Genomic DNA, 56,962 nt, shown 5'->3' with positions numbered 1-56,962 from the left:
ACACCTCCGGGCGGCGCGGCATGAATGGAGCGCCGAAACAAGTTGAGAATGTCGGCTGGGGTTCGGTGATGCCACGCTCGGTCCCTGCAACTTTCGAGGTGAAGCCCGATAGGAAATGATACATTGCCTGTGCCGGCGTCAGTCGCGCAATCGGAGGAAGAACGCCAAATGCGTCGCAGGTCAGCATGATGATATTCTTCGGGTGACCGCCAAGGGCGCTGCTGGATGCATTCGAGATGTATTCGAGCGGGTAAGCGCAGCGCATATTTGCCGTCAGCGAGTCATCCTCAAAGTCCAGCTCTTTGGTTTCTGGATCGAACACCATGTTTTCGATCACCGTGGCGAACTTGCTGGTTGTCGCGTAGATTTCCGGCTCGGCCTCGGGGTTCAGGTTGATAGTCTTGGCATAGCAGCCGCCTTCAAAGTTAAAGGTGCCACGGTCCGACCAACCATGTTCGTCGTCACCGATCAGGGTACGCGCCGGGTCGGCGGACAGCGTTGTTTTACCGGTGCCGGACAGGCCAAAAAACACGGCGGTATCGACCGGGTTGCCAACGGCATGGTTGGCCGAACAGTGCATCGGCATCACGCCTTTTTCCGGCAGCATGTAGTTGAGCAGGGTGAACACGGATTTTTTGTTTTCACCCGCGTATTCAGTGCCACCGATCAGGATCAGCTTGCGGTCAAAGTTCAGCGCGATCACGGTTTCGCTGCGACAGCCGTGCTTTGCAGGATCGGCTTTGAAACTGGGGCAGTTGATGATGGTAAAGTCCGCGACGAACTCGTCCAGATCCTCGCGATCCGGGCGACGCAGAAGATGACGGATGAACAGGTTGTGCCAGGCCAGTTCTGTGACCATCCGAACATTTATTGAAAAGGCGGGGTCGGCACCGCCTACCAGATCCTGCACAAAGTAGTCGCGGCCCTTCATATGGGCCAGCATGTCATCGTGCAAAGCGTCAAAGCCTCCGGGGCTCATCTCGGCATTGTTTTCCCACCAGATAGTGTCCGCAACGCTGTCCGTCTTGACAACGTGTTTGTCCTCGGGCGAACGGCCAGTGAACTTGCCGGTGGTGACCAGAAAAGCCCCGCCATTGCCAAGCGTGCCTTCGCCGCGCTTCAGCGCTTCTTCGATCAGCGCCGGTTCCATGAAATTATAATAGACATGTCCCAGACCCTCGATGCCCTGATCTTCGAGGCGGAATTGCGGGTTAACCCGTCCAGATGTCATGTGTGTCTTCTCCTGTGGCGGCGCTTCGGCGGGTGGGCCGCATGCGCTCTTGGGGCATTGTGCCGGATCATTCCGGCGGACAGGCGGGTCTTATCATGGTCGTTTAGGGCGTGAACAGGACGGTTTGGCGCAGTTAGCGCAACCAAGTTCAGGTTTAGCGCCACCAGAAATTTCCTGACGGAAATCACTGCGCATTTCTGGGGCCATTAACGGCTTTTTTGCCGCAGCTGTGTGACAACAAACCCACGATTCGCAGATACGGATTGATTCGCGGACATAAAAACGACAAAGATGCCCTACTAATAAGCGAAATATTGCATGAGTGAGCAGGAATAGGGGTAAACCCGATGTCGAAGATTGCACTGGTGGACGACGACAGAAATATTCTGACGTCTGTGTCCATGACTCTCGAAGCCGAAGGGTTCGAGGTTGAAACCTATAACGACGGGCAAGCAGCCCTGGATGCATTCAATAAAAAACTACCTGATATGGCCGTGCTGGATATAAAAATGCCACGCATGGACGGTATGGACCTGTTGCAGAGGCTGCGGCAAAAAACCCAGATGCCGGTCATCTTTCTGACGTCGAAGGACGATGAAATTGATGAGGTTCTGGGCCTGCGAATGGGCGCAGATGACTATGTAAAAAAGCCCTTTTCACAGCGGTTGCTGGTTGAACGCATCCGTGCGTTGCTACGCCGGCAAGAGGCTACAACCGGCGAAGTGACCAATGCCGCTTCAGGCGATACCAAAGTGATGGAACGGGGTGATCTGCGGATGGACCCGCTGCGCCATGCGGTCAGCTGGAAGGGGACGGATGTCTCGCTGACCGTGACCGAGTTTTTGTTACTACAAGCACTGGCGCAGCGCCCCGGTTTCGTCAAAAGCCGCGATCAGCTGATGGATGTCGCCTATGATGATCAGGTCTATGTCGACGACCGAACCATCGACAGTCATATCAAGCGCCTGCGTAAAAAAATGCGCGCCGCGGATCCCGAATTTTCGGCAATCGAAACACTTTATGGCATCGGGTACAGGTACAACGAAGAATAAGCGTGGTCACTGAAAAGGGGTAACCGAGCCTCGTGCGCGATACAGAGCAAGCCAGAGAATTGCGGGACGGCGACGTCGTTCTGGGGGATGACTGGGTCATCCCGCAGGATCCGGAGTCGGCCGAGCTGCGGGCGTCGCGCCGACGTCGTAACATGTTTTCGTTGCGCGGCTCGCCTTTGGCGCGCAGGATTATCACCTTCAACCTGATTGCTCTCGTCATACTTGTGACGGGGCTATTGTACCTCAACGACTCCCGCGAGGATCAAGTCCAGCAAACGGCGCGCAACCTTGTCGGTGACGCGCAACTTGTTAGTAACGTGTTCGAAACCCGACTGCGACAAAGCCTGATCGGGCAGTCCCAGGTCACATCTGCACTGGATGTCAAGGATACGCTGGCTGGGCTTAGCTTGCCTGCCGGGGGCGAAGTTTTTGTATATGACGCGGACGGTACTTTGATCGGCTGGACGCGCGGGGTGGCGACCCCTTCGCAGAACACTGCGTTGCTTAAAAACGGCTCCGAGGTTCAGACCGGCAGCACTTTGATTAGTGATGCGTTGAACGCCGTCTGGACCGGACTGTCCCGGGTATTTACGCGCTCTGAACCGGATGAAGCGCCGACCTTGGCGCAGCGCGTGCAAGATATCATTCCCGAGGCCTTGCGGGGAGAGTTGCAGGTCGAAGCGGTAAAAGATGCCACCGGCAAGACGGTTATCGTCGCGGCGGCTCCGATCCTGCAGGATGAGGTGCCGATAGGGGCAGTGGCAATGGCTGGTCCTGCCGGTGAGGTCGACGCGCTGGCTCGGCGTGAACAGGAGCGTATCTTGCAAATGTTTGTCGTGGCGCTTTTGGTGTCTATCGGCCTGAGCCTTGTTCTGGCATCCACCATTGCCAACCCGTTGGCGGATCTTGCCTCTGCGGCTGAGACGGGCAAGGACCGGGGGGCCGGTGTTAACCCAGGCCGTATCCGCATTCCTGACCTCAGCGCCCGACCAGATGAAATCGGGCGTCTCAGCCAGGCTTTGCGGGGGATGGTTTCAGCATTGTACAACCGCATCGATGCAAACGAACAGTTTGCCGCTGATGTCGCGCACGAGATCAAGAACCCACTTGCGAGTTTGCAGTCCGCTGTTGGAACCTTGCGCGTGGTCAAGCGCGATGACCAGCGTGATAAATTGTTGGGCGTGATCGAACATGATGTGCGTCGGCTGGATCGTTTGGTCAGTGATATCTCGAACGCGTCACGCCTCGACGCTGAGTTGGTCAAGGAAGAGGAACAGCCTTTCGATCTGCTCAAGCTTTTGGACAATATCGGTCAGTATTTGGGTGAAGACGCCCGCGCCAAAGGCATTGATTACATTACCGATCTTCCGCGTCAGCCGATTGTCGTCAACGGGCTTGAGGCGCGCCTGGCGCAGGTATTCGTCAACCTGATCACTAACGCGATTTCATTCTGCGACGACAGCGACGCCATACGCGTTTGGGTGCGTCGCCGAGAAAACCGGGTGCTCATCGTGGTCGAAGATACAGGCCCCGGAATTCCGGATCAGGCGTTGACCAAGATATTCAAGCGGTTCTATTCGCAGCGACCCGAAGAGCATTTTGGCAACAATTCCGGCCTTGGGCTGGCGATCTCGAAACAGATTGTAGAAGCTCATGGCGGTGTGATTTGGGCCGAGAATATCCGCCCGACTGAGGCAGATATTACATCAGACCCGCAAGGTGCGCGTTTCGTGGTGGGGTTGCCGGTGTAAACGCATGAGTGGCCAGAGCCTTTTGGACATTCGACATCAGAACACAGCTATCGTTCACGGAACATGCGTGGCCGTCGAAGGGCGCGGCGCTTTGGTCGTGGGATCTTCGGGATCAGGTAAATCGGCGTTGGCCTTGCAGATGATGGCATACGGGGCAGCGCTGGTCGCTGATGATCGTGTCGCTCTGACCATTGTTGACGGAGCGGTTATTGCGGATGCTGTTCCAACCTTGCGCGGCGTGATTGAGGCGCGGGGCGTTGGGTTGCTTCGTGCAAACGCCGCCGGGGCAACGCCGGTCTGCTACGTGGTGGATCTTGATCAATCCGAATCCGTCCGCTTGCCGGACCCGGTGACCGCTGTTGTCCTGAGGCAAACTGTGCCCTTGCTTCGGGCGGCAGGCATCCCCAATTTGTCCGCAATACTGATGCAACTTTTGAAAATGGGGCGTTTAGACCCGGAATGGCCCAGCACTTAACACCGCAACGGCGTATTGTTTTGGTCACTGGCCCATCAGGCGCGGGCCGTTCGACTGCAATCCGTGTGCTTGAAGACCTGGGTTTCGAAGCCATAGACAATCTTCCGATGGGTTTGTTGATGCGCCTTTTGGACGGGCCGCAGGATGATCGGCCGATGGCTTTGGGTATAGACGCGCGCAACCGCGATTTCTCGACAATCGGATTCATAGAATTGGCCGTGCGCCTGAGGCGCATGGAACAGGTTGATTTGACGACGCTTTACCTTGATTGCAATGATGAGGTTCTGCTGCGGCGTTTTTCGGAAACCCGTCGCCGACATCCAGTGGCCACTGATGCAAGCCCGGAAACAGGCGTGCGGCAGGAGAAAGAGCTTTTGGCCCCGATCCGCGAGATTGCAGATACGCTGATCGACACCTCCCCGCTGAATGTCCACCAACTGCGAGAAGAGGTCGAGCGCTGGTTTGCTCCACAAGGCGGGCGGCACCTTGCGGTTTCGATCGAGTCATTTTCGTATAAACGGGGCCTTCCGCGCGGACTTGATATGGTCTTCGACTGCCGGTTTTTGGCCAATCCCTATTGGAGGCCGGAACTGCGGTCAGAAGATGGTCGAAACCCGGACGTTGCCAGTTACGTAAAATCTGATACGAATTATGCTCCGTTTTTCGATCGGGTTGTGGATTTGCTGAACCTGTTGCTGCCAAGCTTCCGTGCAGAGGGCAAAGCACACCTGTCAGTGGCTTTTGGCTGTACCGGCGGGCAACATCGGTCGGTTGCCATGGCAGAAGCGGTCGCAAAGGCTCTTGCAGAGAAGGGGCAGCAAGTGGCAATTAGGCACCGCGAAATGGAACGTCGATCGTTGAATGTGAGGCCGGATTGATCGGGATTGTGATCGTAGCACATGGTGGGTTGGCCAAGGAGTATCTGGCCGCCGTTCAGCATGTGGTTGGAAAGCAACCCGGTCTGATCGCGATTTCGATTGAGGCAGACCATAATCGCGAAGAAAAGCAGACCGAAATTTGTCTGGCTGCTGACAGTGTGGATGTTGGGGATGGCGTCGTTGTCGTGACCGACCTGTTCGGGGGAAGCCCGTCGAATCTGAGCCTGCGCGCCTGCGCCCCGCATGATCGTCGTATCCTTTACGGTGCAAATCTGCCTATGTTGATTAAACTGGCCAAAACCCGCCACCTGCCTGTTGCAGACGCCGTACGGCAGGCGATGGAGGCTGGACGTAAATACATCAATGCGCAAAATGTGACATTAGAAGAAGACCGGACTGATTAAGAATGACAAACCGAAGTTTGAAAATAGTAAACGAAAAGGGTTTGCACGCCCGCGCCTCGGCCAAGCTGGTTGAAGTGGTGGAGGGCTTTGATGCCCGTGCCGAAGTATCCAAAGACGGTTTTTCTGCTTCGGGCGACAGCATTATGGGCCTTTTGATGTTGGCAGCATCGCGTGGAACGACTATTGACGTCGAGACGTCCGGACCGGATGCTGAGGCGTTAGCTGATGCTTTGGAAACCCTGGTGAATGACAAGTTCGGGGAAGGGTTCTGACCTCATCGGCTGCGCGATGAAGAACGGGATGACCAGGAATTGGCGGAAACTACGCACGAGACCAAGACAGGCCCTTTGTTGGATGGGACCAAGGATCAGGGCGAAATCTACGACCGTAGAACCCTGACTTACGCGAACTCATTCGACGATGCCTGGACCTCAACCGCCATTCGCGCGATTGAATGGTGCACTGGCAAGCTGACCATTTTGCGTATGGTCAACAAATTCGAAAAGAAGAACGAGTATTACCGCGGCCAAAGGTTCTGGGGCGGCGCTCTTGAGGTCATGGGAATCGACCTGACCACGCCGGAAGAGCAAATTGCCCGCATTCCCAAAGAAGGCCCGGTGGTCGTCGTGGCGAACCATCCGCACGGTATGGTTGACGGTATGATTCTTGCCGAGTTGATCGGTCGGGTTCGCAATGACTACAGAATCCTGACCCGCTCTGTTCTGACCGGTTTGGACGAGGCCGCGACATCATTCATGATCCCGGTTCCGTTCCCGCATGACCCCGAAGCGCAAGGCAAAATGCTCGAAATGCGGGGCAAGGCGATGGATCACCTGAAGCAAGGCGGGGTTGTTGCATTGTTCCCGTCTGGTGTCGTTATGTCCTCGGATGACTGGTTTGGACCCGCGCAAGAACGGGAATGGAACGTGTTTACCGCCAAGATGATCCGCCGTTCAGGTGCAAGCGTGGTTCCCATCTTTTTCCCCGGCCGAAATTCGCGCGCTTACCAGATTGCCAACAGGCTGTCCCCGATATTGCGGCAAGGGCTTTTGCTGCATGAGATTGTCCGCTCGTGCAACAAACCGCAGTCTCCTGTCATCGGCGAGCCGATTTCAGATGAAGATATGGAACTGCTTGAGCGTGATCCACGCGGGTTCATGGGGTGGCTACGAAAACACACGATGTCATTGGGCGAAACGTTGAAACGCTAGACAGCAAATTGACCCCGTCGCAAAGGGCCAGAGGGGCTTTGCCCCTCTGCATCAGCGGGTGGGGACCGGAACCTCGCCCCGATAATCATAAAATCCGCGTTCGGTCTTGCGCCCCAGCCAACCGGCTTCGACATATTTGGTCAACAACGGGCAGGGACGGTATTTTGTATCCGCTAACCCGTCATGCAGCACGTTCATGATGGCCAGGCAGGTGTCCAACCCAATGAAATCAGCCAATTCCAGTGGACCCATCGGATGGTTGGCGCCCAATTTCATGGACTGGTCTATGGACTGCACGTTTCCAACGCCCTCGTACAATGTATAGACCGCTTCGTTGATCATTGGCATCAGAATGCGGTTCACGATAAAGGCGGGGAAGTCCTCGGCACTTGCAGCCGTTTTACCCAGACGATCCACGACGGCCTTGCACGTGTTGAAAGTTGGTTCATCCGTTGCAATGCCACGGATTAGTTCAACCAGTTGCATTACAGGAACCGGGTTCATGAAATGAAACCCCATGAACCGCTCTGGCCGGTCTGTGCGACTGGCCAGCCGGGTAATTGAAATGGACGAGGTGTTCGAGGTCAGGATTGTATGCGGTTGCAGATGTGGTTGCAGATCCTCGAAGATTGCCTGTTTGATTGTCTCGCGTTCGGTTGCGGCCTCGATCACCAGATCGGTCTGCCCCAGTTCGGGCAGCGCAAGCGTGGTTTTGATCCGCTTGAGCGCGGCCTGCATCGCCTCTTCCGTGATTTTCCCCCGCGAGGCCTGGCGCGCCATGTTACCTTCGATCGTAGACAGTGCGGCATTCAGCGCGTCCTGATTCACGTCATTCAGCAGAACGTCATATTCTGCCAGGGCCAGCACATGGGCGATGCCATTGCCCATCTGACCTGCGCCGATCACTCCGACTGATTTTACGTCCATGTTCTGATGCCTCTGAGTCTCGGGGTTGGGGGGACACTACCGGCAGATCGGTAGGGGCGGCAAGGGGATCAGGCGCATCCAATTTGCTTTAAATGCGCACATTAGGACTTTCTCAAGACTTGCGGCTTCAAGATGGCAGCCGGGTGAAAAATGGGTGAGTGTTATGAGCTATCATCAAACAGGCTCGGCAAGTGCCGGGCATGCCGTATGCCAATACGGTGAGTCAAATCTTTGGTTTCGCGGATCAGAGCGGTCATTGGATACCGTTTTTATGGTTTGCGCCGGCGGGGATGAAACCTATGGGCGGTTTGTTGAACGTCCCTTTGCCGCGATTCTCGAGGAGAAGCTGGATCGGCGCTGCCTGAATCTTGGAAGCCTGTTCTGCGGGGTTGAGGCGCTGTGCCGCGACGCGGGCTTGTTCAAGTTATTGAATCAGGCTGAGTTGTGCGTTCTTCAAGCGCCTGGAATTCTTAGCCAGACGAATCACTTTTACCGCGTTCATCCCCGGCGAAATGACCGGGTTCTTACACCAACATCGGACCTTGTAGATCTATATCCCGAAATTGACTTTATCGATGTTCATTTCGTGCACCATTTGATGAGTTCTTTGCAAAGCCATCAAGATGCGCGTTTCGAAATTGTTGTTGACGAGTTGCGGTGCAGTTGGGTTCAGAAAATCAGCGACCTTCTGCGCAGGCTGGAGGTGCCGGTCATTCTGTTGGGGCTGAGGGTACTGCAAGACAATAACGGCGATTGCCGAAAGGAAAGAACGGTCGCAACACCAGAAATGTTTGAGGCTTTACGCCCTTTATGCGCAGATTTTATTGAAGTCTCGGTGCCTGTGTCCGGGGAATCCGATGCGCTTGAGGATATGTTGTTCGGAACGTTACAGCAGCCGATGGCCGAACATATGATCGGCCCGGCGGCGCATAAGACAATTGCCGACGCGCTGTTGGGGCCAATCCGAAAGCAAATCTAAGAAAGGCCCGCCTTTTGGCGGGCCTTCTAAGTATTTTTTAGCCGAAAGTCGTAGCAGACTTACCCGAGTTTCTCGGTCAACTCCGGTACAGCCTGGAACAGGTCGGCGACCAGACCGAAGTCGGCAACCTGGAAGATCGGCGCTTCTTCGTCTTTGTTGATCGCAACGATGACCTTCGAGTCCTTCATACCCGCCAGGTGCTGGATCGCGCCCGAGATGCCGACAGCGACATAGAGGTCAGGTGCAACAACCTTACCGGTCTGACCCACCTGCCAGTCATTCGGGGCATAGCCCGAGTCAACCGCCGCACGCGAGGCGCCAACGGCGGCGCCCAGCTTGTCGGCCAGGGTTTCGATCAGCTTGAAATCGTCTTCCGAGCCGACGCCACGGCCACCCGAGACAACGACACCGGCCGAGGTCAGTTCAGGACGGTCGCTTTCGGCCACCTTATCCTCGACCCAGGACGACAGACCTTCTGAACCCGGAACCGAGATTGTCTCAACCGGGGCCGCGCCGCCTTCGCCCGCCGCGTCAAAGCTGGCGGTCCGCAGGGTGACAACCTTTTTGGCGTCGTTCGATTTCACGGTCTGGATCGCGTTGCCCGCATAGATCGGGCGCTCAAAGGTCGAGCCGTCAACCACGCCCGACGCATCCGAGATCACCATCACGTCCAGCAGCGCGGCCACGCGCGGCATCACGTTCTTGGCGTCGGTGGTGGCGGGGGCAACGATGTGCTCGTACCCGTCGGCCAGTGACACGATCAACGCGGCGGTCGATTCTGCAAGACGGTGACCCAAAGACGCGTCTTCGGCCACCAGAACCTTGGACACACCGTCGATCTTGGCGGCGGCCTCGCCAGCCGCTGCGGCAGAACCGCCCGCGGCCAGAACAGTCACGTCGCCCAGTGCCTTGGCTGCGTTGACAGCCTTGGCGGTGGCGTCCAGCGACAGCTCACCATTATTGACTTCTGCCAGAAGAAGAACAGCCATTACACAGCCCCCGCTTCTTTGAGTTTTGCAACCAGCTCGTCGACCGAGCCCACGACGATACCGGCAGCGCGTGCCGGCGGCTCGTCGGTTTTGACGATTTCCAGACGCGGGCTGACATCGACGCCGTAATCGGCGGCGGTTTTCTCATCCAGCGGCTTTTTCTTGGCCTTCATGATGTTGGGCAGCGACGCATAGCGCGGCTCATTCAGGCGCAGGTCGACGGTCACGATGGTCGGCATCTTGACGCTGATGGTCTGCAGGCCGCCATCCACCTCGCGGGTGATCTTGGCGCTGTCGCCTTCGATGTCGACTTCCGACGCGAAGGTGCCCTGGCTCCAGCCCAACAGGGCCGACAGCATCTGGCCGGTGGCGTTCATGTCGTTGTCGATCGCCTGCTTGCCGCACAGAACCAGTCCGGGTTGCTCTTCCTCGACCACTTTGGCCAGGATTTTGGCAACGGCCAATGGCTCGATATCGGTGTGCACATCGTCAGCCGCAACGACCAGAATCGCGCGGTCGGCCCCCATGGCCAGCGCGGTACGCAGCGTTTCCTGCGCCTGCTTTACGCCCACCGAAACAGCAATAACTTCATCCGCCTTGCCCGCTTCTTTCAGGCGGATCGCCTCTTCTACGGCGATCTCGTCGAACGGGTTCATCGACATTTTGACATTGGCGAGATCAACACCGCTACCGTCCGCTTTCACGCGGACTTTCACATTATAGTCAATCACGCGTTTGACAGGCACGAGTACCTTCATTTTTGCGCTTTCTCCTCAAAAAACGGTAAGCCGCGAAGCGACTCCACCAATGCTTTCGGGGGATTGAATAGCGTCTCAATTCCCTCTGCAACAGAGTAAAATCGTCACGTTATGGGCTTGGGACGTCGCGTTTCGTGTTTTTTGCCGCTGCGTCCCAAAACTCATCGGTTGGCGCCCGGGACCCACAAAACATCCTGAGTGCCGTTTTCATTGGCGCAGCGGGCCGCCACGAAGAACCAGTCGCTCAGCCGATTTAGGTATTTCACTGCGACTGCGTTGACCGGCTCCAGATTGGTCAGCTCAACCGCCAACCGCTCGGCCCGGCGCGAAACAGTGCGACACACATGCAGATGCGCCGCCAACCGAGAACCGCCAGGAAGGATGAAGCTGCGCAGCGGTTCCAGCGTTTCGTTCATGACGTCGATCTCGGCCTCAAGCCGGTCGATCTGCGATGCCACAACGCGCAGAGGCGTATAGTCGGCCTCGGCGTCTTTTTCCATGTCGGGGCGACAGAAATCCGCACCCAGATCGAACAGGTCGTTCTGGATGCGCGACAGGGCCGCATCAACGTCGCCCTCGGCCTCGGTGCGGGCCACGCCAACGAACGAGTTCAGCTCGTCCACGGTGCCATAGGCCGCCACGCGACCGGAATATTTTGCAACCCGTTCACCGTTGCCCAAGGCGGTTTTCCCGTCATCGCCGGTACGGGTGTAAATCTTGTTCAGGACGACCATTTACTGCGCTCCTTGTCCACGCAGCCAGACATAGAGCACGATCAGCAACACGGCAATGAACTGGAACAGGATACGCAGGCGCATCATCTTGTTGCTTTTCATCGCTGCCGCTTTGCCGCTTTTGCCGAAGTTTGAGATGCCTATCGCCAGCACGACGACAACAGCCGCCATGGCCAAAAGCAAAACGACCATTAAAAGGTCCATGGGTACACCGTCCGCGTTTCTTGTTTCATTAGTCTACCATCTAGCTTCGCAGATTGGAAAAGCGAACGGGTAATTTCGCCTCAGATGTCCGAGAGGATGCGGTCGATGGCGCGGGTCGGCAAAATACGGCGCAGGTATCCGGCAACGTAGGTTGGCGTGGTCACGTAGTAACGCGCGCGTGGCCGTTTTGTCTCGACGGCTCGGGCCAGCTTGTCGGTCACTGCCGAAGCGGGCAATTCGAACCGGTCGGGTCCCGAGGATTCGTATAGTCTTTTCAATAGCGAAGCCTCGTACCGCTCGCGCAGGGCCGAGTTCTGCCAATTGATGAACCGTTCGAAGAAAGGGATCGAGTTTTCCCGGATTTTTGACGTGATCGGTCCGGGTTCAATCAGGATCACCTTTATGTCGGTATCTGCCAGTTCCAGGCGCAGTGTGTCTGTAAGGCCCTCGACCGCGTATTTTGTTGCCACGTATGCACCGCGCCATGGAAAGGCCACCAACCCCAGAACCGAGGAATTCTGAACGATTCGGCCGTGCCCCTGTGCCCGCATTGCCGGAATTACCTGCCGCGTGAGTTCGTGCCATCCAAAAAAGTTGGCCTCGAAAATCTGGCGCAGGCCCTCCGTCGGCAAATCTTCGACCGCTCCGGGCAGGCCATGTGCGCCGTTGTTGAACAGCGCATCAAGCGTGCCGCCCGTGGCTTCGAAAACCGAGGCCAGCCCCGAAGCGATGCTGTTGGCATCGGTATAGTCGATGCGTGGGCTTTCAAACCCCTGCGCCCGCAATCGGTCGCAGTCACGCTGCTGACGACAGGACGCAAACACCCGCCAACCCCGGGCGCGCATACCGTGAGCAGCATCCTGACCAATGCCCGAAGAGCAGCCGGTGATAAGAATGGTCTTTTGCATGATCTTCCTGACTCTGAACCTCGTCCATAGCTATTGCGAGGCTGTGGTCAGGGCAATCACACCACTGCGTCAGTCCGGGATTTTTCGAACCAGCGATGCCGAAATCCATCCGATTTGTTGCTGCGGCAACACGCGCAATCGCAGCCAGCCGGTTCCGGATTCACTCAGAACCTCGACCTTCTGGCCGATGGTTGCCTTGCCGACGATGGGATAGATCGTACCGGGCCCGTCGCGCATGTTTACACGTGTGCCCGAAATCTCGCGAATGTCCTTTTCCGGCTCGGGCAGGGTCGGTGCTTCGGCGATATCGCTCTGCACCTCGGTCGTGACCTGGCTCAGCCCGGCTACGCCGTCTTCCAGCGAGGCCAGCGTGAAGTTGGCGCTTTGATCGGCAAAGATTGTCAGGCTTGAGAACGACGCAAGGCTCGCGTCGTCGGCAATGATCTGAACCACTTCTTCGGGTTTGGCCTTTGGCGGCTCGTGACTCGTTGGAACACGGGCTGCAACATTGGTTACAAGCTCTTCGGCGCGCGCAGGCGCGACAATTGTGGTCTGGGCTACAACTTCGCGTTGAGGTTGGTCGCTGCGCAGGCCGCGTGGTTCGAAGTTCGGCCCCCCGCTCATGATGTAAAAGCACCATCCGAGTGCAGCGAATGAGATAACAATAAGGCGCGTCATGGCGCATCCCCCGGGTCAATCGTAAGAAACAAGAAATAAGCAGCAGTCTAATTCCAATAGGTTACCATATTTCATGCTTGCTGTCGAAAAACGGGGGAAATCGCAGGGGTGCCTCCCCTTGTTGCAAAAAGCGCCACTTGTCCCCAGTAAATATGTGCTGGTCGCTTTACCAAGGCGCAGTTGCGGCGTATCACATCATGTATGAATGATACGATCGACAACCCCAACATGGAGGCCCCTGACAATGGGGGCGAGGTGGCCGAGCCGCTGCGCCGCGCGATTGGCGAACGCTATCTGACCTATGCGCTGTCCACAATCATGCACCGGGCGTTGCCGGATGCGCGGGATGGATTAAAGCCTGTTCACCGGCGAATCCTATACGCGATGCGCGAGCTGCGACTCAGTGCGACGGGTGGCTTCCGTAAGTCTGCGAAAATATCGGGCGACGTGATGGGTAACTATCACCCGCATGGCGACGCCGCGATTTACGACGCGATGGCGCGTCTGGCGCAGGATTTCAACGTCCGTTACCCGCTGGTCGATGGGCAGGGGAACTTCGGCAACATCGACGGCGATAACCCGGCGGCCTCACGATACACCGAAGCGCGGATGACCATCGTGGCCGAGGCGCTGCTTGAAGGTCTGAACGAAGACGCTGTCGATTTTCGTGACAACTATGATGGCACGCTGACCGAGCCGGTCGTTCTGCCCGCGCAGTTCCCGAACCTGCTGGCCAACGGTGCCAGCGGTATCGCGGTGGGGATGGCGACGAATATCCCGCCGCACAATATCTCAGAACTCTGCGACGCCTGTCTGCATCTGATCAAGACGCCGGATGCACGCGACGACACGCTGCTGAATTACGTGCCCGGTCCTGATTTCCCGACCGGCGGCGTCATCGTTGAGCCACCCGAGAATATCGCGCAGGCCTATCGCACCGGGCGGGGGTCTTTCCGTCTGCGTTGCAAGTTCGAGGTCGAAGATCTGGGCCGAGGTCAGTGGCAGATCGTCGTTACCGAGATTCCGTATCAGGTTCAGAAATCCAAGCTGATCGAAAAGATCGCCGAGCTGATCCAAACCAAGAAAATCCCGATTCTCGCAGATGTGCGCGACGAATCTGCCGATGACATCCGGGTGGTTCTTGAGCCTCGCTCCAAGAATGTGGACCCCGAGGTGCTGATGGGCATGCTCTATCGCAACTCGGACCTTGAGGTGCGGTTCAGCCTGAACATGAACGTGCTGATCGACGGCGTGACGCCCAAGGTCTGCTCGATGAAGGAAGTGCTGCGCGCCTTCCTCGATCACCGGCAAGAAGTTCTGCTGCGCCGCTCGCGCCACCGCATGGCGAAGATAGACCACCGGTTGGAAGTGTTAGAGGGCTTTATCGTCGCCTTCCTGAACCTCGACCGTGTGATCGACATCATTCGCTATGACGACGACCCCAAGGCGGCGCTGATGCGTGAGGATTGGGGCGTCGATCATGTTCGCGCCACCGATGAGTCCGATTATGTCTCGCCCAAGCCGGGTGAGGGCGAGTTGTCCGAAGTTCAGGTCGACGCGATCCTGAACATGCGCCTGCGCAGCCTGCGCCGTCTGGAAGAGATGGAACTGGTCCGCGAGCGCGACGAATTGATGCTGGAGCGCGCCAACCTTGAGGATTTGCTGGCCGATCCGACCCTGCAGTGGTCCAAGATTGCGGAGCAGCTGAAAGAGACCAAGAAAACCTTCGGCAAAGACTACGAAGGCGGCGCGCGGCGCACGCGCTTCGCCGAGGCGGGTCAGGTCGAAGAGGTTCCGCTTGAGGCGATGATCGACAAGGAACCGATCACGGTCGTTTGCTCTCAGATGGGCTGGATACGCGCCATGACGGGCCATATCGACCTGAACCGCGAGTTGAAGTTCAAGGACGGCGACGGTCCGCGCTTCATTTTCCACGCCGAAACGACGGACCGGCTGGTGGTTTTTGCTTCGAACGGGCGATTCTATACGGTCAGTGCCGCCAATCTTCCCGGCGGTCGCGGCATGGGTGAGCCCCTGCGCCTGATGGTTGACCTGCCGAACGAGGCGCAGATCATCGATATCCTGATTCACAAGCCCGGGCGCAAGCTGCTGGTGGCGTCGGGGGCGGGCAACGGTTTCATCGTGCCCGAGGATGAGGTGCTGGCCCAGACCCGCAACGGTAAGCAGGTGCTGAACGTCAAGGGCGACGAAACGGCAATGATCTGTAAGCCGGTTCAGGGCGACCATGTGGCCGTTGTATCGCAGAACGGCAAGTTCCTTGTGTTCCCAACAGAGGAACTGCCCGAGATGACACGCGGCAAAGGTGTGCGTCTGCAAAAATATAACATGGCGCGTGGACGGCAGGGCACTTTGGAACTGGATGGTGGCCTGTCCGACGTCACTACGTTTAACTGGGAAGAGGGCCTGAAATGGTCCATGGGCGGTGACAAGACCCGGCACGAGGCTGATATGTCCCAATGGCTGGCCAAACGCGCCAGCGTCGGAAAAAAACCGCCTTATGGTTTCCCGCGCGACTACAAGTTCTCATGACCACGTGGGTCTGTGGTGAAATTCCGCCGATACGGCTTGGCACAGGCCGTATCAGTGCGCTAAATCATAAAAAACAAGCCTATCGAGACATGACATGTTGCGTATTCTGACCTTGATCGCCGGACTGGCCCTTTTGGGCGCTTGCACGCAGACACAGGTGTACGAAGAACCCGAGTCGCTGGGCGAATTCAAGCTGCGCGTCAATTATGCGTTCGCCGAGAAAGCCAGGCAGGGTCCGGTCTCCCGCGATGCGACCCCCAAGGAGTGGGAAGAGGCGATCCAGAACGCCGTGGATATCCGTCTGGGCCGTTACGACGGCGCGCAGGAGTATGACATTGGCATCAGCCTCGAAGGTTACATGCTGGCACCTCCGGGTGTGCCAGTCATCTATAACCCCAAAAGCACGGCCATCGTGCTTGTGAACGTCTACGATGTTCGCAAAAAGGAGTTTTTGGCAAAGGCCAAACAATTTCAGGTTCTTGAAGATACGACTGGTGAAAGTGCCCTTGCCGGGTCTGGTCATGCCCGGACACGAGAAGAGCAAATGAACGGTTTGGCGTTGAAAGTGGCCGACCGGGTCGAGGAATGGCTGGCCGAAGAACACGAGGCAAATGGCTGGTTCGACCGTCGCCCGGACCTGATCCAACCGCTTGATTCCAGCGTCGTTACGCAAAATCCGGCATCATAACCCGCTTTCGATGCAGGATGTGCTTGATTTCCCCCTTTGAACCAAATATCCCGCGCGCGCAGATGTAACCACGGGACCAAGGGTCCCCCAAATTGCAAAAGGGCGCCTGAGGAATGGCAAAGGAAAAGTTTGAGCGTACAAAACCGCACGTCAACATCGGCACGATTGGCCACGTTGACCATGGTAAGACGACGCTGACCGCAGCAATCACCAAGTATTTCGGCGACTTCAAGGCGTATGACCAGATTGACGGCGCGCCGGAAGAGAAAGCGCGCGGCATCACCATCTCGACCGCCCACGTGGAATACGAGACCGACGCGCGCCACTATGCGCATGTCGACTGCCCCGGCCACGCTGACTACGTCAAGAACATGATCACCGGTGCCGCCCAGATGGACGGTGCGATTCTGGTTGTGAACGCCGCTGACGGCCCGATGCCGCAAACGCGTGAGCACATCCTGCTGGGCCGCCAGGTTGGCATCCCGAAGATGGTCGTGTTCCTGAACAAGGTTGACCAGGTTGACGACGAAGAGCTGCTGGAACTGGTTGAGATGGAAGTGCGCGAACTGCTGTCCAGCTACGACTACCCCGGCGACGATATTCCGATCATCGCAGGGTCGGCTCTGGCCGCGATGGAAGGCAACAACCCGGAAATCGGCGAAGAGAAGATCAAGGAACTGATGGCGGCTGTTGATGAGTATATCGACACCCCTGAGCGTGCTGTTGACCAGCCGTTCCTGATGCCGATCGAAGACGTGTTCTCGATCTCGGGCCGCGGTACCGTTGTGACGGGCCGTGTTGAGCGTGGCGTGATCAACGTTGGTGACGAGATTGAAATCGTCGGCATCCGCGACACCACCAAGACCACCTGCACCGGTGTTGAGATGTTCCGCAAGCTGCTGGACCGCGGTGAAGCCGGCGACAACATCGGCGCCCTGCTGCGCGGTGTTGACCGTGACGGCGTTGAGCGTGGCCAGGTTCTGTGTAAGCCCGGCTCGGTGACCCCGCACACCAAGTTCGAAGCCGAAGCCTACATCCTGACCAAGGAAGAAGGCGGTCGTCACACCCCGTTCTTCGCGAACTACCGCCCGCAGTTCTACTTCCGTACGACTGACGTGACCGGCACCGTGACGCTGGCCGAAGGCACCGAGATGGTCATGCCCGGCGACAACGTGTCGTTCGGCGTTGAGCTGATCGCCCCGATCGCGATGGAGCAGGGCCTCCGCTTCGCGATCCGCGAAGGCGGCCGCACCGTCGGCGCCGGCGTCGTGTCCAAGATCGTTGAGTAATTCGCGCAAGCGAATGATCTAACGGAAAGGGCGTCCCTCGGGGCGCCCTTTTTCGTATGCCTCGTCTTGGGAATAGGCACGCGTTTTCCTACAAGAGAAATGCTGCTACTCTGCACATATTCAATGGCGACGGGATCGGAGGAGCGTCAACGTTCCCTCGATTGACGGGGTGATGATGAAAAAGTTGTTCCCATCTCTATCCAAGGACGCGACGCTTGGCAGTGTATTCAGCTTGTTTCCGGGTAAGCTTGCCCCATGATGCGAATATGAAAGCCTCGTCATGCGTGGCAAGAGCGACCTTTCCTTTGCCGAGCGTGAGTTGATCGCGGCCTACGTTTCGGGACTGAACGCATGTTCCTATTGCCACGGTGCCCATACCATGTTCGCCCGTGCGTATGGCATTGATCCGGAACTGATTGAATCGCTTATGGAGGATCTCAATTCAGCGCCTGTCGATCAAAGGTTCAAGCCAATCCTCGCCTATGTCGCAAAACTTACACTGTCACCTTCCCGAATGACCGAAGAGGATGCAAACGAAGTATACAAGGTGGGATGGTCTGAAGAAGCGCTTTTCGATGCGATACAGGTTTGCGGAGTGTTCAATTTGGTGAACAGACTGGTTGAGGGAACGGGCATCAGCAGAGTTGGCAATGATCCCAATGACGTTGATGAACAAAGGCTTGCCAAGTTTCGCAGCGAGACGTTCTACACTGACTTCGGTCGCGCCAACGGGTTGGATGTTTAAAGGTTAAGCGCGCTCTGACAGCCAAGTGGCCATTGCACCAAGTTTCTTTATCCGCGCCAAACGACAGTTGAACGCGAATTCTTAATAGCAAGCTTTGGACAAGGTGCTTGGCGTTTTAGTTTCAGGACAATCCTGACTCAGCCGCCGCCCGCACGGCACGGATATTTTCGCCATATACTTCGGGACTATCCACCGAGCCGCCCTTGAACACCGCAGAACCGGCGACCAGCACATCGGCACCCGCAGCGGCGACAAGCGGAGCGGTTTGCGGATCGACACCACCGTCGATTTCGATATGCACCGGACGATCGCCAATCATCTGGCGCAGTTTGCGCACCTTGCTGGTCAGGTCGATAAACTTCTGACCGCCGAAGCCTGGGTTCACGGTCATGACGCAGACCAGATCGGTCAGATCAAGCAGGTGTTCAACCGCTTCGGCAGGGGTGCCAGGGTTCAGCGCAACACCCGCTTTCATGCCAGCGGCGCGGATGGCCTGAAGCGTTCGGTGTGTGTGCGACCCGGCCTCGATATGCGCCGTCAGAATATCCGCGCCGGCGTCCGCGTAAGCCTGAATGTAGGGATCGACCGGGGTGATCATCAGGTGCACATCCATGACCGTTTTCACATGCGGACGGAATGCTTTGACGGCTGGGGGGCCGAAAGTCAGGTTTGGAACGAAATGGCCATCCATCACGTCGACATGGACCCAATCTGCACCTTGCGCTTCGATAGCCTGAATCTCGGCTCCGAAATTGGCAAAATCGGCAGACAGGATTGATGGAGCGATCTTGATGGTGCGGTCAAAGCTCATTGCGGCCTCAGGTCTTATAACGGGACAGGTCTGCATATACCCGCGCCGCGCTGCGAAGGGTAGCCCCCGTAACACGGGCTCCGTTACAAAACTTTCACCACTCTGACACATAGCCGTTGAGCAGTATCTGTACCCCACCGCCAACACGACTTGGGGGTGGCACGTGCTGCGCATCGAAAAACTGACCAAACGCTTCGGGGACAATGTGGCCGTAGACGCCGCGTCGTTGGATGTAGACAAACCCTGCATGATCGGGATCATCGGTCGATCGGGTGCCGGCAAATCGACGCTGTTGCGGATGATCAACCGTCTGACGGACTCCAGCGAGGGGCAGATTCTGTGTGATGGCCGCGATGTCACCCGGCTGAAGGGGCGTGATAAACGCGCGTGGCAAGCGGACTGCGCGATGATCTTCCAGCAGTTCAACCTTGTGCCACGACTGGATGTGGTTTCGAACGTGTTGCATGGCACGTTGAACCGACACTCGACGCTGGCGACTATGTTCAACCTTTTCCCGATGGAAGAAATCCACCGCGCCATCGATATTCTTGATCGCCTTGGGATCGCTGAACACGCGCCAAAGCGGGCAGAGGCCCTGTCAGGCGGTCAACAGCAACGCGTCGCGATTGCACGTGCGTTGATGCAAGATCCCAGAATCATTCTGGCTGACGAACCCATTGCCTCGTTAGATCCGATGAATGCTCAGGTGGTGATGCAGGCCTTGCGTCGCATCCACGAGGAGGATGGCCGCACAGTCATCGCCAACCTGCATACTTTGGATACTGCGCGACGCTACTGCGACCGGGTGGTAGGTATGCGCGACGGACGCATTGTCTTTGATGGTATTCCCGAACAGCTGACCACTGGCGTTGCGCGCGAAATCTATGGGGCCGATGCCAGCTTTTCAGAAGCGGCGACGTCAACCGAGATTGACACACTAGACGCCACCCAGAAAGCGCTGATGGAAGCTGAAGCCACCATCTAGGCCCACCCACCCTTTCATCGCCCGGCCCGATGAGAGGCCGGCACATCAACCTGGAGAGAGACAGATGAAGAAACTGATTGCTGCCCTAGTGGCCACAACGGCACTGGCCACACCGGTCCTGGCCGAAGAGATAAGCGAATTCCGCATTGGAATTCTTGGAGGTGAGAACGCTCAGGATCGTTTGAACAACAACGAATGCCTGCGTGAATATACCGAGGAAGAGCTGGGTGTTGAAACCAAGCTGTTTGCTCCGGCCGATTACAACGGTGTGATCCAGGGTCTGCTGGGTGGCACAATCGACATGGCTTGGCTGGGCGCGTCGGGTTACGCGAAAACCTATCTGAGCGACCCCGAAGCTGTTGAACCGGTTCTGGTCAAAGTGAACCTGGATGGCGGGTACGGCTATTACTCCATCGGTTTCGCCCGCAAGGATAGCGGCATCGCCTCGCTGGAAGATATGAAGGACAAGACCTTTGGCTTTGGCGATCCGAACTCAACCTCAGGCTACCTGATCCCGTCGATTGAAATTCCCCAGGCGACTGGCGCGACAATGGAGTCGGGCGACTATTTCGGTGAGGTAAAGTTCACCGGCGGTCACGAACAGACCATCGTTGCGGTGAACAACGGCGACGTTGACGGCGGTGTGACATGGGCCGACGGTCTGGGCAATTGGGAAGACGGTTTCAACTCGGGCGCGCTGCGCCGGGCGGTCGATGCGGGTCTGGTTGATATGAACGATTTGGTCATGATCTGGCAGTCGCAGCCGATCCCGGAAGGTCCGGTTGTTCTGCGTACCGCCCTGCCTGCGGACGTGAAAGAGAAGATGACGGCCCTGATGGCCGGTCTGCATGAAAAAGACGCTGACTGCTTTTATGGCGTGGCCGCAGGCGAGGCTAAGGCGTTCGAGCCGATCACGCACGACGCTTATGAGATCATCATCGAAGCCCGCAAGCTGAAGTCCAACTAAGGCAACGCGTGAATTGATCGGGGTCCGGTGACAAACCGGACCTCGGTCTGCCTTTCAGGAGCATTTCATGACAGACCTGACTGCCGGTACTCCGACCGTCGAGGGTATCCGCGACGAATACACTGCGATGACGCGGCGCAAGAAGGTCTATGGGGGTATCCTGCTGATCCTTTTTGTTGTCATGATGGCTGCCGGGTTCCGAACAGCCGACAGCCGCAATGCAGGCAGCTTTATCGATGGTTGGCACCGCATTCTCGACTACCCGTCCGAGGTTCTGTCGGAAGCCTGGGAAAAAATCGCCGAGATGCCGGCGAATCTGGTCAACTTCTTTCCTGCACTTGTGGAAACCCTCAACATCGCCGCGGCGGCAACGCTGGTTGGGACGATATTAGGGACGTTTCTGGCTCTGATGTCGACGCGGGGGATGGCCTACTGGCCGTCGTTGATCCCTCTTTTCCGACGGATCTCGGACGTGTTCCGGGCGGTTCCGGAAATTGTCATCGCGCTGGTTTTGATCTTTATCCTTGGCGGTGGCCCGGTGCCTGCGATGATCGCCATTGCGATCCACACTGCTGGCGCACTGGGCAAGCTTTTTTCCGAAGTGAACGAAAATGCCTCGTTAAAACCGGTGGAAGGGCTGCAATCGGTTGGGGCCAACTGGTCACAGCGTATGTATCTGGGCGTGATCCCGCAGGTCGGGCCGAACTATGTCAGCTATGCCTTGCTTCGCCTCGAAATCAACATCCGCGCGTCGGCGATTCTTGGTTTTGTCGGGGCCGGTGGTCTGGGCTATGAGCTGCGCAATGCCATGTCCTGGGGGCAGGGGCGGTATGACGAAGCGGCTGCCATATTCATCCTGTTGTTCGTTACAATTGTCATCGTCGACCAGCTTTCTGGCTATCTGCGGGACCGCCTGACCCACGGGTCCGAAAAAGGAGCCTCGGCATGAGCACCTTTGCAACCGACCTTACCACTGCCGAGTTGAAGGCCGAAGCGGATCGATTGTTCAGCCGCAAACGGGTGATGAATTTTGGCCTGCCAGCCTTGGTATTGGTTTACCTGATCTATGTTTTCTTTGCCTTCGATGTGGTCGGGCTGGCTGCACGGGCGAATTGGGAAAACGGCAAGACGCTGGTTTCGGACAGCTACAGCTACAAAACTCATATCGAACGCGACAATCGCACGGGCGAAGTGTCTGCCGCCATCGAAGGTGAGCGCAAGGGCGCCTATCCAGAAGGTGAAGCGCCTGATTGGGTTACTCTGGGCGAGACGACGGTGATTGACCTCGAAGACGGTCATATCGTGCGCTTCGGTCCGGAAACCGTAACGTATGACATTCCGGGATATGGCACCGTTCGGGCAACGCCCTCTCGTTCGGCTGGCGTACTAGCAGAGCTGCCTCGGGGCGAGGTGCCGGAGTGGATCAACGTTTCGAAAAACCGTCTGGCGGTGACAACGGATGCCGGCCGGCTCACTGTGACTCGAAACCGGTCGGAGGTGTTTCGATATTTTACCGGGTGGGAGTTGTTCTGGTTCACGTTGGACAGCCCTTACTATGGCAAATCCTTCGGCGAACTTGCCGGGCTGGCCGCGACAGGTGAGGCGGGCGCGATCTTCAATGATTTCTGGACCAATAAGATGTGGCGGCATCAGGATGTGGCCTGGGCCATTTTCGAGACGATCCTGATGGCCTTTCTGGGTACCTTCGGGGCGGCGATGGTTGCTTTGCCGCTGGCCTTTCTGGCGACGCGCAATTTCAACCCTTTGAGGTCCGTGCGGTTCGCAACCCGGCGCGTTTTTGACTTTGTCCGCGGCGTGGATGCCCTGATCTGGACCGTGGTTCTGGCGCGCGCCTTTGGCCCGGGCCCATTGACGGGTGCTCTGGCAATTCTGGTTACGGACACCGGTACATTCGGCAAGATTTTTTCCGAAGCGCTGGAGAACGTTGACCAGAAGCAGATCGAAGGCGTCCAATCGACCGGAGCAAACGCGCCTCAGCGCTATCGGTTCGGCGTGATCCCCCAGGTGACGCCGATCCTGCTGAGCCAGTTGCTGTATTTCCTTGAATCCAACACCCGCAGCGCCACCGTGATCGGTGCGATTACAGGCGGCGGGATCGGCCTGTTGCTGACGCAGGCGATCATCACGCAGAAGGACTGGGAAGAGGTCGCCTATTATATCGTCCTGATCATCTTGATGGTGATGTTGATGGACTGGTTCTCGGGCTGGCTGCGTAAAAAGCTGATTAAGGGTGAGACGGGCAAAAAACGCAAACCGGCTGATCCTGGATCCAAGCCGTTTCTGTTGCCCTGACTGACGAGTTAGGACAAAGACCATGGCACGCCTGCACCCTGACCGGCCGTTCATCCACCCGGATTGCCAGATCACCGGCAGCAGTTTTGGCGCATACGTAGAAATTGGCGCGGGCAGCCGGATCACGCATTCGGTTTGGGGGGATTATTCCTACTGCGACCGGACGTGTGATATTGCGAATGCAGAGATCGGGAAGTTTGCCAATATCGCCAGCTACACGCGAATAGGGGCCACGGATCACCCGATGGAAAAGGCGTCCTTGCACCATTTCCTCTATCGATCAGCGGATTATTGGGATGATGCGCAGGACGACGCGGATTGGTTCGCACACCGCGCCAGTCGCTTGGCAAAAATTGGTCACGACACATGGATCGGTCACGCGGCGATTATCAAACCCGAAGTCACCATTGGCCACGGTGCGGTGATCGCGTCCGGTGCAGTGGTCACCAAGGATGTTCCCCCGTACATGATCGTCGGCGGTGTGACCGCCAGCCCAATTCGCCGCCGCTTTCCTGAAACGGTTGCAAAGCGTCTGCTCGCCTTGGCGTGGTGGGATTGGGACAACCTGCGCCTGCGCGCGGCTCTACCTGATTTTCGCGCGTTAGGCATCGAAGCATTCCTGGAAAAATATGAATGATCCGGCAGCAAAGTAACGGAAACACTCCCGCACCCGCAGGAGCCTCGGCTGCGCCGACCCTCCTTGGCGGCTTTGGGCCCGGCGCCGCGCAAAGCGCGGCGCTATGCCCAACGGGATGAGACCTCCGACAGGAGGTTGAAGACGGGCGGGAGGACGTCGAAGTTTAGTCATCGTTCAAGGTCAAAGTGACCCGGTCTCCGGCAAAGACCGTGCGGCCATACTCCACCGGCACGCCGTTCAGGTCAGCGTTGATCCCCGCAGAGAAGAGGACCGGTGCACCTTCGGTGAGATGCAGATGCAGGGCTTGTGTCGCAGTCGCAGCCCGCGCGGTCAGCCGAGTCGATACGCGCGTGTAATCAGCAACGCCACATCGTTGCAAAGCTTTGGTTACGGAATGCGTGTCTTGTAACGCAGCAAGGATGTCGGGCAGGCGATCGGCCGGGAAAACGCTTTGAAACACCCCGATGGGTTGGCCGTCGGCAAGCGACAGACCGTCATAGACATGAACCTTATCTCCGGCTTCAAGCTCCAGTGCCTCAGCTTCGGCATCATCCGCTGCGCGTGTGGTCAATGAGAGTATCTTTTTACCCGGTATCTTGCCGCTTGCTGAAATGCTCTTGTGGTATCGTACGCGCTTGCCGATCGGATAGTCGGTCGGACGCGCGGTTACAAAAACACCTGCACCGCGCCGTGAGTGTACCAGCCCTTGCTCTGCGAGGTCAGACAACGCACGCCGAACGGTGTGCCGATTAACCCCATGCTTTGCAGCCAGTTGCGCCTCGGTCGGAAGCTGGTCGCCGCTGTTATATCTTCCCTCAGCAATGTCGGCGGTCAGGCTGAGAGCGATGCTTTTCCAGACGGGCGTTTTGCTCATGTCACCAAACTTTCACAGTATCGCGGATTGCGACTCGGCTCTCCGGAATGTAGTATTTGTCTAGTTGTATAGTTTAAGTAGACAACTCAGCCAAGAGGCTTCGATGACAGATCAGACAAATATCACGGTTGCCAAGCGGCGGGGGTGGATGGGTCTATTGGCCCGCGCCCCGGAAGAGGCGCTGATGGCGCTGTGGGACGAAATGAACACGAGACCTGGCTTTGAGTGGCTTCGTCGTCCGGAAGTGGGCGGTGTGATGGTGCGTGGCCGGATCGGTGGGTCGGGTGCCCCGTTCAACCTTGGTGAGATGACGGTCACGCGATGTTCCTTGGTGCTGAAAGATGGAACTGTCGGGCATGGCCACGTGCAGGGTCGGTCGAAACGCAAAGCCGAGGCTGCGGCGCTGATCGATGCCTTGATGCAGACCAAGGCCGCAGGTGCAATCCGGGCGCGGGTGCTTGATCCGCTCGCGCAGCAGATGCAGGCCACCAAAACGGCGCGGGCCGCCAAGGCTGCGGCCACAAAGGTTGAATTCTTCACACTGGTACGGGGAGAGGATTGATGGTTGCGCATATCCAGTTTTCAGGCGGTTTCCAAAACGCTCCCGTTGATGCGGCCCATGCCTTTAGGGCTGCCATGACAGTCATGGCACGGCCGGGCGAAATCCGTTCGGTTTCCGGCTGCCAGCCCCCGGCACCTTTGTCCGTCGCGGCGGGGACGTTGCTCCTGACGCTCTGCGATCCGGACACCAAGGTGTACTTGGCGGGCGCGACCGACGCGGACGCGGTACGGCAATGGCTGACCTTCCACACGGGTGCGCCGTTGACCGATGCGACCGAGGCGGATTTTGCCGTTGGAACGTGGCAGGCACTGGGGCCGTTGAACCAATACCGCGTCGGAACGCCCGAATACCCTGACCGTTCAGCGACCCTGATCGTCGAATGCGACGACTTGCGACAGACGGGTCCCGAACTCACAGGGCCGGGGATCAAGGGCACGGCGCATTTGTCGCTGCCGGATGTTCGGGTGCTTCGGACCAACGCGTCGCTCTATCCGTTGGGGTGTGACTTCTTTTTCACCTGCGGCGACACGCTCGCAGCGTTACCGCGCAGCACACAGATCAAGGAGAGGGGATAAGCGATGTATGTGGCTGTCAAAGGTGGCGAAAAAGCCATCGAAAATGCGCATACCTGGCTGGCTGAGGAGCGGCGCGGCGACACAGATGTCGCCGAACTCAGTATTGCGCAAATCCGTGAACAACTGAGCCTTGCGGTAAACCGGGTCATGGCCGAAGGATCGTTGTTTGACCCCGATCTGGCGGCGCTGGCGATCAAACAGGCGCGCGGTGATCTGATCGAGGCAATCTTTCTGATCCGTGCCTACCGCACGACCTTGCCGCGGTTCGGGTACTCGAAACCTGTGGATACGGGTGAGATGACCTGCGATCGCCGTATCTCGGCCACCTTCAAAGATGCGCCGGGGGGTCAGGTTCTGGGGCCGACATTCGATTATACGCATCGTCTTCTGGATTTCAAACTTGCAGCTGAGGGTGAGGTTGCCCCAGCACCCGAAGGCCAGCCGCGTACGGGTTCCACCCCGCATATTTCCGAGTTCCTCAAAGCCGAAGACATCCTTCAGGACGAACCTGCCAGTGACGAGGCTCCGGGCGATCTGACCCGCGAACCGATGGAGTATCCGGCCGCGCGACCGTTGCGCCTGCAGTCACTGACGCGCGGGGATGAAGGGTTCGTGCTGGGCATGGCGTATTCGACCCAGCGTGGCTATGCCCGCAACCATGCCTTTGTCGGCGAGCTGCGGATTGGCAAGGTCGCGGTTGAGATGGAAATCCCCGAACTGGGCTTTGCCATCGAAATCGGTGAGGTCGAACTGACCGAATGCGAGACGGTCAATCAGTTCAAAGGCTCAAAAGTGGAACCACCCCAATTCACGCGTGGCTATGGTCTGGTGTTTGGACAGTCAGAACGCAAATCGATTGCCATGGCGCTGGTGGACCGTGCCCTGCGCTGGAAAGAGTTGGGCGAGGACAACCTAGGCGCCCCGGCACAGGACGAAGAGTTTGTCCTGAGCCATGCGGACAACATCCAGGCGACCGGCTTTCTCGAACATATCAAACTGCCGCACTACGTGGATTTCCAGTCTGAACTGGAACTGGTGCGAAAGCTGCGGCGCGAGGCCGAAGACCGTATCTCACCCAAGGAGGCCGCGGAATGAGCGCGTATAACTTCGCCTATCTGGATGAACAGACCAAGCGGATGATCCGTCGGGCCATACTGAAAGGTCTGGCTGTTCCGGGCTATCAGGTGCCTTTCGCCAGCCGGGAAATGCCGATGCCTTACGGCTGGGGAACTGGCGGCGTTCAGGTTTCGGCGGCGACGCTAACACCGGATGATTCGTTCAAGGTGATCGATCAGGGCGCGGATGACACGACGAATGCAGTTTCGATCCGCAAGTTCTTTGAAAAGACCGCGGGGGTCGCGACCACCGAGGAAACCGAAAAGGCCACCGTCATCCAAACGCGCCACCGCATCCCAGAGGTTAAGCTGCGCGAGGATCAGATCCTCGTTTACCAGGTGCCGATCCCTGAACCCTTGCGCTTTCTCGAACCGCGCGAGACTGAGACCCGAAAGATGCACAGTCTTGAGGAATATGGTCTGATGCATGTGAAACTTTACGAAGACATCAGCCAGCACGGGGCGATTTCGACCGCCTACGCCTATCCGGTGAAGGTGTCGGGGCGCTATGTGATGGACCCGTCGCCGATCCCGAAATTCGACAACCCCAAACTGGAAATGGATGCAATTCAGCTGTTCGGGGCCGGGCGGGAACAACGGATATACGCGGTGCCGCCCCATACCAGGGTGGTGAGCCTTGATTTCGAAGACTACCCGTTCGAAGCAACCAAGGCCAACCATCCCTGCGATCTGTGTGGGGCTGAGGGCAGCTATCTGGACGAGGTGATCATGGATGATGCGGGAAACCGGATGTTCGTTTGCTCTGACACCGATTATTGCCGTTCGCGCCGTCAGGCGGGCCATCAGGGACGCATGGCGACGGAGGGCGCGGCATGACGCCATTATTGCAGGTCAAAGGGATCGAAAAGCGCTACGGCACCCGCATCGGATGCATGGATGTTGGTTTCGATCTTTACCCAGGCGAGGTGATGGGGATCGTTGGTGAAAGCGGGTCTGGCAAGTCGACCCTGTTGAATTGCCTGGCTGGTCAACTGGAACCGGATGCGGGCCAGGTGATTTTTGACACCCGTGCTGACGGGCCAGTGGACACGGTCACCATGTCTGAGCCTGAACGCCGGATGCTGGGGCGAACAGATTGGGCCTTTGTGCACCAACATGCGCGGGACGGGTTGCGCATGTCGGTCAGTGCAGGCGGCAATATCGGTGAGCGCCTAATGGCCGTGGGTGACCGCCACTATGGTGATATCCGCGACAAGGCCATTGATTGGCTGGGGCGCGTCGAGATTGACGGGACCCGCGTCGATGATCGCCCGACCGCATTTTCGGGCGGAATGCAGCAGCGCCTGCAGATCGCGCGCAATCTGGTCACGGGACCTCGGCTGGTGTTCATGGACGAACCAACCGGCGGGCTGGATGTCTCGGTCCAGGCACGGTTGCTGGACCTGTTACGCGGGCTGGTGCGCGAGATGGGTCTGAGCGCGATTATCGTCACTCATGATCTGGCCGTGGTGCGCCTGCTGGCGGATCGTTTGATGGTGATGAAAGACGGCCACGTGGTCGAAAGCGGACTGACCGATCAGGTTCTTGACGATCCGCAGCACGCTTATACGCAGTTGCTGGTCTCAAGCGTGTTGCAGGTGTGAAGATGGCGGCGATGATCGAGCTGAAAGATGTAAGCAAAAGCTTTACCCTGCACAATCAGGGCAGTGCTGTGATCCCTGTGATCGAGGGCGCGTCGCTGACCGTCGCGCCGGGAGAGTGCATTGCCCTGACCGGAGCGTCCGGGGCAGGCAAGTCAACCCTGATGCGGGTGATCTATGGGAACTACCTGGCGGCGTCCGGGCAGGTTCTGGTGGGCGGGCTTGACGTGGCGCAGGCCGAGCCGCGCCAGATACTGGCTTTGCGGCGTGAAACACTCGGCTACGTCAGCCAGTTCCTGCGCGTTGTCCCGCGCGTGCCGACGCTTGAGGTGGTGGCTGACCCATTACTGTCACTAGGCTGCGAGCGGCAGGTGGCGCTGGAAAAAGCGGCAGCGCTGTTGGCGCGGCTGAACATCCCTGAACACCTGTGGGGGCTGAGTCCAACGACCTTTTCGGGGGGCGAGCAGCAACGGGTGAACATAGCCCGCGGTTTCGCGCATGACTATCCCGCGATGCTGCTGGATGAACCCACCGCCTCATTGGATGTACAGAATCGTGAGACGGTCTTGTCATTGATCGAAGAGGCCAAGGCGCGCGGTGCTGCAATTGTCGGGATTTTCCACGATGTCGGCGCGCGAGACCGGGTTTGCGATCGCGAGGTCAACGTTTCAGACTTCACGCCCGGAGGGCTGGTATGAGCCTTGCTCCGGTCATAGCAATTGTTGGCCCATCAGGTGTCGGCAAGGACAGTGTGATCGAAGCGCTAGACGCGCGTGTTCCCGGTATTCACCGGGTGCGCCGGGTCATCACGCGGCCCGAAGGCGAACAAGGCGAAGACTTTGACCGTGTATCCGTTGAACGCTTTCGGCAGATGGTCTCACAGGGTGCATTTGCTTTGCATTGGCCTGCGCATGGCCTGTTCTACGGTGTACCCAAGACTGTTGAGCAGCTTAGAAAGCAGGCGGATGGGGTGTTGGTGAATCTGTCGCGGTCTGTTTTGCTACAGGCGCAAGAGGTATTCGGCGATCTGGTAGTCATCTCGCTGACTGCAGAGCCCGAGGTTCTGGCGCACCGCTTGTCGGCACGCGGACGCGAAGGCGTAGCCGAGCAGGCGCGACGGATGACACGCGCAAAGGCGAGTTTGCCCAAGGGGTTGGTGCGGGTCATCGAAATCGACAATTCCGGGTCGCTGGAATCTACGGTCGATACGATCCTCGGCCACCTTCAACCGGAAAGGGCATAGCGATGCAGCAGGTGAAACCGCCCATCCTCGGCCTCACCCACCAACGCCAGATCATTGATTTGAAACGGCTGAGGCAGCAATGGGGCAAGCCGCGATTGCAGCGCCGCCTCAACCGTTGTCAGCGTGGCCTTGTCCAATTTACCACTGAGCGTGATGTGAAAGCGAAACGCATCCATCACGTAAGGATAACCCCATTGCACCAAGTTGGCGTCCTGCTGGGCGGTCAGGCCGCTGGCACGGCGCCGGTCAAGCTCGGACTGGGCAGGCGGCGCGCGAAAGCTGTCCAGCTCGCGCACGCAAGCGGTGGCCAAAGCGTTCAGCGCGGCCTCATCCCCCAGCGGGCGCAGGGCCAGAAACCGGCCAAGTCGGGCGATCGTCAGCCCGTCCTGGACCACAATGGGCTTCGAGGCCGCAACCTGCGCGCAGGCGTCGTGCAACGCTTCAACCGTCTGACCATCTCGCAGCTGGAACGGGGGTTTGATTGTCGCATGCAGACCGTATTTGCGCGGCACCTCGGTTACGGTTGCAACATCAACGCCGTCGATCACGGGATGGACAAGGGCGGTGCCGGCCTCGATGTCCCAACCCAGCCAGCTTCTGGCGAACTTCGTCCATTCAGCCGTTGCTGGTGGCGCAAAATAGATCGCGTATCGCGTGAATGTCACATTGGCCTCCTATGCGTGGCCTTCTCAATATCTCAGACCGTGTGAAGTTCAGATGACAGAAGAAATGATCCTTGCCAATGCCACGCTTGTTCTTCCGAATGAGACGGTTACAGGCAGCGTCCGTATCGTGGGCGAGACGATTGCAGACATCGCAACCGGCCCGGCTGTGCCCGTCGGTGCCATGGACTGCGAAGGCGACTATGTCAGCCCCGGTCTGGTGGAGCTGCACACCGACAACCTTGAACGCCACATCCAACCGCGGCCCAAGGTCGACTGGCCCCATGCGGCTGCCATCCTGGCCCATGATGCCGAACTGGCCAGTACCGGGATCACCACCGTGTTTGATGCGATGCGCATCGGCTCGATCCCAAGTGGCAACCGCTACAAGAAATACGCCCGCGATCTGTCCCGTGAACTATGGCAGCTGCGCGAACAGGACGCCTTGAAGATCAGCCACTTTTTGCATCTCCGGGCCGAGGTGTGCTCGGAAACGCTGGTGGATGAGTTGGATGAGTTCAGCGCCGAAGATCGAGTGGGGCTGGTGTCTCTTATGGATCATACGCCGGGGCAGCGGCAGTTCCGGAATATGTCGCAGCTAGAAGCCTATATGAAGGGCAAGCACAGCATGTCAGACGACGACTTTCTGCAGCATGTGGCCCAGCTTAAGGCGCTACGCGACCGGTATGGTGACCGGCACGAGGTTGAAACCGTGAAAGCAGCAAAACGCTTTGGCGCGATCCTGGCCAGTCATGATGATACCACGCGGGAGCAGGTGGCTGTATCCGCTGGTCACGGCATTCGGCTGGCCGAGTTTCCGACAACCGTAGAGGCCGCACGGGCCTGCCATGATCACGGTATCAAGGTCATGATGGGTGCGCCCAACGTAATCCGGGGCGAGTCGCATTCCGGCAATGTCGCCGCGCAAGAGTTGGCTGATCTCGGCCATCTCGACATTTTATCTTCGGACTATGTGCCCGCCGCCTTGCTGCTGTCAGCGGCGCGTCTGGGTGAGCAGTGGGGCGATATGTCCCGCGGTTTGCGGACCGTGACCCAAGCCCCTGCACAGGCCGTTGGTCTGGAAGATCGTGGTGAGCTGCGCATCGGTGCACGGGCTGATGTCATCCGGTTCCGATTGCGGGAAGGTGCACCTGCTTTGAATGGTGTTTGGTCACGTGGACGGCGCGTTGCCTGATCAGGCCCTATAGAACAGGTACCTGTCCGGCGCGATCGTACCCGGTCCGCTGATCTGTTCGAACCCCACCAAAGGCTGCCCCGATATCAACAATCCGCCGGGCAGCATCACCTGCGCGATCAAAGGACTCAGACGGGCTGCTTCTGCGACGTCTTCTTCTTTGATTCCGCGTCCAAAATCATAATGCGCCAGTGCGATTTTTTGGCCGCCTGCTGCCAGCTTTCTAAGCATTGGCTCAGCCTCTCCCTGCAAGAAATCTTCTACCGGAGGGGTGCTGGATGGGTGGCATTGCAGTACCCGGTCCATGACCCAGATGCGCCGATCTGGCATGATTTCCCGCAGGTGGTCATAGGTGCGCCCGTTGCCCAGCCCCATATCCAGAACGTCGCCATCCATGTCGCTGATCTGCGCGACCGCCCAGTTCAGCCCGTCGCGTTGTGCCGTTAACCGGCGCAGCATGGAATCTAGTCGGCTCATTCAGGTCTCCCAGAGTTGGTTTTCAGATGGTGCGACCCAAGTGCGGCCGGGGCCGTCCAGCAGTCTGCGCAGCAACCCTTCGGTAAAGGTCCAGATGCCTTGATCATGAACCAGATGATGCGTCAACACACCGAACGGTTCGGCATTGTCGTTGCGTCCCTCACGCCGGTCACGCAGCAGTTTGACTGTTTGGGAAATCAGCTTGTCCGTTGCGGTCAGCCCGCGCGTTCCGCGCCAGTCGATCGGGTCCAGATGGGTGTTGATCTGTTCAAGTCCGGGTACAGGCCATCGTATCTTGCGTGGCGTTGCGGCAGAGATGATGCGGAACCCAAGTCCGGGCAGGTGTTCGAGCACTTCGGGCGCAATACGGTTCCAAGGGGGTACGAACATCGGGCACAGCCTGTCCCCGAACAGTTTGCGCAAGCGATCCAACCCGGCCTGGGCATCCGCAGTGACGTCTTCGATGGGCCGGTGCAGTCGGAATTCGGATTTTTTCTCACCTTCAGGCGCGTGGTTCTGATGCGCCCAGCCATGCACCACCGGGATTAGCGTCCGATGCCGCGCCACGTAATCCACCAGCTGACGATCGGCATCGCGCGGAATGATCGCAAGATGAACCGGCAGGTCAAGAGTCTGGGACAAGCCTGCCAGCGTCTCTAGCTGCGGCGTCACTGAGACGGCGTCGTCGTCCCGCCACCACAGTGGCAGCGAAAGGTTCTGTGTGCGCCAGCGGTCTAGTTCGGAGTCCAAAGGGTGCCAGTCAATTGTCATGCTTGCGACCTCAGCCCTACTGCTATTTCGACGGATCTGTCGGCCCCGTCAAAGCCCGTGGCAGAAAGGGGACGCGGACCATCCTGGATAACAGCCTCAACAGCCCGAGCCAAAGCAGAGCCATCAAGTTCGTTGCTGGGTAGAAGTTCGATGGCGGACAAACCGGCAAGACTAGTCCCGCGCAGTGTCTGTTCGACCTCTTTGCCATCGTCAAACGGAATGAATATGGCTGGCGTACCAGATTGAAGGATGTCCAGCGCGGTATTGTAGCCGCACATACTGACGGACGCTGCGGCCAGTGGCAGCATCTGGAGGAAATCCGGACGAACAGGTTCCAGCGTCACCGGGGCATCACCCACATCGTTTTGCAAATCGGCAATGCGCTGCCGTGCGTCTTGACCGCCCACCAACAGGCGCCAGCGCCTGTTGGGCATCTTGCGGGCGGCCTCGATGGCCGCGCGAAAGATCGGCTGGCCCACTGATCCACCGCCGGCGCTGACCAACACCTCGCCTTGGCCCACGGCATCAGGGTGCGGCACGGGGGCTTCGGGTGCGACGAAACCGGTATAGAACAGCCGCTTGCGCAAACGATCGGTAACCGGCCAACTGACATCCAGCGGAACAACATCTTGATCTGAATGGACAAGGATCCCGTCGTAGTACCGAAGAACGATCTCTTCCGTACGGTGCGCTTTGGACTCTTTCGACGGTGGGGCCAGAATATCCCGGATCGAGCCCAGAATGATCGGGCGGTGCGGCAGGGTGTGGGCAGCCTCAAGCGCCGCGATGAACTCGGTCGCCAGTGACCGGCGGCCAAAGGGAAACAGCTCAGTGATCAGAACATCCGGCGCGAAACTTTCAACGGCTTTCACCAGTGCAGTTTCACGCGCTTTCAGGTAGGCCGCGTCGGCGATGTCACCGTTTCCGGTCAAAAGCCGTGTAAAGTTGGTTCCGTCCGAGCGAAGCGGCGGCAACCCCAATAGGCTGATATCGGTACTGTCCAATTGCGGCGCAGGCATTCCACCCGAAACGACAAAGGTCTCGTGCCCCGCGCGTTCAAATGCCTTGCCCAGCGTCAATGCCCGACTCAGATGCCCGGTGCCCAGCAGGTGCGTGACAATGATCATTACCTTCATAGGTTGGCCTCGGGCCGGATCAGGCGGATGGGTTCGGGCAGGGGCGTGAGGGACGGCATATCAACGATATACAACCGGTTGCGCTTGATTTTGAATGGGGCGGGGCCGTCGAAATCCCAACCCCAGGCACGTGCCAGAATGACCCGCATGATGCCGATATGGCAGACCGCAACCGTGTCGCCGGATAGCCCATCCAGCCATGGCATTAGCCGTGACCAGACTTCGGCCGGGCTTTCACCGTTCGGCGGACGGAATTCCCAGCTCCAATCCTCAATATGGCGGTATCCACTTTTGGGGTCTGCTATCAGATCGACACCGCGCAACCCTTCCCAATCACCCCAGTTCATCTCGGTCAGTGCATCCGAGGTCCGTGGGTCGCACCCGGCAACAAGGCGTGCGGTCTCGCTGGCCCGTAGCAGCGGACTGGACCACAGGGTCGCGTCCTTCCACGTGTCAGGCAGGCGTGTGTTTGCAAGTTCAGCCCGGGCATTCGCATCCAGCGGAATGTCGCTGCGCCCCTGAATGCGGCCAGCACGGTTCCAGTGCGTGTGGCCATGTCTGAGCAGGGCTAAACGAGTCATCTTTGGGCCTCCACCAATGGTCGTGCGGATCGCCAGAACCGCTCGGTCGCCGCAGGCAGCAAGTGACGCTCGGCCATCCGAGTGCGGGCTTCGGCCCCCAGTGACTGACGATACGACAGGTCATCTAGTAACCTACGCAATCGGGTGGCCAGCCCTTTAGCACCGCAGCTGACAGGCGGGTAGTCCGACGGGGTCAGCACATCCCGCACGCCGGGCCGATCCTGCGCAACAATAGGCACACCGTTGGCTTGTGCTTCAAGATAGACCATCCCAAAAGCTTCGTTCACGCCGGGCCAAACCAGAACCGATGCCGCACTGTACAGATCTTGCAACGTTTCGCGGTCGCATTGCCCCAGAAACCGCACTCTTGATCCGAACGGAGCCATCAGAGCTTCGACTTCGGCCCGGGCCGGACCATCGCCCGCAATATTCAGGCTCCAATCCCCATCCAGAAGGGCCAGGGTTTGGGCAATAAGGTCATAAGACGCCAGTTTGTCACCCTGACGCATCATACCAACGCTCAGCATTGGGCCATCACACGTTGACGCATGCGGCAAGTCCGACAGGGGAAGAAACGGCGGCAACTCGACAAGGCTTTGATCCCCGGACCTGTCCCGTTCAAGCGCAATCAGGTCATTGGCCGTATGATAGAAAATCACTTGCGCCGCGTCGCAGGCAGCATGCGCGGCTTGGGCAAAACTGGCCCAAGGACCATCTAATCGGCTGGTCGCACGGGTGCTTTCGATCTGGGCATAAGGGATATTCCGCGCCTTGCAAACTCGCGGGCCCACAAGGTCGGGCGCCTTGTAATAGTTGTGATACGTCACCCAAAGGGACGTGTCCAAGGGCATCTCAGCGACAAGACGGTGTACCTCTGCCTGTGCCTCGGCGCGCAACACCGTCTGAACCTGCGCATCACCGGATTTGTCGTAGATGCGCAGTCGTGAGGCCAGCTCGACGGTGTCCCCCTGCGCGGCAATCGCCTGCATGAGATTGCGCGCCATTTCGCGATCCCCGGATGGGACCGGGCTGTCGGGTGCCTTCATCGGACAGTAAAAGGCGACCCGGGTCATCAGTTTGTGTCCGCACCCAATGCGCGCAGCCGTTTGGAAAGACGGGCGATCCCCGGGTCCATGCGGAAGTCAGAGATCAGGCGGTCATAAGCCGCCACAGCCATCAATGCGGTTTTCCGAGGGTCATCGGCGAGGCGGACAATAGCCGAGGCCAGCGCGCTAGGATCGTCGTCGGACAGCACCCCATGGGTTCCGGTTTCAATGAATTCCGGGATGGCCGACACGGGCGTCGAAAGAATTGGCAAAAGCTGGGACGCAGCCTCCATCAAAACGTTGGGCAGGCCATCGCGGTCTCCGTCCGCTGCAATCCGGCTGGGTAGAACGAACAGGTCGGCAGCGCGCATTGCTGCGATGACTTCGGGTTGATCGCAAGCGCCCTTCCAAGTAATCCGATGCGCCAGACCTGCGGCCTCGGCCCGGCTTTGGAGCGCGCCGCTCAACGTTCCGCCTCCGATATGCGCCCAGCGCCAGTCGAGTGATTCAGGCAACAGCGCAAAAGCGTCTATCAGTCGATCAAAGCCCTTTTTCTCGACCAATCGGCCAACGGACAGCATGTGAAACGGCCCGCTTGGGGCGCGCGGCTTACGGTTTGGGGGGGCGGGAAAGCGGCAAAGGTCCAGCCCGTGATAGATCAGGTCAACCCGCGACGGATCATCAGCAAGGCCACGCAAATGTTCGGCCCCTATGGACGTGCAGGTCGCGCCAAAGGCTGCACCATGTGTCACTTCTTGCAATTTTTCGCGTTTTTCCCACTCGGGCGACGTCCAGATGTCCTTTGCATGGGCTGAAAAGCTCCATGGCAGGCCGCGCATGATCGCAGTATAGCGGGCGACCGAGGACGGGGTGTGCATGAAATGCGCATACATCACTTTTGTCGCTTCGGGCAATTCGGCGGCCAGAACACAGGCCTGCCCGAACCTGCGGATGCGGTTATGGGTGGGATCGCGGCGCAAGTCCGCCCGCCAAATCTGGTAGGCCTCGGCGTAGCCGGGCATAGTTTTTGCCTTTTCACGCGCGGCCCAGACGCGCCGCGGCTCATCGTACAGATATTCTGGCAAGTAGTGCACTTCACCCCGGAACCGGTCGTGCAACGGGTGGCGCTTTACATCAGTTGGGTGGCGCAAGGACCAGATATCAAAGCTGTGCCCGGCATCCTGCAGGGCGACAAGTTCCTGGGCGATGAACGTCTCGGACAGGCGCGGCCATCCTTTGACCAGCACCGCCAGTTTCGGCTGTTTCGAAGTCATCCAGTGGCCCGTTTCTGTTCCTGGCCCAACAGCGCGTCTACGCGATCAACGACATAGTCCAACCCGTCCAGTAGCCCGTCCTGGATAGCCTGCGATGGAAGCGGTTGTTCGGGCAGGTTGCGAATTGCCTGTATCATAGCCTCTGGCGTCAAGCCGTCCCGATTTTCGTCCAGCATGCGGACAAGCCCCAGACTTTCGGCGCGCGACGCTCGGATCCATTGCTCGAGCCGAGGTGTCGAACGTGGCACGATGACGGCGCGTTTATCGAACGAGAGTACCTCGCAAAAGGTGTTGTAGCCGCCCATGCAGACAACACCCGAGGCACCGGCAAAAAGGGTTTCGATCTGGGATTCGAACCCAACGGCGGTGACCCGACCGTTAAGCGCTGCAACGCGGGTCTCAAACTCCTCCCGCAGTTCGCCAGACAGGAAGGGGCCGTAAACCAGTACGGCACGCGGTGACAGGGTAGGGTCTTTTTCATAGGCTGACAAAACAAGGTTCACCATCGCCTTGCCATCGCCGCCGCCACCCGGAGTGATCAGAATATAAGGTTTCTCGGGCGGCTCACCCACAGGGCTGAGATCGCGGCGTAAGTACCCGGTCCAGTGAATGCGCGACTGCGCTGCTCTGCTCAGAGGCAGGCCTTGGGTTGGGTCATAGATCGAGCGCAGCCCGTATATCCAAATCTCATGGTAGAACCGCTCGGTCGCGGTGACGGCTTCTTTCCTTTCCCATTCAGCGGCCAGCACTTCGGGTTCGTCGAGCACGTCGCGCAGCCCAAGAACCAGTTTTGTGCGCTGCGACTGCAATAGGGCTTCCAACGTCGGCAAAAGCTCACCGCGAAATCCGGTGGGTTCCTTGTCCACGACCAGCATATCGGGATCGAATTGCTGAACAGAGGTCTGGATAAGGCCCGCGCGCAGCTCGGTCACTTCTTCTATGCCCATTCCGATGGTCCGCGCCGCGTAGGAGCCATCGGCGCGTTTGGTGACACCCGGCAGTCGGACGTGATCAACCCGGCGAGGAAAGGTGAATCGACCCGCGACCGGCGATCCTGTCAGGATCAGGGCGGACGCGTCCGGGTTGGCTTGCGTGATAGCCGCTGCAAGGGCGCGAGACCGACGCAGATGGCCCAGCCCGAACGTATCGTGGCTGTAGAGCAGTATGCGCGGCGCCCGGCCGGTCGTTTTGTCTTGTATTCCCAGGCCCATGCTTTCGCCTATCGTGTTTTTGGGTTCAACTCCGCGCGTTTGCCCCCGTTACCGTATATTTTTTGACGCCGCTTGCCAAAGGGGTTCCCAAGACAGGGCAAATTCGTCAACCATGGCGAAATAGCAACATTCGATACACGGGCAGGTCAGGGGAAATCTCCCCGTCAGCCTGACATCGGACTTGCTGTTTCACGCAATTGCAGGGCCGGTCATATTCAGTTTTTCCTAGGTTGAAAACACTCTTGTTGTGAGTAGTGCAGCTGGAACACGAAATGACCCGATCACGAGAAGAAAAAGGCTGAATATTTGAATACGCTCAGGTGCTTCTGTAGTCTTCTGGCAATACGCGAATTGGATAGGCTGCTTGATGAAACTTAATCTCAGCGCTGTGATAGCCATTCTTGTTTGGGCATTCGCAACCGCCTTCGTTACAACGGCAGCGGCACAGACATCCTTGATCCCGGGATATGGGTCGGGGTCTGCCACCGAGTCCGATACGAACACGGATAGCGATCTGTCCGCCGCGATCCGGGCCGCAACCGAATCTGGCGCCAGCGTGATTGTTATAGACAGCACCGGGCAAGTCGTGGCTTCGGGCATTCAAGAAGATGGTGCTACGCCTGAAACTCTCGATCCCATGGGAAGCGGGTCGCAGCTGATGAAAGCGCAAGAAAGGTTGTCGGATTTTCGTTCATCCATGCATGCGCGCTTGCAAGCTTTGCCGTACTCAATTTTCGAAGTGCAGTACATTTTGCGACAAACCAGCCCGGATGGCCGGATTCAGACATATCTTGAAGTCCTGTTCTGGAACATTCTGTTCCTGCTGCTGGGGCGCTGGTTGTCTGCAGAAATCTACGGCAAGCGCATCGCGCGCCGTTTCGTGGTCGCGCGCTCCAAGGAAGACCCGAAAGGGTATCGCGAAAAAATGCCCTTCCTGGTGTTCCGGTTCTTCATGGGCATAGGCGCTACTGTCTTTGCGATGGTGATGGCGCTGATCGTGGGGTACTTGATCTTTGGTGAGGCTGAAGACATTTCGATCCAGTTCACGGTCACGGCGATCTTCACCGCGTTCTTCCTGTCGCGCACCGTGTCCGACCTGTGGCGGATGGTGTTGTCGCCCTATCTCAGCCAATACCGGCTGCCGCCATTTTCCGATCGTGATGCGAAACGCCTGTATATCTGGGCGTCGGCGCTTGCGACTTATGATATCTCGGTCGTGCTGTTTTCGACCTGGGTTGCTGATTTTGGATTGAACTACAACATCTATGCGATGGTTTATGGCAGCCTGACCATGGTCGGCGCGCTGGGCAACGTTTTGATGATCCTGTTCAACGCTCGGGCGATTTCCAATGCCATTAGGGGTGGTCGGTCACCGGATCGGGTTTCGTGGTTATTACGCTTTGTCTCATTTGCGTGGGCGCCGGTCGTGATCGTCTATATTGTTTTCAGTTGGTTCAAACTGGCGGTTGATCTGGTTCTGGAGCATGAGCATTCGCTGCCGATCGTCGCCAGCAGCTATGCGATCTTCATGTCCGTGGTTGTTGCATATGGGGCGATGAACTACCTGCTCGAGCGTTATTTTGATCGCAACCGCAAGATGGACGGGATGAACGCGGACGCGGCCGAGGACATCGATGAACCCGTCGAAAAACCAAAGTCAGACATGAAGCAGCAATCGATCCTGACATATGAGGACCTCGCTCGCCGTGTGGCGGGAATACTGGCCTTCGTTGTCGGCCTGTATGCGTTGGTCGTGATCTGGAATCCCGGAATTGACTGGACCGAAGACCTGCCGATTGACCGGGCTCTGGACGTGATGACGATCTTGTTCATCGGCTACATCCTGTTCCACTTCTTCCGCATCTGGATCGACTCGAAAATCGCGGAAGAGATTGATGACGGCAGTGAAGAGGCCGAATTGGGTGATGAGGGCGGTGAGGGGGGGCAAAGCCGTTTGGCAACGCTGCTGCCGTTGTTCCGCGGGGCGATCCTGGCCGTGGTTGTCGTCACCATCGTTCTTATTGTTCTGATGGAGTTGGGCATTAATGTCAGCCCGTTGTTCGCAGGTGCCGGTGTGGTCGGACTGGCAGTGGGGTTCGGCTCGCAAACGTTAGTGCGGGACATTTTTTCGGGGGCGTTCTTCCTGTTGGACGATGCGTTTCGGAAAGGCGAATACATCGACATTGGTGATGTCAAAGGAACGGTCGAAAAGATCTCGGTCCGGTCGTTCCAGTTACGGCATCACTTGGGCGCGCTAAACACGATACCTTTTGGTGAGATCAAGGTGCTGACCAACTATTCCCGCGATTGGGTAATCATGAAACTGCCGCTGCGGGTGACTTATGACACCGATGTCGAAAAGGTGCGGAAGCTGATCAAGAAACTGGGTCAGGAGTTGCTGAGTGACCCGGTGATCGGTGAGAATTTTATCCAGCCGTTGAAATCGCAGGGCGTGATCGAGATGCAGGATTCAGCGATGATCATTCGGGTCAAATTCATGACCAAGCCGGGGGATCAGTGGTTGGTGCGCAAGAAGGTCTATCAGGAAATCCGCGAGCTTTTTGCCCGGGAAGGTATCAATTTCGCTCACCGTGAAGTCACCGTTCGGCTTGCTGAAGGCAAAGAGCCAGAGGATCTGACGCCCAAGCAACGCGAAGCGGTCACGGGCGCGGTTCAGGCAGCCATTGATGAGGATTACCTGGACGATATCGGACCCGGAGGCGATGACCGCTAGCGGGGCTCTCCCGCCCCTTTGGTGTGCGTCTCTGGCGAGACGCCCCGCAAAGCGTTGGGCCGCGCCGCGCGTACCGCGCGGCGGTTGCGCTAGCCGGAAAGCGATGACCAGACGGGTTGAGATGTGCCTAGTTTTTCGGCGGGCAAGGCCCAACGCATATTTGCGGCCCCGACGGTCAATGCCGGTTTTAAGCGATGGCCACGCCCCCAGCCCGACGCTTCGGGCTTTTGATTATAGTCTGCGGGCGTCGCGTCCGTGATCTCTTCTGAGGTGTCTGATTTCGCCAGCGCGGCCAATAGATCTGCGGTCCGGGCCAGAGACAACTGTGCGAGCATTATGGAATTGCCAGAGGCGGCCTCGGCCAGTGCAGACAGGACCGCGGCAGCCATCAGGTAGCCTGTCGCGTGATCCAACGCCTGAACCGGCAGCGGTGTTGGTTTATCTGCCTTGGCCCAGGCGCGGCCAGAATCGGCGATGCCTGCGCTCATTTGCACAAGACTGTCAAAGCCGCGTCTGGACGACCACGGCCCCTGCCAGCCGTAGGCGTTCAGCGTGACTTCAATCCGGTTCGGTGCCAGATCATCCCGCTTGGTCTTTGGCAGACCCAGCGCGTCCAAAGCGCCCGGCCGGTAGCCGTGTACGAACACATCCGCCTGTGACAGCAAGTGTTCCAGCTTTTTCATGCCGACTGGTGATTTCAGGTCCAAATACGTACAGTGTTTGCCCAATGAGATATCCGGGATCACGCCGGGTTCGTCCCATCCGGGGGGATCGACACGCAGAACCTCGGCCCCGAAACCAGCAAGCGTTCGGGTCGAGACCGGCCCCGCCAGAACGCGGGTAAGGTCCAAAACCCGCAAGCCTGATAGTGGCCGTTGGGCTGTTGCCTCGGGGCGGTCTCGCACCTCGATACGACGGGGGCTGTGCCAGCCAATCAGCGGGTCGCGGGAGACCGCGCGACCCTGTGGATGCTCAAGCCATTCCACACGGCTGCGCATGGCTGCAGCCACACCGCCCTCGGCCACGATCGCAGTTTCCAGGTCCGCGACGGACCACTCTTTCAAAGCTTGGGACACAGCATTGCGATTGCCCGGAACACCAAGCACTTTCAGAGCGGCTGCTTTGTGGCGCGGCAGATTGGTATGCAGCCTGATCCAACCGTCAGACGCCTGATAATCTCCGGCCACCGCATCCCAAAGGCTTGGCATCTCCCACCCGTCGGGCTTGAAAGAAAACCCATACCACAGTGAGGCCAATCGGTGATCGACAGAAACCTCAGGTGCCTTGGGCGCAAGGTTCAACGCGCTGACAAGACGCGCCAGTTCCTGTCCTACGGCGGCGAAGCTCGCGGTTGCCAGCTCACTTACAGCAAAGACGCTTGGTCGTGCGCCCTTGCCAATCGACTTGTAGCTGTCTGATGCGGGAAGGGCGGACATCAAGGTCATTGTTGATATGGATCCAAACTGTCGCGCAGACCGTCGCCGAGGAAATTGAAGGCCAAGACGATGACGATGATCGGCAGCATTGGGATTGCCGTCCACGGATAGATCTCGATCGAAGCGAGGTTCTGCGCGTCGTTCAACATTACGCCCCAACTGACCGCAGGCGCTCTAAGGCCAAGGCCAAGAAAGCTGAGCGCGGTTTCCCCAAGAATCATTGCCGGAATCGACAGGGTGGCGGACGCGATGAGGTGCGACATGAAGTTCGGCAGCAGGTGCTTGCGAATGACGCGACCCGAGCTTGCGCCCATCATCTCGGCCGCGCGCACATATTCCTCCTCGCGCAGGGACAGGAATTTGGCGCGGACAGAGCGGGCCAGGCCGGGCCAGTCGAGAATGCCGAGGATGATCGAAATGATAAAGAACACGGCGACAGGGCTCCAGTTCGAAGGCACCGCAGCGGACAGGGCCAGCCAAAGTGGCAATTCCGGCAACGAGCGGAGAACCTCGATCACGCGGTTGATAACCCAATCGATCTTGCCTCCAAAATACCCCGCCATCGAGCCGAATATGATGCCCAAAAAGAAAGATACCGAGATACCGATCAGGCCAACGGTTAATGACAGTTGCGCCCCGTAGAGGATGCGGCTGAAAATGTCGCGACCCAGACGGTCAGAACCCCAGAGGAACAGTGTTGCGCCTTCCGGAGGACAGAAAAGATGGGTGTCCGATCTGATAAACCCGGCCAGTTTGTATTCGGCCCCCTCACAGAAGAATTTGATCGGACGCGGGTCTTCAAGGTCGGGGACGAACTTCCATTGAAAGGTCTCCAAATCCGCCTCGGCCACGATGGGGAAAACGTGGGGCCCGATGAACTTACCCTCGTAGAACCAATTGACGCTTTGCGGTGGAGCATAGAGGTGCTCACCGTTGCGTTCATTCGGCCCGTAGGGAGCGATGAAGCCGGCAAATGGCAGCATAAGATAGCAAAGCAGCAAAAAGATGCCCGAGATCAGGCCCAGTTTGTGGGTTCTGAACTTACGCCAGACGAGTACCCAGTTCGGCGCGTCCAGATCGGCGCGTTCAAGCTGTTGCAGGGCGGCATCCGGGTCGAATGGGGCGTCGTCGACAAAGCGACCATCTGGACGTTGGGTCATGCGTCTCGCCCCTCGTATCGGATGCGCGGGTCGAGCATGACCAGCAGGATGTCAGAGATCATGGTACCAATCAGAGTCAGCAGCGCCACGAACATAAGAATGAACGCAGACAGGAACTGATCTTGCGTTTTCAGCGCCGTCAGCAGGGTTGGGCCGATAGTTTGCAGGCCCAGGACGACCGACACAAGAACTGAGCCGGATACCATCGACGGCAACAGATTGCCGATATCGGCAACAAACGGATTGAAGGCCACGCGCAGCGGGTATTTCGTCAACATCCGCGAGGGTGACATACCTTTGGCAATTGCGGTTTCTACATACGGTTTGCCTAGCTCGTCCAGCATATTGGCGCGCAGGCGCTGCATCATGGCCGATGCACCGGATGTACCGATCACAAAGGTCGGGACGATCAGGTGGACCAGAATGGATTTCAGCTTGTCCCAGCTCATTGGCTGGCCTTCGAATGATGGATCCATAAGGCCGCCAATGGGGAGGTTGAAATACTGGTGGCCGTAATAGAACAGGATCAGTGCCAGCAAGAAGTTTGGCGTGGCCAGACCAAGATAGCCAACAAAGGCTGAGGTATAGTCAATCCACGTCCGTGAGCGCGCCGCAGCGATGACACCCAGGGGCAGCGCAACGGCATACACAAAAAGGATCGCAGCCAAGTTGACCACAACGGTCAGCCACAGCGTATCGCCAACGATCTCGGCCACGGGGCGGTCGAATTCAAAAGACCAGCCATAGTTGCCTTGTAGAAGGCCATCAAACCCGTGTGGACCGGGCCAGAATCCCATCCAGATGAGGTATTGTTCCCAAATTGGCCGGTCCAGCGCATATTCCTTACGCAGAAATTCAGCCTTTTGTACGCCGGCAGATTGCCCCGAGGCCTGAAGTTCAGCGATCTGATTGCTGAGATAGTCGCCGGGCGGCAGATTGATGATCACGAAGATCAGCACCGACACCACCAACAGCGTCAGCAGCATCGTGAAAAAGCGATAGACTGCATAACGCAGCATAACCATTTAGCTGCTCCTGATCAGTCGACGAAGAAAAACTCGTCTGGTCGATGAACGCCAAAATGGGCGCCAGGTTCCCACGCCCACATGGCCTGGTCAGGCACGTTGCGCAGACGGTTGGACACCACGATCGGCTGCGGTGCGCCGTTGAGGATGCCAATTGCGTACACCTGATCGGCGTGAATGTTCAGCATTTCGGTCCAGACGGCCTCGCGCTCTTCATTTGTTGTGGCAATTTCCCAGTCATGGGCCAATTTCATCAAACGCTCGGCCTCGGGCATGTCGGGCGCTTCGCCGACATCCCCGCCTGTCTGGTGGTACTGGCCCCATTTGGGCCAGGCCAGAAAGACCTGATCTGTCGGTGCCAGATAGGCGGGCGAGGTGTGGGTCTGCGGAATTCCATCATCCCAGCCATACCAAACCGAGGCCATGGTGTTGCCCGCAAAAACACGATTGCGCAGGATGTCCCGATCCAGCGGGCGCATCACCAGATCAACGCCAATCTCGCGCCAGGTGTCGGTAACGATTTGCAGGGCATTCTCAACCTCTTGCCGTTCACCCGCTGTTTCGATGATCAGTTCCATCGGGCGTCCATCGGGAAGCAAGCGGATCCCGCTTTTGTCACGCTCGGACAAGCCGGCCTCATCAAGCAGCGCGTTGGCTTGTTCGATATCGTATTGCGCCCAAGCCTGGGCATTCTTCTCGGAGTAAAACGGAGAAGCAGGCAACACCGACATCGCACCGGGTTGTGCCAGTTTGAAATACAGCGCCTGATTGATCGTCTTGCGGTCGATGGCCAGCGAGAGGGCACGGCGAACACGCACGTCACGCAAAACCTCTCGCCATGTCTCATCGGCAAAGTTCAGGTTTGGATAGATCGCAATTTGCGAGGCGACGCCGGTTTTCCACAACAGCGTTTTGTAGTTTCCGACCTCTTCGCCCTTTTTCAGGATTGATGCATCGCGGAAGGACAGCCCGCGACCCTGAAGATCAGTTTCGCCTGCATTTGCCTTGGCCGCGACGAGACCCGGAGCGACGATCTCCATTTCGACCACGTCGATATAAGGCAGTTGCACGCCATTGCTATCGATACGGTGGTAGTACGGATTTCGTACAAAGTTATGGCGGATTTTCTTACCCGAACTTGCGTTCAGCCAAGGTTGGAGCGTCGGCAATTCGTGATTGTCGTATTTGTACAGGTTGTCCAGTTTGTTGTGCAGCGCCGCCCAGCTTTTGACGCGTGCATCGTCGACCAGAAAGGCCAGTTCTTCGGCGTCCGCGTATTTCTCATGATATTTTTTTAGAAACTCGGCAGGGCGGTATATAAATGGCGGTCGGGCCTGCGCCAGAGATTGAAGAAATTTTGGATTGGGATCATCCCACTCGAAAACTACGGTAGTGGCGTCGGGAAAGGAAACGGTCGGACTTTTACCCTCGACGATTAGAAAATCCGGCGGACCAGAGGGGCTCAGAAGTTCGTTATTGGCAACATCTTCCCACCAATAGCGAAAGTCCTCCGAGGTGAAGGGCGATCCGTCCGACCACTTGTGTCCTTCGCGCAGATTCAGGGTGAACTTGCGGTTGTCCTCGTTTTCGAAAGATTCCAACAGATCGGGCACAAGCTCGTACTTCTCGTTAAATCCAACGAGACGGGCATAGCCGTACACGACCATCTGACGGATGTCCTTTGACCGGGTCACCATCGTCCGCAAGGTGCCGCCCGGCGTTCCGAATTCGCGACCCTTCGCAGCCAGATCAACAACCAGCGGTTCGGCGGGCAGCCGTTCCTGAACCGGCGGCAAATGTCCTGCGTTCACTTCAGAAGACCAGAATTGCCCTTCTATCGGGGTGGGAGTGTCTGCCGTGGCGGGCATTATCCCCGTGACAGCCAGTACGGCAGCCAGAAAAATGGGGCGAGTGGTCTTAAACATGGCATCTTACCTTATGGCCGGGCTCCATCTCTACCAGTGAAGGTATCACGGAGTCGGTTAATCGGAAGGCGTCATCCCAACTGTCAGGTGAACCTGCGCCCAACGCAACCAGTTTCAGGTTGATGGGTCGGTTGATGTCAGGTTCCGGTTGGGCTGCAATCAGCGCCTTGGTGTATGGATGGCGGGGGTTGTAGAAAAGCGTCTCGGGCGGTGCTTGCTCAACGACCAGTCCCCGGCGCATCACAGCGACCTCATCGGCGATGCGGGCAACCACGGCGAGGTCGTGAGAAATGAACAGATAAGACAGGTTCAGACTGTCCTGCAGGTGTTCCAAAAGCGTCAGGATTTGTTCCTGAACGGATACATCCAATGCCGAGGTCGGCTCGTCGCAGACAATAAGCTGCGGGTCCAGCATCATTGCGCGCGCGATGGAAAGACGCTGCCGTTGACCGCCGGAGAACGCATGTGGATAGCGTTTCAGCATGTCAGCGTTCAGACCCACCCGCTTAAGCATATCGGCGGCCTTGTCCCGCTGATCGGATGTCGTTCCGATCCTGTGAATCTCCAACGGCTCGGTCATGGCGTCCTGAATACGCATGCGTGGGCTGAGCGAACTGTAAGGGTCTTGAAATACCATCTGCGCGTTGCGTTGAAAGGCGGTGCGCTGGGCGCGCGTCATGTGGTGCACCGTGATCGGGTCTTCGGTTGCTGAGGTCCGGAACAATATCTCGCCCCCGGGGTCGGGCAGTTCGGCGCCCAGTGCGATTCGGGCCGCCGTTGTCTTGCCCGATCCGCTTTCACCCACGATAGCAAGCGTCTTGCCGCGGGCAAGGTTCAGGTCGACACCCCGGCAGGCATGGATCAGCCTCTCACCCTGCCAGCCCTTGCTGGAGCGCATGGTATAGGTTTTGGAGACGCCTTTCATTTCCAGGATCAGGTCTTCATCGGACATGGGGATGCCGACCGCGTCCTCATCTGGAATTCCGGGCGCGGCGTTGAACAATTGTTGGGTGTAAGGGTGTGCTGGCGCAGTCAGGATCGGGGCCGCGGCCCCCGACTCCATGACGCGCCCCTTGTGCATGACAACTACCTGTTCGGCCATGTTGGCGACGACGCCAAGATCGTGGGTCACGAGGATCAGAGCCATACCGGTTTCGCGCTGTAACTCTTTGATCAGGCCCAGCACCTGCGCCTGCGTTGTCACGTCCAACGCGGTCGTCGGCTCATCCGCGATCAGCAGTTCGGGGCGCGCGACCATCGCCATCGCGATCATGGCACGCTGCCGCATGCCGCCGGACAATTCGAACGGGTACGAGTCATAAGCGCGTTGCGGGTCGGGGAAGCCGACACGATCGAACTGGTTCAAAACTTCTTTGCGGGCCTGCGCTTCGGATGCGCCACGGTGCAACCATAGAACTTCGCTGACTTGGTTGCCGATCTTGTGAAGCGGGGACAGGGACCGCATCGGCTCCTGAAAGATCATTGAGACCCTGTTTCCGCGGATATCCCGCATCTGGCGTTCGCTGATCCTGGTCAGATCGACCGAACCGTTTGAATCGTTCAACGTGATCGTGCCGCTGCGAATTTGCGCCGTACGTGGCAAAATCCGAAGGGCGGCGCGGCATGATATGGTTTTTCCGGACCCGGACTCTCCGACAAGTGCCAGCGTTTGACCTGCCGCCACATCGAAGCTCACGCCTTTGACAACGGATTCACCCGCACCAAAACCGATGCTTAAATCACGTACAGACAACAACGCTGTCATGCGGGTATTCCACCCGTTCGGCCGTATGTCGGCATCGGCTTGATCAACTCCCTGTGTTTTTTCCGTCAGTTTCGCGCGGTTGATGCACGCTAGTCAAACCCGTTCTTCACCCGAAATGTCGCGGAATCGTGAAAAGGACACCAAATTGACTACACAAATACTTGAAGATTTGCCATCACGGGCAACGTCGAGCCCATCTGGCAAGACAGTTGATATCAAGGAGAGATTTCCCGTGCCCGACGACCAAAGCCGCCTGGATCTGTTCATTGATCGAATGGTGTCTCAGCGCGCCTGTCTGGACTTTGCCATCGCTGAAACGCGCGGCATGGCTGGCCCGGTGTTTGAATTGGGATTGGGCAACGGGCGTACGTACCACCATATGCTGCAGTATATTAACAAGCGCCCGGTCTATGTGTTTGAACGCGCGGTAGCATCGCATCCAGAATCGACTCCACCCGAGGATCAGGTGATTCTTGGCGATGTGCGCGAGACATTGCCGGCCGCCTTGGCGCGCTTTGGAGACACTGCAAGCCTGATTCACGCAGATCTTGGTGGTCATAACAGGGAAAAGAATGATGCCTTCGCGAGGTTCATCTCACCCCTTGTTGAGCCCTTGCTGGCGAAGGGGGGTATGATGGTGTCCAGTGACCGGATGTATTTCGACGACCTGACCGAATTGCCCCTGCCGCCCGGTGCGGTTCCGGGTCGTTGTTTTGTCTACCGCCGCTGACCTGAAGGAGCGCCCCATGCTTTTCTACGATTGCTCAACCGCTCCTAACCCGCGTCGTGCGCGCATGTTCATCGCGGAAAAAGGGTTGAAGATTGAAACCCGCGAAATCTCGATCGCCAAGGGTGAACAACTCAGCGACGCGTTTAAGGCGGTCAATCCGAATGCAACCCTGCCCGTGCTGGTCACGGATAACGGCACTGTGCTGACGGAAAACTTGGGTATCGCGGCCTATCTTGAGGCGCGCTTTCCCGAACCACACTTGATGGGGCGCACCCCGGATGAAAAGGGGATGGTGCTGATGTGGAACAGCATTGTTGAGCAACAGGGCGGCCTTCCCATCGCCGAAACCTTGCGCAACACGCACCCTGCCTTTGCCAACCGGGCGCTTCCCGGCGCTGTAAATCACGCGCAAATCCCCGAACTGGCGCAGCGCGGAACAGCGCGGGTTGACCAGTTCTTTGACTTGCTGGAGACGCGACTGTCGCAAAGCACCTACTTGGCAGGGTCTGAATTCACGCTGGCCGATATTACAGCCTTTGTCTTTGTCGACTTCGCACGCGTCATAAAAAAACGTATTCCGCAGGAAAACAAAGCCTCTCTTGCGTGGTTTGAAAAGGTCAGCGCACGGGCCAGCGCCCAACTCTAGACACGCTGCGTTCACGGAAACATTACGCGCGGTCGGAACTGTACATTAATGTCTAGACAGAAGTGAACAGTGGGTCTAGCGTCCTTCCCGAGTCACGCAGGAGAAGGCAGAATGAAATCTCAGTATCGCGTTGTGGTCATTGGAGGCGGCGTTGTTGGTGCCTCGGTTCTGTATCATCTGGCCAAGTTCGGCTGGTCGGATGTTGTGATGCTGGAACGTCGGCGTCTGGCGTCCGGCTCGTCCTGGCACGCCGCCGGAGGTATCCATGCGTTGAACGCCGATCCGAACATGGCGTCTTTGCAAGCCTATACGATTGATCTGCTCAGCGAGATTGAAAAGGAATCCGGCCAGAATATCGGCTTGCACATGACTGGCGGTTTGACGCTGGCTGGCACTCCGGAGCGCTGGGAATGGCTGCAGGCCAACTACCGTATCTTCCAGTCCATTGGCATTGATGATTGCGAGCTGCTTTCCCCGGAAGAGGCGCAGAAACGCTGCCCGATCATGTCCACCAACGGTGTACTAGGTGCCATGTGGGCGGATCGTGAAGGATACATTGACACAACTGGTACCGTGCAGGCCTATGCCACGGCGGCCAAGAAGCGGGGCGCGGAGTATTACGAGGAAACCAAGGTCGAAAGTCTGACGCAGACCGCGGATGGTTGGCAGGTCGTGACCGACAAAGGCACAATTACCTGTGAACATGTGGTCAACGCGGCGGGTCTTTGGGCCAAGCAGGTGGGCCGTATGGCGGGTGTCGAGTTGCCGGTCTCTCCGCTCAAGCACCACTATCTGATCACGGATTCGGTGCCCGAGGTGGCCGAGGCAGAGTTTGAGATGCCGATGACCGTGGACCTCGAAGGCTTCACCTATATGCGGCAGGACCAGAAGGGGGTCCTGGTCGGCATCTATGAGGTCGACCACGAACACTGGGCCATGGACGGCGCCCCGTGGAACTATGGTGAGGAGCTGTTTCAGGAACAGCTCGACCGCATCGAGAACGAACTGACGCTTGGCTTTGAACGCTATCCGTCGATTCAGAATGTTGGCATCAAGACATGGGTGAATGGTGCGTTTACCTTCTCGCCTGACGGCAACCCTCTGGTCGGTCCGGTGCCCGGCAAACGCGGATACTGGTCGGCCTGTGCCGTGATGGCCGGGTTCTTGCAGGGCGGCGGTGTTGGCAAGACGTTGGCCGAATGGATGATCCATGGTGAGCCAGAGGCCGATGCCTGGCCGATGGACGTGGCGCGCTATGGCGATTTCGCGCAGAACAAGCGGTATATCCGTGAAACCACGGGGCAGTTCTATTCGCGCCGTTTCGTGATGACATATCCGAACGAGCAATTGCCTGCGGGTCGTCCGTTGAAGATGGCCCCGGCCCATGACGCGATGACCGACGCGGGCTGCAAGTGGGGCGTCAGCTGGGATTTGGAGGTGCCGCTTTATTTCGCGCCGAAAGGGTTTGAGGAAACGCCGACTCTCAAGCGGTCGAACGCGCATGACATCGTGGCCGAGGAATGCAAGGTGATCCGCGAAGGCGCGGGCCTGCTGGATATCTCGGGCTTTTCACGGTTCGAGGTCTCAGGCCCGAATGCCGAAGCCTGGTTGGATGAGGTGATGGCCTCAAAACTACCCGCGCCGGGGCGGGCCAAGCTGGCCCCGATGCTGGGCGAGAACGGGCGTCTCAAGGGTGATCTGACTGTGCTCAACTGGGGCGATGGCACGTGGTGGATCATGGGCAGCTACTACCTGCGCGCCTGGCATATGCGTTGGTTCGACGATCACATGATCAAGGGCGTTAACGTCCGCGATCTGGGTGAGGAATATTGTGGCTTTGCTGTTGTTGGACCGAAGTCGCAGACCGTGGTTGAGAAACTGGCTGAACAGGACATCTCGGGCCTTAAATTCATGGGGTGCGGAGAGTTCGATATCGGGCTGGTCCGCGCCCGCGTTGCACGCATGTCGGTGACGGGTGAAAAAGGGTATGAGATCAACTGTCGTTATGGTGACCACGTCAAACTGCGCCGGATGCTGCTTGAAGCGGGTGCAGGCGAAGGGATCCGCGAATGCGGCTTCAATGCGATGCTTTCAACCCGGTTGGAGAAGAGTTTCGGCATCTGGTCTGCAGAATTCACGCAGCTTTACACGCCGGGGATGACCGGAATGGATCGCTGGATCGACTGGGACAAGGATTTTGTTGGCAAAGAGGCTGCCTTGGCCGAGCGTGACGGCAATGGCCCCGCGCAAGTGCAGGTGACACTGGAGGTGGACGCGTTAGACGCCGATGCCAGCGGGTACGAGCCGATCTGGTCGGGTGAGGATCGCGTAGGTTTCGTGACCTCGGGCGGCTATGGGCATTACACCGGCAAGTCGCTGGCGATGGCGCTGGTAAATCGCGACAAGGCTGAACCGGGCACAGCGGTGACCGTGCACGTGGTCGGCGTTGAACGCCCCGCGCGCGTCATCGCTGCGTCCCCATACGATCCGCAGGGCAAGGCGATGAGGGGCTGATGGTGATCTCACAAACGTCCGAGCGTGGTCGACGTCGGCGTGGGCGCAGCGCCGAAGCTGCACCTCCGCCCAGCCGCGACGTGAATTACCGCCAGTTAAAAAACCCCTTCCCGCAGATGGAGGTTTTTAAGGCAGAGCATATCGCGGACATGCATGAAACCGCTCTGCGGACGCTTCAGGAACTTGGTGTCAAGGTATTGTTGCCCGAAGCGCGTCGGTTGTTTGCTGCGGGCGGGGCGCGTGTGGATGAGGACAGCGAAATGGTCTTCATCGGGCGCGAGATTGTCGATGCGGCGGTTGCGTCAGCCCCGAAATCCATCTTGTGCCGTGCGGGTGCGCGCCATCGCGACTTTACACTGGAACTGGGCAGCCTTGTGTTTCAGCCGGGTGCAGGGGCCCCGAACGCCACCGATCTGGAACGCGGTCGCCGGCCCGCAACCGGGCAGGACTATCTGGAATTTCTGAAGCTGACGCATCACTTCGACGTGTTCCAGATGATCTCACCGCAGGTCGAGCCGCAGGATGTACCGACCCATCTGCGCCATTATTTCACGACACAGGCGCAGATGGAGCTGACCGACAAGTTCCCGTTCTTCTTCTCGCGCGGGACGCCGCAAGTGATGGATTGCTTTGAGATGCTTTCAACGGCGCGGGGGTTGTCGGATGACGAATTCCGCGGCAACGCGCATTGTTATACGATCATCAACACCAACAGCCCGCGGACGCTGGATATTCCGATGGCGCAGGGCCTGATCGATTTTGCCCGACATGGTCAGATGTCGATCATTACGCCATTCACTCTGATGGGTGCAATGGCTCCGATTACCGTGGCAGGTGCAATTACCCTGTCCCATGCCGAGGCCTTGGCGGCTCTGACACTGACCCAACTGGCCAACCCTGGCGCGCCTGTTTGCTATGGAACTTTCACCAGCAACGTAGACATGAAATCGGGTGCGCCGGCCTTCGGAACGCCCTCGCATTTTCAAGCGTCACTTGCGGCGGGACAATTGGCGCGGCATTTGGGCCTGCCGTGGCGATCTGCGGCCGGGTCGGCGTCGAACATCAACGATGTGCAGGCTGCAAATGAAAATCAGTTTGGCCTGTGGGGTTGCCTGATGGCCGGGGCATCCGTTGTTATCCACTCTGCCGGGTGGCTTGAAGGCGGGCTGACCGTGTCCTTCGAGAAACTGATCTGTGACGCTGAGGTGTTGAACATGGTCGCCGAGCTTTGCGCCGGGGCACAGGCTGGGACGGCCGAGATCGGCTTTGACACTGCGTTGCGAGAGGTCGAGCCCAGCGGTCATTTCTTTGCGTCGAGCCAAACGATGGAACGGTACAATACCGAATTCTACCAGCCGCACGTGCACGACTATGCCAATTTCGGAACCTGGACCGAGCGCGGATCGGTTGATGCCAATCATCGTGCAACGGCTGTCTGGAAACAGATTCTGGATGAGTTTAAGGCACCGCCGACAGACAGTGACCGAATAGGTGCCTTGCAGGACTTGATCGCGCGCCGCACGTCCGAAGGTGGCGCGCCGCCGGAGAGTTGAATGAACACCAAACCCATCCTGCACCGGGACGACCCAAAAGCCGAGCCGTTGGTCGGTAATATCAAGGTCACACGTGACGACTGGCTGAACGTGGCGATGGATGTGCTGATCTCGGACGGTGTGGATCAGATCAAGGTTTTGAATCTGGCCGAGCGGATGGCGGTGTCGCGGTCCTCTTTCTATTGGTATTTCAAATCGCGGCAAGAGCTGCTGGATGCTTTGCTGGCGCGGTGGCACGCGACCAACACCGCTGCGCTTGTCGCACAGGCCGAAGCCCCTGCGGATACGATCACAGGGGCGGTTTGCAATGTTCATCGTTGTGTGGTGAACACTGAACTCTTTGATACAGCGCTGGATTTTGCCGTGCGGGACTGGGCGCGTAAATCGGGTAAAGTGCGGCGTGCGCTGGATCAGTCGGACGCCCGGCGTCTTCAGGCTTTGCACGCGATGTTCACCCGGTACGGCTATTCCGAGGTCGAGGCCGAGACTCGCGCGCGTGTGCTGTACTACATGCAAATCGGTTACGATCTTGCCCAGTTGAACGAGCCGATGGAAACGCGGTTGTCGATGGTGCCGCACTATCTATACGTCTTTACGGGGGTTGAGCCAAAGCCCGATGAAGTCGAGGAATTCAGCGCCTATTCAAAGCGCTATTGGGAAGGAGACACAGAATGAGCCAACCAGACGCAATCATCATCGGTACAGGTGTCATTGGCGCCGCCGTGGCGTTCGAAATGGCCAAGGCCGGGTGGAAGATCCTATCGCTTGACCGCAACAGCCAGGTCGGCCACGGCTCGACCGCTGGATCATGCGCGATCATTCGTATGCATTATTCAACCTTCGACGGCACCGCCTTTGCGTGGGAGGGCTATCACTATTGGCGGGATTGGGCTGAGTATCTGGGGCTGCCCGCAGATGCCAATCTGGCGCAGTTCCGCGAAACGGGTTGCCTGGTTATGAAAACCGACGCCAATGGGATGCTGGAAAAACACAAACAGAACAGCGCCGATCTGGATTGCCCGTTCGAGGACTGGTCGCCCGAGAAGATCACCGAACGTCTGCCGGTCTATTCGCTGGACAGTTTCACCCCGCCCAAACGCATGGATGATCCGGAATTTGGCCATCCTAACGGGCGCAAGATGCAGGGCGGTGTGTTCTGGCCGCAGGCGGGCTATGTCACCGATCCGGCCCTGTCGGCGCAAAACCTGATGGACGCAGCAAAGCAGCACGGGGCCGAAGTTCGCACCGGCGCCGAGGTTGTTGAAATATTGATCGACGAAGGGCGCGTGGCTGGCGTTAAGCTGGCCTCGGGCGAAGAAATCCGGGCCAAGGTTGTGGTGAACGTGGCCGGGCCGGGGTCGGCGATCATAAACAAGATGGCAGGTGTTCTAGATGACATGACCATCGAAACACGCCCGCTTCGGCAAGAGGTTGTGCACGTACCCGCGCCCGAGGGTTTCGATTTCGAGAATGACGGAACCATAGTATCGGACAGCGATATTGCCTGTTACTGCCGCCCCGAACATGGCAACCATATCCTTGTTGGTTCGGAAGACCCGGAATGTGACCCGCATCAGTGGTGTGAGGACGACCTCCACTACAATCACGATTTCACAGACCAGTGGACGACACAGGCGATGCGCTATGCTCAGCGTGTTCCCAGCCTTGGTATCCCATCCAAAACACGCGGTGTAGTGGACTTGTATGATGCCTCGACAGACTGGATCCCGATTTACGATAAATCCAGTTTGCGGGGCTTCTACATGGCCTGCGGCACCAGCGGGAACCAGTACAAGAACGCGCCCATTGCGGGCAAAATGATGGCGGCCCTGATCGACTATTGCGAGGGCGGCGCAGATCACGATGCGCAGCCGTTGCAGTTTGAACTACCTTATATCAAGCGGATGATTGATGTCGGGTTCTATTCCCGCAAACGCCCGATCAACGAAGAAAGCAGTTTTTCGGTTCTGGGCTAGCCGCCCCTGGAAAACGCTCTAAGCTTTCTGGGAACCAAAAAGGGGCCCAGAATGACCGAGCCAATGAACCGAGTTCTGATACTGGGAAGCGCGCCAAGCGCAGTCGAAGCGAAGTCTTGGGCGCGCGACCCCTTTACCCACATCGTTGCAATCAACAACGCGTGGCGCATCCGGCCAGATTGGGACGTGCTGATCCACCCAGAGGATTTCCCAATGCAAAATCAGCCGGGCCGCTTGGCACCACATCAGCAGGTTGTGACGGCCGAGGAATATGTCCCGGCACAGAACAGGTTTGGCGGATTTGTCTATGCGGGCGGAACAATGGCATTTACCGCCGGCTACTGGGCATTGGCGGCGTTGCGCCCCTCAGTCATGGCGTTTTTCGGGTGTGATATGGTCTATCCCGGAACCGGTAAAACCCATTTCTACGGAACCGGAGCAGCGGACCCGTTGCGAGATGATGTTACCTTGCGGTCTCTTGAAGCCAAATCAGCGCGCTTGGCCCTGTTTGGCGCGGCTCAGGGATGCCGGGTCGTCAGGTTGTCAAAAGGTGAAAGCCGATTGCTGTTTCCATCAGTTGATCGAAATACCCCTGCGGTGTGCGATCTGCCAAAGACTGGCGGGATGGAAAGAATACTTCAGGCGGAGCGGGATCTGGGGTATTTTGTATCATCTGGGCGCTATTGGGAGGAAGCAAAAGCTTTCGATACTGCCAAGCTTGATGGATTGGATCAGCAATGGTTAGCCGCTTATTGCCCAGCCGCAATTGAGAAAGTTGCCTAACCAGCTACACAGCGAATTTTGCCCACGCCCAGACCATTGCGATATAGGTCAGGTTGTGCATGAACTGATCCAGCCCCGCGGCACGCCAATACGCGGCCTGCGTTGGCGAGAGTTGTTTTTTGTCCGAATAGCTGGCCTTGGCAAAGTCAATATTGAAATGCACGATCCATTCCAGTCCGGCAACGATAAGGATAAATGCCCATGGCGCGCCGAACAGCAAGAAGACGA

56 protein-coding genes and 1 pseudogene (2 of these 57 only partly in view) are annotated in these 56,962 nt (G+C 58.0%); 33 read left to right on the top strand and 24 right to left on the bottom strand.

All coding sequences use genetic code 11. From position 1 onward, the window contains the following. Positions 1-1,231, bottom strand: partial view of a phosphoenolpyruvate carboxykinase gene (locus ACXAET_RS09385; protein WP_475183992.1) — the 5' portion only. It extends 368 nt beyond the left edge of the window; 1,231 of the gene's 1,599 nt are visible here — the first part of the coding sequence; the start codon lies at positions 1,229-1,231; its stop codon lies off the left edge, out of view. Between the two features lie 347 nt (positions 1,232-1,578). Between ACXAET_RS09385 and ACXAET_RS09380 the strand changes: the two genes are divergently transcribed. The 7 genes from ACXAET_RS09380 to ACXAET_RS09350 are packed head-to-tail and all read left to right on the top strand — an operon-like array spanning position 1,579 to position 7,002. Continuing rightward, complete coding sequence (locus tag ACXAET_RS09380) at positions 1,579-2,283, top strand: response regulator transcription factor (protein ID WP_475183991.1); 705 nt, start codon at positions 1,579-1,581, stop codon at positions 2,281-2,283. Positions 2,284-2,315: 32 nt separating this feature from the next. Next, complete coding sequence (locus ACXAET_RS09375) at positions 2,316-4,034, top strand: ATP-binding protein (protein WP_475183989.1); 1,719 nt, start codon at positions 2,316-2,318, stop codon at positions 4,032-4,034. Between the two features lie 4 nt (positions 4,035-4,038). Further along, positions 4,039-4,509 (top strand): HPr kinase/phosphorylase, encoded by a 471-nt coding sequence (locus tag ACXAET_RS09370; protein ID WP_475183987.1) that lies wholly within the window; start codon positions 4,039-4,041, stop codon positions 4,507-4,509. Then, entirely contained in the window at positions 4,494-5,387 is an 894-nt protein-coding gene (gene rapZ, locus ACXAET_RS09365; RefSeq protein ID WP_475183986.1) for an RNase adapter RapZ, read from the top strand. The genes ACXAET_RS09370 and rapZ overlap by 16 nt, the downstream gene beginning before the upstream one ends. Further along, the gene (locus tag ACXAET_RS09360; protein WP_475183984.1) at positions 5,384-5,791 is read left to right on the top strand and encodes a PTS sugar transporter subunit IIA; all 408 of its coding nucleotides are present in this window, start codon (positions 5,384-5,386) and stop codon (positions 5,789-5,791) included. The genes rapZ and ACXAET_RS09360 overlap by 4 nt, the downstream gene beginning before the upstream one ends. Positions 5,792-5,793: 2 nt before the next feature. Then, positions 5,794-6,063 carry an HPr family phosphocarrier protein gene (locus ACXAET_RS09355; protein ID WP_475183982.1) on the top strand — a complete coding sequence of 90 codons (270 nt, stop codon included), beginning with the start codon at positions 5,794-5,796 and terminating at the stop codon, positions 6,061-6,063. Positions 6,064-6,102: 39 nt separating this feature from the next. Beyond that, on the top strand, positions 6,103-7,002 hold the full coding sequence (locus ACXAET_RS09350; protein WP_475183980.1) for a lysophospholipid acyltransferase family protein: 900 nt from the start codon (positions 6,103-6,105) through the stop codon (positions 7,000-7,002). A 51-nt stretch (positions 7,003-7,053) separates the two neighbouring features. Here the strand turns inward: ACXAET_RS09350 and ACXAET_RS09345 are convergent, their stop codons facing one another. Then, entirely contained in the window at positions 7,054-7,929 is an 876-nt protein-coding gene (locus tag ACXAET_RS09345; protein ID WP_475183979.1) for a 3-hydroxybutyryl-CoA dehydrogenase, read from the bottom strand. Positions 7,930-8,092: 163 nt separating this feature from the next. Between ACXAET_RS09345 and ACXAET_RS09340 the strand changes: the two genes are divergently transcribed. Next, positions 8,093-8,908 (top strand): DUF6473 family protein, encoded by an 816-nt coding sequence (locus ACXAET_RS09340; protein ID WP_475183977.1) that lies wholly within the window; start codon positions 8,093-8,095, stop codon positions 8,906-8,908. 59 nt (positions 8,909-8,967) lie between these two features. On the opposite strand, the gene ACXAET_RS09335 is transcribed toward ACXAET_RS09340, so the two are convergent. From ACXAET_RS09335 to ACXAET_RS09310, 6 genes are all read right to left on the bottom strand, one after another. Then, a complete protein-coding gene (locus tag ACXAET_RS09335) occupies positions 8,968-9,897 on the bottom strand; it encodes an electron transfer flavoprotein subunit alpha/FixB family protein (protein ID WP_475183976.1) in 930 nt (309 codons plus the stop codon). Continuing rightward, on the bottom strand, positions 9,897-10,655 hold the full coding sequence (locus ACXAET_RS09330) for an electron transfer flavoprotein subunit beta/FixA family protein (protein ID WP_068339016.1): 759 nt from the start codon (positions 10,653-10,655) through the stop codon (positions 9,897-9,899). The genes ACXAET_RS09335 and ACXAET_RS09330 overlap by 1 nt, the downstream gene beginning before the upstream one ends. Positions 10,656-10,816: 161 nt before the next feature. After that, a complete protein-coding gene (locus ACXAET_RS09325; protein WP_475183974.1) occupies positions 10,817-11,389 on the bottom strand; it encodes a cob(I)yrinic acid a,c-diamide adenosyltransferase in 573 nt (190 codons plus the stop codon). Further along, on the bottom strand, positions 11,390-11,593 hold the full coding sequence (locus ACXAET_RS09320) for a twin transmembrane helix small protein (RefSeq protein ID WP_068339009.1): 204 nt from the start codon (positions 11,591-11,593) through the stop codon (positions 11,390-11,392). 80 nt (positions 11,594-11,673) lie between these two features. Further along, complete coding sequence (locus ACXAET_RS09315; protein ID WP_475183971.1) at positions 11,674-12,501, bottom strand: SDR family NAD(P)-dependent oxidoreductase; 828 nt, start codon at positions 12,499-12,501, stop codon at positions 11,674-11,676. A 69-nt stretch (positions 12,502-12,570) separates the two neighbouring features. Next, a complete protein-coding gene (locus tag ACXAET_RS09310) occupies positions 12,571-13,179 on the bottom strand; it encodes an SH3 domain-containing protein (protein WP_475183969.1) in 609 nt (202 codons plus the stop codon). A 201-nt stretch (positions 13,180-13,380) separates the two neighbouring features. On the opposite strand from ACXAET_RS09310, the gene parC reads away from it, so the two are divergent. The 4 genes and pseudogenes from parC to ACXAET_RS09290 form a co-directional block, all read left to right on the top strand. After that, positions 13,381-15,729: a DNA topoisomerase IV subunit A gene (parC, locus tag ACXAET_RS09305; RefSeq protein ID WP_475183967.1), complete on the top strand. Its 2,349-nt coding sequence runs from the start codon at positions 13,381-13,383 to the stop codon at positions 15,727-15,729. Positions 15,730-15,823: 94 nt separating this feature from the next. Continuing rightward, positions 15,824-16,417, top strand: a complete 594-nt coding sequence (locus ACXAET_RS09300) for a hypothetical protein (RefSeq protein ID WP_475183965.1) — start codon at positions 15,824-15,826, stop codon at positions 16,415-16,417. 113 nt (positions 16,418-16,530) lie between these two features. Then, on the top strand, positions 16,531-17,706 hold the full coding sequence (gene tuf, locus ACXAET_RS09295) for an elongation factor Tu (RefSeq protein WP_475183963.1): 1,176 nt from the start codon (positions 16,531-16,533) through the stop codon (positions 17,704-17,706). A 277-nt stretch (positions 17,707-17,983) separates the two neighbouring features. Then, positions 17,984-18,451, top strand: a pseudogene (locus ACXAET_RS09290) (carboxymuconolactone decarboxylase family protein); the annotation flags it as partial. A gap of 121 nt (positions 18,452-18,572) precedes the next feature. Here ACXAET_RS09290 and rpe read toward each other — a convergent pair. Next, positions 18,573-19,262: a ribulose-phosphate 3-epimerase gene (rpe, locus tag ACXAET_RS09285; RefSeq protein WP_475183962.1), complete on the bottom strand. Its 690-nt coding sequence runs from the start codon at positions 19,260-19,262 to the stop codon at positions 18,573-18,575. 163 nt (positions 19,263-19,425) lie between these two features. Between rpe and phnC the strand changes: the two genes are divergently transcribed. The 5 genes from phnC (at position 19,426) to ACXAET_RS09260 (ending at position 24,164) form a co-directional block, all read left to right on the top strand. Further along, entirely contained in the window at positions 19,426-20,247 is an 822-nt protein-coding gene (gene phnC, locus ACXAET_RS09280) for a phosphonate ABC transporter ATP-binding protein (protein ID WP_475183960.1), read from the top strand. 64 nt (positions 20,248-20,311) lie between these two features. Next, positions 20,312-21,214 carry a phosphonate ABC transporter substrate-binding protein gene (gene phnD, locus ACXAET_RS09275; protein WP_475183957.1) on the top strand — a complete coding sequence of 301 codons (903 nt, stop codon included), beginning with the start codon at positions 20,312-20,314 and terminating at the stop codon, positions 21,212-21,214. Between the two features lie 67 nt (positions 21,215-21,281). Further along, entirely contained in the window at positions 21,282-22,163 is an 882-nt protein-coding gene (gene phnE, locus ACXAET_RS09270) for a phosphonate ABC transporter, permease protein PhnE (protein WP_475183956.1), read from the top strand. Then, positions 22,160-23,527: a phosphonate ABC transporter, permease protein PhnE gene (gene phnE / locus ACXAET_RS09265; RefSeq protein ID WP_475183954.1), complete on the top strand. Its 1,368-nt coding sequence runs from the start codon at positions 22,160-22,162 to the stop codon at positions 23,525-23,527. The genes phnE (ACXAET_RS09270) and phnE (ACXAET_RS09265) overlap by 4 nt, the downstream gene beginning before the upstream one ends. Before the next feature lie 22 nt (positions 23,528-23,549). Continuing rightward, a complete protein-coding gene (locus ACXAET_RS09260; protein WP_475183952.1) occupies positions 23,550-24,164 on the top strand; it encodes an LbetaH domain-containing protein in 615 nt (204 codons plus the stop codon). A 163-nt stretch (positions 24,165-24,327) separates the two neighbouring features. Here ACXAET_RS09260 and phnF read toward each other — a convergent pair whose 3' ends face one another. Beyond that, the gene (gene phnF / locus ACXAET_RS09255) at positions 24,328-25,038 is read right to left on the bottom strand and encodes a phosphonate metabolism transcriptional regulator PhnF (protein WP_475183950.1); all 711 of its coding nucleotides are present in this window, start codon (positions 25,036-25,038) and stop codon (positions 24,328-24,330) included. A 103-nt stretch (positions 25,039-25,141) separates the two neighbouring features. Between phnF and phnG the strand changes: the two genes are divergently transcribed. The 7 genes from phnG to phnN are packed head-to-tail and all read left to right on the top strand — an operon-like array spanning position 25,142 to position 30,134. Beyond that, positions 25,142-25,600 (top strand): phosphonate C-P lyase system protein PhnG, encoded by a 459-nt coding sequence (gene phnG, locus ACXAET_RS09250; RefSeq protein WP_475183948.1) that lies wholly within the window; start codon positions 25,142-25,144, stop codon positions 25,598-25,600. Beyond that, a complete protein-coding gene (gene phnH, locus ACXAET_RS09245) occupies positions 25,600-26,175 on the top strand; it encodes a phosphonate C-P lyase system protein PhnH (RefSeq protein ID WP_475183947.1) in 576 nt (191 codons plus the stop codon). The genes phnG and phnH overlap by 1 nt, the downstream gene beginning before the upstream one ends. A gap of 3 nt (positions 26,176-26,178) precedes the next feature. Then, entirely contained in the window at positions 26,179-27,270 is a 1,092-nt protein-coding gene (locus ACXAET_RS09240; protein ID WP_475183945.1) for a carbon-phosphorus lyase complex subunit, read from the top strand. Continuing rightward, positions 27,267-28,127, top strand: coding sequence for an alpha-D-ribose 1-methylphosphonate 5-phosphate C-P-lyase PhnJ (locus ACXAET_RS09235; RefSeq protein WP_475183943.1), 861 nt, complete (start codon positions 27,267-27,269; stop codon positions 28,125-28,127). Before ACXAET_RS09240 ends, ACXAET_RS09235 begins: the two co-directional genes overlap by 4 nt. Then, positions 28,124-28,894 carry a phosphonate C-P lyase system protein PhnK gene (phnK, locus tag ACXAET_RS09230; protein WP_475183941.1) on the top strand — a complete coding sequence of 257 codons (771 nt, stop codon included), beginning with the start codon at positions 28,124-28,126 and terminating at the stop codon, positions 28,892-28,894. The genes ACXAET_RS09235 and phnK overlap by 4 nt, the downstream gene beginning before the upstream one ends. An 11-nt stretch (positions 28,895-28,905) precedes the next feature. Beyond that, positions 28,906-29,589, top strand: a complete 684-nt coding sequence (phnL, locus tag ACXAET_RS09225) for a phosphonate C-P lyase system protein PhnL (protein WP_475183939.1) — start codon at positions 28,906-28,908, stop codon at positions 29,587-29,589. After that, complete coding sequence (gene phnN / locus ACXAET_RS09220; RefSeq protein WP_475183936.1) at positions 29,586-30,134, top strand: phosphonate metabolism protein/1,5-bisphosphokinase (PRPP-forming) PhnN; 549 nt, start codon at positions 29,586-29,588, stop codon at positions 30,132-30,134. The genes phnL and phnN overlap by 4 nt, the downstream gene beginning before the upstream one ends. Here phnN and ACXAET_RS09215 read toward each other — a convergent pair. Further along, the gene (locus ACXAET_RS09215) at positions 30,116-30,799 is read right to left on the bottom strand and encodes a DUF1045 domain-containing protein (RefSeq protein ID WP_475183934.1); all 684 of its coding nucleotides are present in this window, start codon (positions 30,797-30,799) and stop codon (positions 30,116-30,118) included. The two genes, phnN and ACXAET_RS09215, sit on opposite strands and share 19 nt — an antisense overlap. Positions 30,800-30,851: 52 nt before the next feature. Here ACXAET_RS09215 and ACXAET_RS09210 point away from each other — a divergent pair, with 52 nt between their 5' ends. Then, complete coding sequence (locus ACXAET_RS09210) at positions 30,852-31,991, top strand: alpha-D-ribose 1-methylphosphonate 5-triphosphate diphosphatase (RefSeq protein WP_475183933.1); 1,140 nt, start codon at positions 30,852-30,854, stop codon at positions 31,989-31,991. Here the strand turns inward: ACXAET_RS09210 and ACXAET_RS09205 are convergent, their stop codons facing one another. Genes ACXAET_RS09205 through ACXAET_RS09175 form a run of 7 tightly spaced genes read right to left on the bottom strand, consistent with a single transcriptional unit; the run spans position 31,992 to position 38,487 of the window. Next, on the bottom strand, positions 31,992-32,468 hold the full coding sequence (locus ACXAET_RS09205) for a class I SAM-dependent methyltransferase (RefSeq protein ID WP_475183931.1): 477 nt from the start codon (positions 32,466-32,468) through the stop codon (positions 31,992-31,994). It abuts the gene before it with no gap. Next, entirely contained in the window at positions 32,469-33,239 is a 771-nt protein-coding gene (locus tag ACXAET_RS09200; RefSeq protein WP_475183929.1) for a polysaccharide deacetylase family protein, read from the bottom strand. It lies immediately after the preceding gene. Continuing rightward, positions 33,236-34,375: a glycosyltransferase family protein gene (locus ACXAET_RS09195; protein ID WP_475183927.1), complete on the bottom strand. Its 1,140-nt coding sequence runs from the start codon at positions 34,373-34,375 to the stop codon at positions 33,236-33,238. The genes ACXAET_RS09200 and ACXAET_RS09195 overlap by 4 nt, the downstream gene beginning before the upstream one ends. Then, the gene (locus ACXAET_RS09190) at positions 34,372-34,956 is read right to left on the bottom strand and encodes a histidine phosphatase family protein (protein ID WP_475183925.1); all 585 of its coding nucleotides are present in this window, start codon (positions 34,954-34,956) and stop codon (positions 34,372-34,374) included. The genes ACXAET_RS09195 and ACXAET_RS09190 overlap by 4 nt, the downstream gene beginning before the upstream one ends. Further along, a complete protein-coding gene (locus ACXAET_RS09185) occupies positions 34,953-36,029 on the bottom strand; it encodes a glycosyltransferase family 4 protein (protein ID WP_475183923.1) in 1,077 nt (358 codons plus the stop codon). Before ACXAET_RS09185 ends, ACXAET_RS09190 begins: the two co-directional genes overlap by 4 nt. Then, the gene (locus ACXAET_RS09180; RefSeq protein ID WP_475183921.1) at positions 36,029-37,276 is read right to left on the bottom strand and encodes a glycosyltransferase family 4 protein; all 1,248 of its coding nucleotides are present in this window, start codon (positions 37,274-37,276) and stop codon (positions 36,029-36,031) included. The genes ACXAET_RS09185 and ACXAET_RS09180 overlap by 1 nt, the downstream gene beginning before the upstream one ends. Further along, positions 37,273-38,487: a glycosyltransferase family protein gene (locus ACXAET_RS09175; protein WP_475183919.1), complete on the bottom strand. Its 1,215-nt coding sequence runs from the start codon at positions 38,485-38,487 to the stop codon at positions 37,273-37,275. The genes ACXAET_RS09180 and ACXAET_RS09175 overlap by 4 nt, the downstream gene beginning before the upstream one ends. A 367-nt stretch (positions 38,488-38,854) precedes the next feature. On the opposite strand from ACXAET_RS09175, the gene ACXAET_RS09170 reads away from it, so the two are divergent. Beyond that, positions 38,855-41,221, top strand: coding sequence for a mechanosensitive ion channel family protein (locus ACXAET_RS09170; RefSeq protein ID WP_475183918.1), 2,367 nt, complete (start codon positions 38,855-38,857; stop codon positions 41,219-41,221). A gap of 89 nt (positions 41,222-41,310) precedes the next feature. Here the strand turns inward: ACXAET_RS09170 and ACXAET_RS09165 are convergent, their stop codons facing one another. The 5 genes from ACXAET_RS09165 to ACXAET_RS09145 are packed head-to-tail and all read right to left on the bottom strand — an operon-like array spanning position 41,311 to position 48,532. After that, positions 41,311-42,666 (bottom strand): CoA transferase, encoded by a 1,356-nt coding sequence (locus ACXAET_RS09165; protein ID WP_475183916.1) that lies wholly within the window; start codon positions 42,664-42,666, stop codon positions 41,311-41,313. After that, complete coding sequence (locus tag ACXAET_RS09160) at positions 42,663-43,817, bottom strand: ABC transporter permease (RefSeq protein WP_475183914.1); 1,155 nt, start codon at positions 43,815-43,817, stop codon at positions 42,663-42,665. The genes ACXAET_RS09165 and ACXAET_RS09160 overlap by 4 nt, the downstream gene beginning before the upstream one ends. Next, entirely contained in the window at positions 43,814-44,842 is a 1,029-nt protein-coding gene (locus tag ACXAET_RS09155; protein WP_475183912.1) for an ABC transporter permease, read from the bottom strand. The genes ACXAET_RS09160 and ACXAET_RS09155 overlap by 4 nt, the downstream gene beginning before the upstream one ends. Positions 44,843-44,856: 14 nt before the next feature. After that, positions 44,857-46,767 (bottom strand): ABC transporter substrate-binding protein, encoded by a 1,911-nt coding sequence (locus tag ACXAET_RS09150; protein ID WP_475183911.1) that lies wholly within the window; start codon positions 46,765-46,767, stop codon positions 44,857-44,859. Next, positions 46,760-48,532 carry an ABC transporter ATP-binding protein gene (locus ACXAET_RS09145; RefSeq protein ID WP_475183909.1) on the bottom strand — a complete coding sequence of 591 codons (1,773 nt, stop codon included), beginning with the start codon at positions 48,530-48,532 and terminating at the stop codon, positions 46,760-46,762. Before ACXAET_RS09145 ends, ACXAET_RS09150 begins: the two co-directional genes overlap by 8 nt. A gap of 232 nt (positions 48,533-48,764) precedes the next feature. On the opposite strand from ACXAET_RS09145, the gene ACXAET_RS09140 reads away from it, so the two are divergent. The 7 genes from ACXAET_RS09140 to ACXAET_RS09110 all read left to right on the top strand — a co-directional run bounded on the left by ACXAET_RS09140 (position 48,765) and on the right by ACXAET_RS09110 (position 56,734). Beyond that, positions 48,765-49,262, top strand: a complete 498-nt coding sequence (locus ACXAET_RS09140; protein ID WP_475183907.1) for a class I SAM-dependent methyltransferase — start codon at positions 48,765-48,767, stop codon at positions 49,260-49,262. Positions 49,263-49,278: 16 nt separating this feature from the next. Further along, on the top strand, positions 49,279-49,908 hold the full coding sequence (locus ACXAET_RS09135; protein WP_475183905.1) for a glutathione S-transferase family protein: 630 nt from the start codon (positions 49,279-49,281) through the stop codon (positions 49,906-49,908). A gap of 111 nt (positions 49,909-50,019) precedes the next feature. Continuing rightward, positions 50,020-52,422, top strand: coding sequence for a GcvT family protein (locus ACXAET_RS09130; RefSeq protein WP_475183903.1), 2,403 nt, complete (start codon positions 50,020-50,022; stop codon positions 52,420-52,422). Next, on the top strand, positions 52,422-53,975 hold the full coding sequence (locus ACXAET_RS09125; RefSeq protein ID WP_475183902.1) for a trimethylamine methyltransferase family protein: 1,554 nt from the start codon (positions 52,422-52,424) through the stop codon (positions 53,973-53,975). The genes ACXAET_RS09130 and ACXAET_RS09125 overlap by 1 nt, the downstream gene beginning before the upstream one ends. Continuing rightward, complete coding sequence (locus ACXAET_RS09120) at positions 53,976-54,650, top strand: TetR/AcrR family transcriptional regulator (RefSeq protein ID WP_475183900.1); 675 nt, start codon at positions 53,976-53,978, stop codon at positions 54,648-54,650. Then, a complete protein-coding gene (locus ACXAET_RS09115; RefSeq protein WP_475183898.1) occupies positions 54,647-55,951 on the top strand; it encodes an NAD(P)/FAD-dependent oxidoreductase in 1,305 nt (434 codons plus the stop codon). The genes ACXAET_RS09120 and ACXAET_RS09115 overlap by 4 nt, the downstream gene beginning before the upstream one ends. A 51-nt stretch (positions 55,952-56,002) precedes the next feature. Continuing rightward, entirely contained in the window at positions 56,003-56,734 is a 732-nt protein-coding gene (locus ACXAET_RS09110) for a hypothetical protein (protein ID WP_475183896.1), read from the top strand. A 4-nt stretch (positions 56,735-56,738) separates the two neighbouring features. Here the strand turns inward: ACXAET_RS09110 and ACXAET_RS09105 are convergent, their stop codons facing one another. Further along, positions 56,739-56,962, bottom strand: partial view of a DUF3307 domain-containing protein gene (locus ACXAET_RS09105; RefSeq protein ID WP_475187185.1) — the 3' portion only. It continues 136 nt past the right edge of the window; only the last 224 of its 360 coding nucleotides appear in the window; the start codon falls outside the window, past its right edge — the gene reads right to left on this strand; the stop codon is at positions 56,739-56,741.

It is taken from the genome of Ruegeria sp. AWH4_226, assembly GCF_056159225.1.
Note: the sequence above shows the minus strand (reverse complement) of the source record. Positions and strands in the feature narration are given on the sequence as shown.

Coding starts and splice junctions, on each gene's coding strand:
- ACXAET_RS09355 (WP_475183982.1), top strand. CDS start 5,794: ATGACAAACCGAAGTTTGAAAATAGTAAACGAAAAGGGTTTGCACGCC.
- ACXAET_RS09130 (WP_475183903.1), top strand. CDS start 50,020: ATGAAATCTCAGTATCGCGTTGTGGTCATTGGAGGCGGCGTTGTTGGT.
- phnH (WP_475183947.1), top strand. CDS start 25,600: ATGGTTGCGCATATCCAGTTTTCAGGCGGTTTCCAAAACGCTCCCGTT.
- ACXAET_RS09165 (WP_475183916.1), bottom strand. CDS start 42,666: ATGACCTTGATGTCCGCCCTTCCCGCATCAGACAGCTACAAGTCGATT.
- ACXAET_RS09205 (WP_475183931.1), bottom strand. CDS start 32,468: ATGAGCCGACTAGATTCCATGCTGCGCCGGTTAACGGCACAACGCGAC.
- ACXAET_RS09110 (WP_475183896.1), top strand. CDS start 56,003: ATGACCGAGCCAATGAACCGAGTTCTGATACTGGGAAGCGCGCCAAGC.
- rapZ (WP_475183986.1), top strand. CDS start 4,494: ATGGCCCAGCACTTAACACCGCAACGGCGTATTGTTTTGGTCACTGGC.
- phnG (WP_475183948.1), top strand. CDS start 25,142: ATGACAGATCAGACAAATATCACGGTTGCCAAGCGGCGGGGGTGGATG.
- ACXAET_RS09340 (WP_475183977.1), top strand. CDS start 8,093: ATGAGCTATCATCAAACAGGCTCGGCAAGTGCCGGGCATGCCGTATGC.
- ACXAET_RS09300 (WP_475183965.1), top strand. CDS start 15,824: ATGTTGCGTATTCTGACCTTGATCGCCGGACTGGCCCTTTTGGGCGCT.
- ACXAET_RS09310 (WP_475183969.1), bottom strand. CDS start 13,179: ATGACGCGCCTTATTGTTATCTCATTCGCTGCACTCGGATGGTGCTTT.
- ACXAET_RS09200 (WP_475183929.1), bottom strand. CDS start 33,239: ATGACAATTGACTGGCACCCTTTGGACTCCGAACTAGACCGCTGGCGC.
- ACXAET_RS09120 (WP_475183900.1), top strand. CDS start 53,976: ATGAACACCAAACCCATCCTGCACCGGGACGACCCAAAAGCCGAGCCG.
- ACXAET_RS09190 (WP_475183925.1), bottom strand. CDS start 34,956: ATGACTCGTTTAGCCCTGCTCAGACATGGCCACACGCACTGGAACCGT.
- ACXAET_RS09175 (WP_475183919.1), bottom strand. CDS start 38,487: ATGGGCCTGGGAATACAAGACAAAACGACCGGCCGGGCGCCGCGCATA.
- ACXAET_RS09115 (WP_475183898.1), top strand. CDS start 54,647: ATGAGCCAACCAGACGCAATCATCATCGGTACAGGTGTCATTGGCGCC.
- phnF (WP_475183950.1), bottom strand. CDS start 25,038: ATGAGCAAAACGCCCGTCTGGAAAAGCATCGCTCTCAGCCTGACCGCC.
- tuf (WP_475183963.1), top strand. CDS start 16,531: ATGGCAAAGGAAAAGTTTGAGCGTACAAAACCGCACGTCAACATCGGC.
- phnN (WP_475183936.1), top strand. CDS start 29,586: ATGAGCCTTGCTCCGGTCATAGCAATTGTTGGCCCATCAGGTGTCGGC.
- phnL (WP_475183939.1), top strand. CDS start 28,906: ATGATCGAGCTGAAAGATGTAAGCAAAAGCTTTACCCTGCACAATCAG.
- ACXAET_RS09180 (WP_475183921.1), bottom strand. CDS start 37,276: ATGACTTCGAAACAGCCGAAACTGGCGGTGCTGGTCAAAGGATGGCCG.
- ACXAET_RS09125 (WP_475183902.1), top strand. CDS start 52,422: ATGGTGATCTCACAAACGTCCGAGCGTGGTCGACGTCGGCGTGGGCGC.
- ACXAET_RS09380 (WP_475183991.1), top strand. CDS start 1,579: ATGTCGAAGATTGCACTGGTGGACGACGACAGAAATATTCTGACGTCT.
- ACXAET_RS09185 (WP_475183923.1), bottom strand. CDS start 36,029: ATGACCCGGGTCGCCTTTTACTGTCCGATGAAGGCACCCGACAGCCCG.
- ACXAET_RS09195 (WP_475183927.1), bottom strand. CDS start 34,375: ATGAAGGTAATGATCATTGTCACGCACCTGCTGGGCACCGGGCATCTG.
- parC (WP_475183967.1), top strand. CDS start 13,381: ATGAATGATACGATCGACAACCCCAACATGGAGGCCCCTGACAATGGG.
- phnD (WP_475183957.1), top strand. CDS start 20,312: ATGAAGAAACTGATTGCTGCCCTAGTGGCCACAACGGCACTGGCCACA.
- ACXAET_RS09370 (WP_475183987.1), top strand. CDS start 4,039: ATGAGTGGCCAGAGCCTTTTGGACATTCGACATCAGAACACAGCTATC.
- ACXAET_RS09150 (WP_475183911.1), bottom strand. CDS start 46,767: ATGTTTAAGACCACTCGCCCCATTTTTCTGGCTGCCGTACTGGCTGTC.
- ACXAET_RS09325 (WP_475183974.1), bottom strand. CDS start 11,389: ATGGTCGTCCTGAACAAGATTTACACCCGTACCGGCGATGACGGGAAA.
- phnK (WP_475183941.1), top strand. CDS start 28,124: ATGACGCCATTATTGCAGGTCAAAGGGATCGAAAAGCGCTACGGCACC.
- ACXAET_RS09315 (WP_475183971.1), bottom strand. CDS start 12,501: ATGCAAAAGACCATTCTTATCACCGGCTGCTCTTCGGGCATTGGTCAG.
- ACXAET_RS09260 (WP_475183952.1), top strand. CDS start 23,550: ATGGCACGCCTGCACCCTGACCGGCCGTTCATCCACCCGGATTGCCAG.
- ACXAET_RS09160 (WP_475183914.1), bottom strand. CDS start 43,817: ATGACCCAACGTCCAGATGGTCGCTTTGTCGACGACGCCCCATTCGAC.
- ACXAET_RS09240 (WP_475183945.1), top strand. CDS start 26,179: ATGTATGTGGCTGTCAAAGGTGGCGAAAAAGCCATCGAAAATGCGCAT.
- ACXAET_RS09335 (WP_475183976.1), bottom strand. CDS start 9,897: ATGGCTGTTCTTCTTCTGGCAGAAGTCAATAATGGTGAGCTGTCGCTG.
- ACXAET_RS09320 (WP_068339009.1), bottom strand. CDS start 11,593: ATGGACCTTTTAATGGTCGTTTTGCTTTTGGCCATGGCGGCTGTTGTC.
- phnE (WP_475183954.1), top strand. CDS start 22,160: ATGAGCACCTTTGCAACCGACCTTACCACTGCCGAGTTGAAGGCCGAA.
- ACXAET_RS09135 (WP_475183905.1), top strand. CDS start 49,279: ATGCTTTTCTACGATTGCTCAACCGCTCCTAACCCGCGTCGTGCGCGC.
- ACXAET_RS09155 (WP_475183912.1), bottom strand. CDS start 44,842: ATGGTTATGCTGCGTTATGCAGTCTATCGCTTTTTCACGATGCTGCTG.
- ACXAET_RS09145 (WP_475183909.1), bottom strand. CDS start 48,532: ATGACAGCGTTGTTGTCTGTACGTGATTTAAGCATCGGTTTTGGTGCG.
- ACXAET_RS09345 (WP_475183979.1), bottom strand. CDS start 7,929: ATGGACGTAAAATCAGTCGGAGTGATCGGCGCAGGTCAGATGGGCAAT.
- phnE (WP_475183956.1), top strand. CDS start 21,282: ATGACAGACCTGACTGCCGGTACTCCGACCGTCGAGGGTATCCGCGAC.
- ACXAET_RS09210 (WP_475183933.1), top strand. CDS start 30,852: ATGACAGAAGAAATGATCCTTGCCAATGCCACGCTTGTTCTTCCGAAT.
- ACXAET_RS09170 (WP_475183918.1), top strand. CDS start 38,855: ATGAAACTTAATCTCAGCGCTGTGATAGCCATTCTTGTTTGGGCATTC.
- ACXAET_RS09235 (WP_475183943.1), top strand. CDS start 27,267: ATGAGCGCGTATAACTTCGCCTATCTGGATGAACAGACCAAGCGGATG.
- rpe (WP_475183962.1), bottom strand. CDS start 19,262: ATGAGCTTTGACCGCACCATCAAGATCGCTCCATCAATCCTGTCTGCC.
- ACXAET_RS09330 (WP_068339016.1), bottom strand. CDS start 10,655: ATGAAGGTACTCGTGCCTGTCAAACGCGTGATTGACTATAATGTGAAA.